Here is a 57,671-nt window from a genome sequence, read left to right on the forward strand (position 1 = left end):
CAACGTGGTTAGAAAACTTCTATATAACCGCTAATTCGAACTGAACACACAACTAGGGAGGAATACGCTCAATGAAGTTTTTACTGTTTACGGTCTTCGATTTTCCTCATTCAGGTGGAATGTCGACTCATATGGGTTTAATGAGAAAGGGATTGACTGACAGACAAAATGAAGTCGATACACTCAGTGTTTCCAATTTAAGCATATTAATGAGAAAAATTGTATTGTCGTTGCCTTGTAAACTTTTAAACTTGATTAATAAAGACTTAGGCACTTTGTGGGTTTACGGGTTTACTGAGGTTATGCTCAGTATACTCTTTTTCTTTTCCATACTTTTTCGTCAGAAATACAATGTTATTAACTGTCAAGACATACTGGCTGCTAGAATTGCGATTCGTTTTCAACGAATTTTTAACTATAAAATATATTTAACCGCCCACGGTTACTTTGTACTGCAAGCCGCAAGTGATGGGTGTTTGAATAAGGATGGTTTTGTAGGGAAATTATACTTGCGGTTTGAAAAAAATGTTTACTCCCATCCAAAAGTTGAATCGATCATAACGGTTGACAGCAGAATCAAGCAATATATTGTTGATATGGCAGGTCACCAAGGGGTCTACTCAAAAACTACTATATTGAAAAACTTCATTGATATTGATGCATTTAAGCAAAATGGATTAGATGGTGGATGGCTTAGGGGAAAATGGAATTTGCCCAAAGAAAAGTTTATTATGCTGAGCACTAGAAGGTTGGTACCCAAAAACGGAGTTGTTTATCCCATATTAGCACTGAACGAACTAAGAGGAACGAAAGAGTTCGACAACATTCTTCTCGTATACGCCGGCAATGGGCAAGAGAAGAGTAAAATGGAAGAGTTAATAAAATTGCATAAATTGGAAGATAAAGTGGTTTTCCTGGGCGATGTAAATCACAAGGAAATTGCCGAACTGTATAACGTTTGTGATGTAATTCTTGTACCTTCCGTGAATTCTGAGGGCGTTGAAGAAGCGACGTCAATTTCGGCAATAGAAGGAATGGCATGTAACAAAGTCGTAATTGCATCAGAGATTGGAGGGCTAAAGGAATTAATTAAGCATACATACAACGGTTTATTGGTGAAGGAAAAGGATGCAAAAGATCTTGCAGATGCTATAGTAACCGTGTATTCCGATGAAGCAAACCGTAAACTGCTCGAGATAAATGCAAGAAAAACAGTGGAAGAGGAACTAAGCTTAGATAAAAGAATAAAAGAGTATCTGGATATTTTTTCGGGGAAAAAGTCTAATATTACAGAACCCCGATGAAGATAACTTACCTAGATAGGTGATATTTCGAATTTTATGAAAACAACATTGATTCTTAAGAATGCTACTTACCTATTCGCAAGCAATGTAGTGGTCCGTATTGTAAGTGCGGGAGCGACTATATTAGTCGCGAAGATGGTTGGAATTCATGATTTTGCTCTGTTAAGTGTTGCAATGGCATTGGCGGCTATTTTTGTGTTTTTTACTGATTTAGGTTTAAGTCAGACATTTATTAGAGAAGTAGCAAAGCCTCATGTCGATCTTGCCAGCCTTTTCAGTGAACTTTTTTTCTCAAGGGTTTTATTATGTCTAGTAACATCGCTTTTATCGATACCCTTCGTGTTATTTTTATATAGTAATAATAGTAATATGCAGTATGCGGCCTTTTGGATTATCATACCTTCAATTTTCGGCGTTGCGTTTCAAGGGATCGGAATAGTATATTTTCAAGTAAGAGAAACCATGATCTATAGCGCACTCATCCAAACGGTATCAGGTATTATGACTGCAGTGTTTCTTTTTATTTGTATTTTTATGAACTGGGGTATAAATATTGTAGCCCCGTTTTATGGGATTTCCTTTTTAATTGGTGGCGTATTTAGTCTTTGGTTAGTTTTTCGGAAAATACAATTAAAATTAAAATACCAGTTACCTGAAGCGCTACTGAGAGATCTTTTATCTTTTTCGATTGGCGGAGGGCTGTTGATGGTTCTCCCACAGATGGGATCGCTCGTGATGGAACGGGTAACAGAATTAAAGCAAGTGGGCCTTTTCTCAGCAGCTTATCGTATTCCCTCTTTTCTATATTATATTCCCGGGGTTGTGGCGGCAGCTTTTTACCCATTACTATTTAAATTTGGAAACGCAAACTTGAAAGAAGAGCATTTCAAATTAAGTGTTAATCAGATTCGGATTATGCATTCTTTCGGAGTAGTCATGTGTCTCCCATTTTTATTTTACCCCCAATGGTGGATCGAATTCTTATTTGGTCCGCAATGGTTAGAAGCATCAGTTACATTATCTATACTATCTTTAATGGTTATATTACAGTCGGTTAGCTTTCCTCTCGCGGATGCCTTAACAACCAAAGGAATGCAGAGGAAGAGGGCTATAATCCTCTTTCTATCATTAGTAATAGGAATCACACTTTATACTATATTGGGGGCAAAACTAGGGAGCCTTGGTGGGGCCTATGCAGCCTTAGGCGTGGAATTGACGATGCTTGCAGGATTAATTGCTTTTAATCCGCAAGGCCTTAGATTATTTTGGAAAGGGACATCCAGAAACTGGATTAATCTTTTGATTGTCATTGGAGTTCATATGCTAATTTCTGGGATGATTTATCCTATTATAGGAATGGTTTTAGATGTACTGATGTATACATTTATGTTTCTGGTTCTCAATAAAGAAAGTAAAGAGTTTGTTTTTCAGCTATTAAGTAAACGAAGGAAGGTCTAATATGTGGCTATTTTAGTAACTGGAGGAGCAGGGTTTATAGGAAGTCATACTTGCATAGAACTATTAAACTCAGGGTATGATCTTGTCGTGGTAGATAACCTATCTAATAGCAGTATGGCTTCCATCAAGAAGGTGGAGGAAATTACAGCAAAAAAAGTACCATTCTACAACGTGGATCTGTTGGACAAAGACAGCTTAGGATCTGTATTTCTTCACCATGATTTTGAATCTGTCATTCATTTTGCGGGGGTGAAGGCAGTTGGAGAGTCAACGCAAAACCCCCTAAAATACTATCAAAATAACGTAATGGGGACACTTAATCTTTGTGAAGTCATGCAGAATCATAAAGTTTTAAAGATGGTGTTTAGTTCTTCAGCTACGGTTTATTCACCATCCGCTTCCGGAATTATGACGGAAGAAAACCTGCTAGGAGCCAGCAACCCCTATGGTCGTACTAAGTTAATGATTGAAGAATTGCTGAAGGATTTATCTGCATCGAACAACAATTGGAGTATCTCGATACTCAGATACTTTAATCCGATCGGCGCGCATTCTAGTGGCCAAATAGGCGAGGATCCCAAAGGAACCCCCAATAATTTACTCCCTTATATAGCTCAAGTTGCGTCAGGCAAGTTACCTATAGTGAGGGTGTATGGCATTGATTATGACACCATTGATGGGACAGGGGTAAGAGATTACGTCCATGTTGTGGACTTGGCAAAAGGGCATATCAAAGCTCTTGATAAGGTCAAGACTTCTAATGGAGTTTCGATATATAATCTGGGGACGGGGAAAGGGTACAGCGTCTTAGAGATGATTCGAGCTTTTGAAAGAGTTGCTGATCGAAAAATACCTTACAAAATAGAAGCAAGAAGAGATGGTGATGTAGCTATATGCTATGCGGATCCATCTAAAGCAATGTTGGAACTTGGGTGGGTAGCTGTAAGAGATATAGAGGAAATGTGTGAAGATGCCTGGCGATGGCAGAAGAACTACCCAGAAGGATATACTATGTCCGAAATGATGAATAAATTCTAGAGGTGATTCAATGAACTGGCTTAAAACAAGTAAATTTTTTGTTTCATTCTGTACACTTGGTCTTTTGCTTTTTACGTTACAAACTATGGTTGCAGCAGCCCCAACAACAACGCAACCCAAAGTCACTACTGGCTCGTACCAACTCGTCTTTGACGGTAAAGTACTACAGCTACCTGAAGGTCAGCATATCTTCGCCTTGAATGGGACTACATATGTTCCAATGCGTTTTGTTTCTTACGCGCTGAAGAAAAGCGTGCAGTGGGATGCCTCCAGCAACCGCGTGACGGTCAAGGATCCCACAAAGTCCGAAACCATTGCGTTGAATGAGTTCTTGATGAATGCGATGGGAACTGGCCTAAATAAGGGTGGATCCACGGTGCAAATTAAGCCGGTAGCCGCGAAGTTTGTATTCGATGGCGCAACCAAGGCTCTTCCTAAAGGTCAAGGCGCCTACGCCCTGAATGGAACGATCTATGTTCCACTTCGCTTCATGTCCGAATCTGCTGGTTCCACGATCTATTGGGATGCCAAAGCTCAACAAATTTCGGCGAGATCGAAAGGCTTTAATCCGAATGCAGGCACTTCGACAGGCGGTAACGGTACTTCGGGTTCAACAGATGGCGGACAAGCTAACAACAACGGACAAACGTCGGGCGGTACTAGCGGTTCAACAGGTGGCGGCACGGCTTCCAAGCCAAGCTATGAATCGATTACTTCCAATGCCCAAGCTCGTCTGACTAACTTGCAGAATAGCTGCCAGGCCGCGCTCATGGATATCGGGATTCAGTACATCAGCACGGAGGATGCGAAGACGAAAGAATCGCTTAAGAGCAAAGGTTACGCGCAATTGGATTCGTGCACCTCTTCCTTCAATCAGGTTCTGGCTGAAACGGAAGCTCAGCTTACTGCCAATGGATATAGCACGGCCATCCTTGCGGATTATCGTCAAACCTTCAATGCGCAAGTTGAAAAAGGCAGAGAAATTATGGCGGGTATGCTGTAAACTTATCTGAAAACTTCTCGCTCTTTCGAGCGCGAGAAGTTTTTTTGTTTATTTAGGGAATGTTGGGACTAGGAATGTGCGAGACCACTTCAATCGAGAGGTCGTCTGAAATAAAGGCGCGTTGCATATGTTGTAACCTAGATCTAGGTTGGAACTCGAAGCTCCCGGCAGCGCATAGACGGCGTAACCAGCCTTTGTTATAATAATGGCACAACTTACCAGTTTGTGAGGCTATGCGGAATACGTTCCGAACTTGCTTGAAGCAAAGGTTTACATTTTGTCCTACGACACTCCTACGGAGGCGATAGCATGGAGAAGTACATCAACAATTACGTAATTGTGACGATCTTCATTCTGCTGGGCATCCTGCTTCCCGTTGCCGCGCTGACCGCGGGCCGGATTTTACGGCCGCATAAGCCGACCAACGAGAAAGAGACGACGTACGAAAGTGGCAATGAGCCGGTTGGCGAAGGGCAAGTCCGTTTTAATGTGCGCTATTACTTGTTTGCGCTCATGTTTGTCGTGTTTGATGTAGAAACCGTTTTCTTGTATCCGTGGGCCGTTGCGTATAAGCAGTTGGGCCTTTTTGTGCTGGTCGAGATGGCGATCTTCGCGGGGCTGCTATTGGTAGGATTGCTGTATGCCTGGAGAAAGAAGGTGCTGAAATGGAATTCGATTTAGCGTCTATTTCCCCGGAGGAGCGCCGGGAGCTGGAGCGCAATGTATTCGTGGGCACGCTGGAGCAGCTAAAGGCCTGGGCGCGCAGCAATTCGCTATGGCCGCTCACGTTCGGGCTTGCCTGCTGCGCCATTGAGATGATGGGTACGGGCGCATCGCACTACGACCTGGACCGGTTCGGCGTCATGTTCCGCACTTCGCCGAGGCAGTCCGATGTCATGATCGTCGCGGGAACGGTGACGAAGAAAATGGGACCGCTGCTCAGACGTCTATACGATCAAATGCCGGAACCAAAGTGGGTCATCGCGATGGGCTCCTGCGCGACGGCTGGCGGACCTTACGTGAAGTCTTATTCGGTTATGAAAGGCGTCGATCAGATCGTGCCGGTCGATGTGTACATACCCGGTTGTCCGCCGAATCCGGCTGCGCTCATCTACGGCATCAACAAGCTGCAGGAGAAAATCCGCTATGAAGCCAAGACCGGAAAGCGGGTGACGAACCGATGAGCGACGAGGAGAAGAAGGAAGGCGCAAAGGATGATTTAGAGCCTGATGCCACCTCAGGCTCGCAGCGGAGCAACGATTTGAGCGAAGAGCTAACAGCGGCTAACGATGCGGAACGAGGGGAATCTCGGCTATCGGCGGCTGAAGCGGGTACAGAGAGTGCTGTTCTAGAGACGGGAGCAAATACAGACACATCAGACCCAATTGATCTCGAGCGTGAATCAAGATCGGGATCAACTGCAGAATCAGGTGTGGAGCATAGGGAAGCTGACCAAGAGACGGCAGAAGCCCGCGCGGCTCGAGCCGCAACCAAGGCCGCAACAGAAGGCGGAGCCGCCAGCCCTCCGGCGCCCGCCGATCCCGAGCGCGAAGCCAAGCTCGCAGCAGCGGCAGAAGCCCCCGCGGCTCGAGCCGCCGCTAAGGCCGCAGCAGAAGGCGAAGCCGCCGGCCCTCCGGCGCCCGCCGACCCCGAGCGCGAAGCCAAGCTCGCAGTCGCGGCGGAAGCCCGAGCAGCCCGAGCCGCAGCCAAAGCCGCAGCCGAAGGCGGAACGCCATCAGCTGCTTCTGGCAGCGCCGAACAGCCGCCAGCCGCGACATCGCCAAGGCAGCCCGAGCTCGACGGGCTAGTCGCGCTCATCCGTGACGCAGCCGGCCCGGACGCCATCGAATCCGCTACGCTCAACGAACTAAACGGCGACTTGCCCACCATCATTGTTCAATCCGACCATTTAACCGCCGCAGCAAACGCACTGAAGTCCGCCCCACAGACTCGCTTCACCTACTTACGCAACGTATCGGGGGTGGATTACGAAACGCATCTCGAGGTCGTCTACCACCTCGTATCGCTGACGACCGGACGCGATGCGGCCATCAAAGTCAAAGCCGATCGCGAGCAGCCGCAGATTCCGTCGGTCACCCCGATATGGGCGACGGCCAACTGGAACGAACGAGAGATTTACGACCTGCTCGGCATTCATTTTACCGGACATCCGGATCTTCGCCGCATTATGATGCCGGACGACTGGGAAGGGCATCCGCTCCGCAAAGACTATGCGCCACTTGATCCGGAGGTGTGACAAGCCGTGATACGTACGGAAGAACTGCTGCTCAACGTCGGCCCCCAGCATCCGAGCACACACGGGGTGTTCCGGATCATCGTTAAGCTGGACGGCGAGGTCATTACCGAGGCGACGCCGGTCATGGGGTATTTGCACCGGGGAACGGAGAAGCTGGCGGAGGAGCTCACTTATACGCAAATCATCCCCTACACGGACCGGATGGATTACGTCTCCGCGATGACCAATAACTACGTGCTCTGCCATGCGGTGGAGACGATGATGGGCCTTGCGGTCCCGGAGCGCGCCGAGTTTCTGCGTCTCATCGTCATGGAACTGCAGCGGGTCGCGAGCCATCTCGTCTGGTGGGGGACATACCTGCTCGACATCGGGGCGATGAGCCCGTTTCTCTACGCTTTCCGCGACCGGGAGACGATCGTGAACTTGTTCAACGAACTGAGCGGCGCGCGGCTCACTTACAATTACATGCGGGTCGGCGGGGTGAAGTGGGATGCGACGGACGCATGGCTAGATAAGGTCCGAGACTTCCTCCCCTACATGGAAAAGAAGCTCGTCGAATATGACCATCTCGTCAGCGGCAACGAAATTTTCCTCGCGCGTATTCGCGGCGTAGGGCGTTATGACGCAGAGACCGCGATCGATTACGGCCTCTCCGGGGCCAATTTGCGCTGTACCGGGGTCGATTGGGATCTTCGCCGTACGAAGCCGTACAGCCTCTACGAACGCTTCGAGTTCGACGTTCCCGTTGGTCGCACGGGCGACTGCCACGATCGCTACCTCATTCGGTTGGAGGAAATTCGCCAATCGCTGCGCATTCTGCGGCAAGCGCTGGAGCAGTTCCCGTCCGGAGGCGAGACGATGGGCAAGGTGCCGCGCGTCATTCGGCCGCCGGCCGGCGAGGTGTACGTCGCCATCGAATCGCCGCGGGGCGAGATCGGCTGCCACATCGTGTCCAAAGGCAAGCAGGAGCCGTACCGGCTTAAGTTCCGCCGCCCGTCGTTCGTCAATTTGCAAATCTTGCCGAAGCTGCTCGTAGGCGAAACGATGACGAACCTCATTACGATCTTGGGCGGGATCGATATTGTCGTCGGGGAGGTCGATTGCTGATGGGCGGCATGCTGGACGACACGCTGACGTGGGGCAATGCGTTCGTATTTCTGCTATGGGGCGTCGTGCTCCTCGTGCTGGTGCTCGGCTTCGTCACGTACGCGATTTATTTCGAGCGCAAAATTATCGGCTGGATGCAGCTGCGCATCGGCCCGAACCGAGTCGGCCCGCTCGGCCTGCTGCAGACGGTGGCGGATATTTTGAAGCTGCTGATCAAAGAAGATACGATCCCGCGCAAAGCCGACCGGGTGCTATTCATGCTGGCGCCCGCGCTGGCCTACGTTCCGGCTTTCGGCGTACTCGCGGTCATTCCGTATACGCAGGACCTGTATTTCGCGGACATAAACGTTGGTCTCCTCTACTACGTGGCGCTGTCCGGCATCACCACGATTGCGATCGTGCTCGGGGGCTGGGCGTCCAACAACAAATACGCGCTGCTCGGGGGCATGCGGTCGGCGGCGCAGATGATCAGCTACGAGGTGCCGCTCGTCATTTCCGTCGTCGGCGTCATCATGATGTCCGGCACGATGAACTTGCGCGGAATCGCGGAGCAGCAGGGGGATTGGTTCTGGCAGTGGAACTTCCTCCCGCAAATCATTGGCTTCGTCGTGTTCGTCATCGCTGCCGTCTCGGAGCTGAACCGGACGCCGTTCGACCTGCCGGAGGCGGAATCCGAGCTGGTGGCGGGGTATCACGTCGAGTACAGCGGCTTTCGCTTCGCGTTCTTCATGCTGACGGAGTACGTGTACATGTACGCGATCGCGGCCCTCACGACCGTGCTGTTCCTCGGGGGCTGGCACGCGCCGCTGGCATTCCTGGATTTCGTGCCGGGTATCGTCTGGTTTCTGCTCAAATTCGCGCTGGTCGTCTTTTTCCTCATATGGCTTCGGGGCACGATGCCGCGCATCCGCGTCGATCAGCTGATGGGGCTCGGGTGGAAGGTGCTGCTGCCGCTGGCGATCCTGAACGTGTTCGTGACGGCGGTGTATCTCGAGCTGTTCGTCAAATAGCGCCAATCGAAGCCGACAAGAAGGGGGCACGCCCATGAAAGGCCTGTTGAAAGGACTCGGCGTCACGTTCAAAGCGATGACGAAGCCGAAGGTGACCATCGCGTATCCCGACGAGCCGTTGGTGATGCCGGACCGGTTCCGCGGCATCCAGCATTTTATCCCCGAGCTGTGCATCGTCTGCAATCAATGCGCCCGCGTCTGTCCGACCGACTGCATTACGCTGACGGGCAAGCCGAACCCGGACCCGGAGAAGAAGGGCAAGGTCATCGATACGTTCGATATTAATTTCGAAATTTGCATTCTGTGCGACCTGTGCACCGAGGTGTGCCCGACCGAGGCGATCGTCATGACGAACAATTTCGAGCTGGCCGCTTACAGCCGGGACGATCTGTTCAAGGACCGGCAATGGCTGAGGGACAACAACAAGAACGTGCGCCAAGACAACAACAATATCGGGGCACCGCAGCCGGGCAAAGGGGGCGCGAAGTGAGCGATGGGTAACGTTGAGCTGACGGGAGAGTTCGTCGCGTTCTTCGTCTTCGCCGTCATGATCATCTCCGGCTCGGTGTTTATGATCAGCCTCACGAAAGTGGTGCATATGGTGCTTTCGCTGCTGGCGGCCTTTATTGGCGTGGCGGGGCTGTTCATCCTGCTGGAAGCCGAATTCCTCGCCTTCGTCCAGGTGCTGATTTACGCTGGGGCGGTGGCGATCCTGATGATCTTCGGCATTATGATGACGAAGCATCAAGAGGAGGAGAAGGCGACGACGAAGCGCGCTTGGCAAGAAGGGTTGGCGGCCGTGGGCGCGCTTGCGCTGTTCGGGCTGCTGTTCTTCGCGATCCGCTCGTCGGAGCTGGCGCCGGCGCAGTCGTTCGAAGCCGGCGAAGACAACGCGCTCGAGATCGGGAAGCTGCTGTTCACGAATTACGTCATTCCCTTCGAGCTGGTGTCGGTGCTGCTGACCGTGGCGTTTATCGGGTCGATCGTGCTGGCCAAGAAGGAGGCGGAGTAGCGATGGAAGTTTGCGCGAAAATGGAAGCGGCCGCGCCGCGCTCGCCGTTAGCCGGCTTGCCTGCCGGGCCGAAGGCGATAGGGTTCTCGGCTATGACGTATCCCCCGCTTACCGCGATGCTTCCAAAGGAGGCTTCGGTATGCTCGCTTCGTATTTGACTCTTGCGGCGATCTTGTTCTGCGTCGGGCTATATGGCGTGCTGGCCAAGCGCAACACCGTCGTGGTGCTGCTGTCGATCGAACTGATGCTGAACGCGGCGAACGTCAATCTCGTCGCCTTCTCCAAATACGGCGTCGTCCCGTCGCTCTCCGGCCACATGTTCGCGCTCTTCTCGATCGCGGTCGGCGCGGCGGAAGCGGCTGTGGGGATCGCCATTCTGATCATGCTGTACCGCGCGCGCGGCACGGTGAACGTGGACGACTATGACGAATTGAGGGGGTAGGAGCCATGGATACGATTTTTACGCAGCTGGGCTGGCTCGTGCCGTTATTCCCGCTTGCGGCCTTCCTCATCCTGACGGCGATGGGGCGAGGAAACCGGACGTTGGCCGCATGGATCGGGACGCTAGCGTCCTTGGGCTCGTTCGCGCTGTCGGTGCTCATCTGGACCGAGCGGCTGGGGAGCGATGCGCTAGATTACAGCGACGGTTTCCGTTGGCTGTCCGCCGGGCCGCTGCAGCTGACGCTGGGCTTCGAAATTACGAACCTGACGTCGCTCATGCTGCTGGTCGTCACCGCCGTGAGCGTGCTCGTCAATCTCTATTCGGCGGGTTACATGAAAGACGACGAGCGGGCGACGGTCTTCTTCGGCTATGTCGCGCTCTTCGCGTTCTCGATGCTTGGACTCGTGTTGGCCGATAATTTGCTGGGGCTCTATGTATTCTGGGAGTTGGTGGGCGTCTGCTCCTTCCTGCTTGTCGGCTTCTGGTACACCAAGCCGTCCGCTCGGGCCGCGGCCAAGAAAGCGTTCATCGTGACGCGGATCGGCGATGCGGGGCTCCTGCTCGGAATCATTCTGCTGTACTGGCAAATGCCAAGTCATACGCTCGACTTCGCGAGCATTCAGAATGTGTTCCAAGGCCAAGGCGGCGCCATTGAAGCCGGGATGACGACGCTCATTGCGCTGCTCATCTTCGTCGGCGCGGCGGGCAAGTCCGGCCAATTCCCGCTCCACGTCTGGCTGCCGGACGCCATGGAAGGGCCGACGCCGATCAGCGCGCTTATTCATGCGGCGACGATGGTCGCGGCGGGCGTCTTTCTGATCGCGCGGACGTTCGATATTTTCGAAGCGTCCCAGGCGGCGATGGATACGGTGGCGTACATAGGCGGCTTCACGGCGATTTTCGCGGCGACGATCGCGGTAGCGCAGCAGGATATGAAGCGCATTCTCGCGTATTCGACGGTGAGCCAGCTCGGCTATATGATGATGGCGCTCGGGCTGGGGTCGCTGACCGGCGGTATTTTTCACCTCGTAACCCACGCGTTCTTCAAGGCGCTGCTGTTCCTCGGAGCGGGCAGCGTCATTCACGCCGTACATACGCAGGATATCCGGCAGATGGGCGGCATATGGCGGCGGATGCGGGTGACGTCGGTCACCTTCGGCATCGGAGCGCTGGCGCTGTCGGGCATCCCGCCGTTCTCGGGCTTCTGGTCCAAGGACGCGATCTTGCATACCGCGTTTCAGGAGAAGCCGCTGTTGTTCGCGCTGGGGCTGGCGGCGGCTTTCCTGACCGCGTTCTATATGTCCCGTCTCTTCTTCTCCGTCTTCACGGGCAAGGCACGGGGCAACCTCGGCCATGTGAAGGAGTCGCCGTGGACGATGACGCTGCCGCTGGCCGTACTCACCGTTCCCGCGGTACTGTCCGGGCTGATTGAGACGCCGTGGAACAATACGCTCGGACACTGGCTCTCCGGCGGCACGGAGACGACGCATACGGGCGGCGGTCTCGTCATGGTCGCTTCGGCCGCGGTCGGCGTGTTGGGCATTTATATCGGCTGGCTGGCGTATGCGAAAGGCACGATCAACCGCGAGACGATCACCGCTCGCGTGCCCGGACTCGTGCGGCTGCTTGGCGAGGGTTATTATGTGGATCGGCTCTACAACGCGGTATTCGTCCAAGGCGTGCGCGGGATCGGGCGCGTCTTCGCGATTATCGACGATCACATCGTCGGCGGTGCGGTCCGCCTGGTTGGCGGGGCTGCCCTGCTGCTCGGCCGCGGCGGAACGCGCCTGCATAACGGCCAAGTGCAAACGTATGGCTTGATTACGCTGTTCGGCCTCCTGGTCTTGCTCGTCTCGATTGCCGGAAGGGGGTGGTGGTAGTGTTGGAAGAACTGCCGATTCTATCGCTGATCACTTTCTCGCCACTGCTGGGTCTGCTCGTTCTTCTCTTTCTGCCCAAGCAGCGAAGCCGGTGGCTGAAAATAACGGCGATCGCCGCAACCTTTATTCCGCTGGCGCTTTCCCTATGGCTCTATGCCGATTACAGCTCCCGCTCGCCCGAAGACGCGGCCGCGTACGGCGAATCGGTTACGTGGGTGGATGTCGCGCTGAACAAGGAAACGGTGGGCGACGTAGCATCGTATTCGTTCAAGCTGGCCTACCAAATGGATATCGACGGGGTATCCTTGCCGCTCATGCTGCTGACGACGATCGTGGCCGCCATGGCGGCGCTGGCTTCGGTGCATATCAAGAAACGGTGGAAAGCGTTCTACTTCTGGTTTTTGCTGCTCGAGGTCGGCATGCTCGGCGTGTTCATGGCGCGCGATTTGTTCTTATTCTTCATCTTCTTCGAGCTGACGCTCGTTCCGATGTTCTTCCTCATCGGCATCTGGGGATTTTTCGGGAGGGAAAAGGCGGCCAGCCGGTTCCTGATTTATAACGGTCTCGGTTCGGCGATCATGCTGGTGGCCTTCCTGCTGTTGACGGTCACGGCGGGCTTCCATCAGGTGGAGACGGGAAGCGGGGAGGGGGTCCGCCTCGAATATAGCGGAAGCTACGAGGTGCTGCAAGAGAGCTTCTCGAACCCCGATTCGTATATTAACCAGGGGGCGCCGGAGTCCGGTGGCGATACCGCGATGACGACCGCGCAGAATCCGTTCTACCTGTCGGAGGCGATGCGGTGGACGATTTTTCTCCTGCTGCTCATCGCCTTCGGGATTAAGCTGCCGATCGCGCCGTTCCATACGTGGATGCTGCGCGTGCACGCGGAAGCGCCGCCGTCGATCGTCATGATTCATTCGGGCGTGCTGCTCAAAATGGGGGCTTACGGCCTGATGCGCTTCGGTCTCTTCTTGTTCCCGGCACAGGCGGGCGAGGCGGCGGTCGCGATCGCGGTGCTTGGGGCGGTCAACGTCCTGTACGGCGCGATACTGGCAATGGTGCAGAAGGACCTGAAGCTTGTCCTAGCCTACTCCTCGATCAGCCATATGGGCATTGTGCTGCTCGGATTGGCATCCTTGAACGAGATCGGGCTGGAAGGCGCCGTCGTGCAGATGGTGTCGCACGGCCTGATCTCCGCGCTGCTCTTCTTGATTGTCGGCAGTCTGCAGGAGCGGACGGATACGACGGAGCTTGCGCAGCTGGGCGGCTTGGCCCGCAGCATGCCGTTCATGAGCGGCGTCCTGCTCGCGGCGGGCATGGCGTCCCTTGGCTTGCCGGGGCTGTCCGGGTTCATCGGCGAATTCCTGTCGCTGCTCGGCCTGTTCGACACGCAGCCGGTTATCGTTGCGGTCGCCGTGCTGGGCGTCGTGCTCGCGGCGGTCTATGTGCTGCGCGCGGTGCTGGCGATTACGTACGGACCGATGCCGGAGAAGTTCGCGGCCTTGCGCGATGCCCGATTAGTTGAAGCGGTGCCGATGATCGTGCTGCTGGCGATGATCGTGCTCGTTGGCATCTATCCTTCCATCTTGACCGATCCGATGGCGCATGGCTTCGACGCGCTTATTCACATGCTGCCGGGAGGTGAGGCGTCGTGATCGCGAACCAAGGAACAACGGCGACGGTCGGCGCGTTCACATGGAGCGACGCGCTATATTTGGCGCCGGAAGGTCTGCTGATCGTCGTGGCGCTGCTGCTCATTCTGATCGACCTCGCGCTCCCGAGCACGTTCGGCAGGAACAAGCTGGGCTGGCTTACGCTTGCCGGTTTGCTCGGATCCGGCGGACTCGTCATATGGCGGATGGCGGAGGTAGCGGGCGTACGGGCAGAGGAGAACGGAAGCAGCGGCGTGATTCGGGTGCTGGCGGACAGCTATCGGATCGATCATTTTGCCGGTACGCTCAAGCTGATCTTCCTGCTCGCCGCCGCGCTCGTCGTCCTGATGAGCAACGGGACGATGAAGCGAGAGGAGACGCCGAACCGGGGCGAATACTACTACTTGATGCTGCCGGCCGTCGTCGGCGCGATGATTATGGTATCCTCGGGCGACCTGATCACGCTGTATGTCGGCCTGGAGCTGCTCAGCGTCACGACCTACGTGCTCGTCGGCATGCGCAAGCAGGGAGCGAAGTCCGCGGAGGCCGCGTTCAAATACGTCGTGACCGGCGGCTTGTCGTCCGCGTTCATTTTGTTCGGCATGTCGTATTTGTACGGCGTGGGCGGATCGACGAACATCGGCGCGATCGCGAACGTCTTCCAGACGCAGGGCATTGCGGGCCTGTCGCCGCTGCTCGCCGTTGGCCTGTTCATGCTCATTGCCGGGTTCGGCATCAAAATCGCGGCCGCGCCGTTCCATGCCTGGGCGCCGGATGTCGTGGAAGGTTCATCGTCGCCGGTCGCGGCCTTCTTGGCCGTCGTATCCAAAGGGGCGGCGCTCGCGGTCGTCTTCCGCATCGTGTATAATATCGTCTTCTTCGCGGATTCGCCGGACGGCGACATCGCGGGGGATACGTTCCTGCTGCTGCTCGTGCTGGCCGCCGCCTCGATGCTGATCGGGACGTTGACGGCGCTGCGCCAACGGCAGCTGAGAAGGCTGCTCGCGTTATCCGGCGTCGCCAATGCCGGCTACCTGCTCGTGCCGCTCGGCCTATCGCTGAAGGGCATGCACGCCTCGAATTTCGGCGAGTTACTCTTGTATCTGCTGGCGTATACGCTCATGACGATTGGCGCCTTTGCCGTCGTGGCGACGGTGACGCAGGCGGCGGACGACGAATCGTTCGGCAGTTTCGCCGGCTTGTATCACCGGGCGCCTTGGACCGCGACCGCGATGCTGGTGTTTCTCCTCTCGCTGGCGGGGCTGCCGTTGACCGGCGGATTTTTCGGCAAACTGTTTATTTTGTTCGGGGCAGCCCAGTCCGGCGCGTATTGGCTGGTCGCCGTGATGGCGGTCAGCAGCGTCATCTCGTATTACTTCTATTTCGCGATCGCGCGGCAAATGTTCATGCGCACCGAAGGCGAAGATACGCGCGTTCCCGTATCGGGCGCGACGGGCGCCGTCATCTGGATGTGCGTGCTCGGGACGCTGGTATTGGGTGTATGGCCGGGCGTGGTGTTCGATCTGGTTAACACGCATTTTTCGATAGTCGGCGATCTGCTGATTCGGTAGGGAGTACGGAGAGAAGGCTTTCCTCGGGAGGGGAAGGTCTTTTTTGTGTGGCATCGAAAACCTATGAAAATGCAGTTTTCGTAACAACGATCAATTCTTAACGGACGGCAAATAGAGAGCGTTGGCAGCTATCTGAAATTGCGAGATATTGTTAGTCCCTAAGCTCTGATCAAGACGTAAAATGGTGCTTTGCGCATGGCATAACTAATATCGAAATCTGCATAGATTGGGAGGATTTAGAAGGGATGAGGACTACGTGGGAGCAGTGTCTTTAGCGATAATTAATATGACGGCCCCGAGAAAAGAGGACTTATCGGACGAAAAGTTTCATAATAACAAATTGCGGGTTAAAGGCTCAATATGATGAGCCGAATTCCATGGAGAGAAGGGTCACCAGATTGGCGCGAACGATACATCCGAAGCGGGACGATCGCCCGTAGAGGACGTCTGTAAAGAGACGTATGAAGACGTAGGTCAGCCGTGCAGAGCGCCGCGATCCGTTAGCGACCATTCATTTTATTCATTCAATTCTGGTCGGTCAGCACAGCCCCATCCTGGCAAAGACCATTGAAATCCCCTAAGTCAGCTGCGTGATCGGCATGAAGGGGGCGTTAAATCTGATCGACTCTCCTCAATCGGCGGTCAATGGCAACGGCTTGAAAGCAGTGCGACACGTATTAGGCAGGCATGGGTCGAACCGATAACGGATTGCCGTAATGCTCACGGCAATGCTTACAATGCCGATTAAAACACTGGTCGCAAGTGGGATTGCGAGATGGACGTTTTTGCGGCATCCGTTACGAAAAGGTGTTTTTTTCGGTTGCTCTATCACTATATGGGACTTGTGACCTATCAAGGTGAACGCGCCCGGTGCACCGACATAACACCGCCAATCGATCCAAGAAGCGAAATTACCTGCCGATAGGAGCTTTTGAAGTTTTCGTTAAAGGACGCTTCGAAAGGCATGCAATAGGGGGCGAAGTTGTACGTTGTAGGAAGTGGGAATATTGGTGGAAACATTTTCTTGGTGGTGAACGTCTATCATCTGACGGCTCTTGCGCAAGCCCGTATTAGCGCGAGAAGGACGGCTTTTCCAGGTTATGAACAAGGTGCTCCGAGTTAGGAGAGGGGCAAAGGCGGGTCTTTTTCCTTACTGGCATACGACGCGTATTCTGTTTATAATGGAACGATGGCAAAGCGGCCGAGAGCGCGCGAGCAATGAAGGCGGAGGCTAAGAGATGGACGCGGTTGTGAACGATTTTGCGGCAAGAGCCGGCATGCAGGGACTTATTTACATTATTATTGATCTAATTTGCATTACGGCGGCCTGGTTCGTCGTGCAGGAAATTCGTCTCGACGTATTTATGAAGCGGGCCCGCAGCGTACATACCAAAACGCTCCAAATTATGCTGGCCGTCATTCTGGGTCATCAGTTTGCCCGGTTCGTCCTCGATTACTGGCAATGGTCGAACCTGCTGCCGGGACTTGTCGAATAACAACATTGAAACATGTCAACAATGGGTAATACATGACGGTACGAAAAGAACATTGGCTTCCGAACAACTATAATCGGCATGATTCGACAGGTTTAAATTAACGCTTGTCGACTTATGTACCACGGTGATATGATGAGGAATAGTGGCGCTTTTGTTAGGTGCCAGATATAGGTAAAGAAAAACTGCGCGCGGAGGGAAACTTAAAGATGAGCAAAATAATCGTCCGCGGCGGTCAGCGACTAGTCGGAAACGTTCGTGTCAGCGGAGCCAAAAACGCTGTACTGCCGATACTCGCGGCCGCGTTACTTGCACAAGATGGAGAAAGCGTCATCGCCGACGTTCCATTCCTAGACGATGTAAATATAATCCAACAAGTGCTTGCCGCACTCGGGGCAAGTCTATCTTACGAGAACGAAACCATGCGCATCTCCGCGCAGCAGTTGTCGTCATATGAAGCGCCTTACGATTTGGTGCGCAAGATGCGCGCATCCTTCCTTGTAATGGGACCGCTCCTTGCAAGGCTCGGCTGCGCGAGAATTTCGCTTCCGGGCGGATGCGCCATCGGTACGCGTCCGATCGACCAGCACCTTAAAGGCTTTGAAGCAATGGGCGCCGAGATTACGCTCGGCCACGGGTTCATCGAAGCGCGCGCGAACGGACGATTGAAAGGCGCGAAGATCTATTTGGACGTGGCCAGCGTAGGCGCGACGGAGAACATCATGATGGCTGCGGCGCTTGCGCAGGGCACGACCACCATCGAGAATGCGGCGAAGGAACCGGAGATCGTCGATCTGGCGAACTATCTCAACGCTATGGGCGCGATCGTACGCGGCGCGGGCACGGGCGTAATTCGCATCGAAGGCGTCGAGCGCATGACGGGCGTTCGCCACGCGGTCATTCCGGATCGGGTTGAAGCCGGGACGTACATGATCGCGGCGGCGATTACCGGCGGCGACGTGCACGTGGAAGGCGCGATCGCGGATCATCTGGCGCCGGTTATCTCCAAGATGGAGGAGATGGGCGTCGAGATCACCGAGACGGATACGGGGCTTCGCGTTCGTGCGAGCAAGCCGCTGAAGGGCGTTGACGTAAAGACGCTCCCTTACCCCGGCTTCCCGACCGACATGCAGTCGCAAATGATGGCGCTGCTCATGGTATCGGAAGGCACCTCCGTCGTGACGGAAACCGTGTTCGAGAATCGCTTCATGCACGTGGAAGAGTTCATGAAGATGAGCGGCAGTATCAAGGTAGAAGGGCGCACGGCAATTATTAACGGCGGCGTGCCGCTTGTGGGCGCCAAAGTGTGCGCGACGGACCTGCGCGCGGGCGCGGCGCTCGTATGCGCGGCGCTCGTAGCCGACGGCGAGACGGAGGTCACGGGCATTCATCACGTGGATCGCGGTTACGTCGATATTACGGGCAAGCTGGCAAGCTTGGGCGCGATCATCGAACGCGTCGAAGCGGCGGCGGATGTCGTAACGGCATCCGAAAAACTGCAGACGCTGGCCTCGGGCATCGAAGCGGCGGTTAGCGCGGTTGCCGCGCAAGCGGATACGGTTCTGGCGGCAGCATTGGCCTCCGATAGCGTGTCCGAGAAGAAGCGCGACAAAGACGTTAGCCGTTTGAAGCCGCAGCCGACGTGGGCCGTGACCTGAGCGACAATAGACGAAAAAAGAACCTCCATACTCGGTATGGAGGTTCTTTTTTTAGCCTCGATTAGCGATCCTAAAAGCGTTTGGGCCTGCGCAGCAAGCGGCACAATCCATAAGCGCCGAAGATCCCGACGGAGTCAATCAAGACGTCGATCAGCCGCCCGTCCCGATTGAAGAAGGGCTGGAGGATTTCGGTCAACAAGGCGTACAGTACGGCCCAGATCAGACCAGAAGGTTGTTTGCCGCCTTTGGTCAGCAGCAGCGACAGAATGAAAAAGCCGGTGATGTGACCGATTTTCTGAATGACGTACAAGTCGCTCTCCGGCATGATATCCAACAGGAATAAATCCGCTAGACGTCCGTGCGATGTAAAGTCAAAATGGACGTAATAATCGCTAATCAGAAGGCTCACGCTGACCGTGCAGGTCCCCACGAAAAGAACGCCGCACCACAACATAATCGCTATCATTCGCATTGGAACCACCTCTTGCCGCATCGAAATACCCCTTATATCGCTATATTCTCTACTATTAACGCTTATTATGGACAACTTGCCACATATGGCGCGAACACCAAGATGAATGCAAGAAAGCCGCATCTGCATATCTTTAGTGCATTACTATAGCATACACCGACGGTCTTCTCAAATTTTCTCCATAAACTGACATATCGCGGCGGCCTCTATTACGTTCTATCCTATCATTGGGCTTCATAGGCTTATAGTGCAGGAAAGGCGACCGCTATGTTGGCGAAGCGAGGGAGGAGAATGAGCGTGAATCGAGTCAAATGGCGATTATCGCGACGCCGCGGCCATCGTGCGGGCCGTTGGCGTTGGTGGGCGGGTTTCGCGGCAGGTCTGTTAATGATTGGCGCGACTAAAGGGCTGCTGTTCCCCGGCGTGCAACCTGCCGAGTTAGATCCAATCGGCGCGACGGGTATACAGGAATCGGCTACGGTGGAGCACGAGAAATCGGACAATTCGAAGCTTTCTACGGGACAAGCTCCCGATAAGGCAACATCAGCGCCTTCGAAACCGGCCGAAAACGAACAACCCTTAAAGCCGGACAAAGAACAGCCTCCGACGACGAAAACCATCGCCGACTACGAACGCCTCCGCGTGAGCGTATACGTCACCGAAACCGAGCGCATCGAGCGCTTGCCGATCGAACTCTACGTGCGCGGCGTGCTGGCGGGCGAGATGCCGATTAATTTTGAACTGGAAGCGCTGAAGGCGCAGGCCATCGCGGCACGGACTTACATTTACCGGAGACTAATGAGCGGGGACCGCAGCGGAACGCCGGATGAGCAGGCGAACGTTACGAATACGGTCCAGCATCAGGTTTATATCCCGATGGCGGAATTGCTGAACCGCTGGAAGGGGCAGCAGAAAGAAGACAATCTCGCCAAGCTGAATCGGGCCGTCGAGGAGACGAAGGGACAGATCATCACGTATGCGGGCGAACCGATTCAGGCGGCTTTTTTCTCCACGAGCAACGGGTACACCGAGAATGCGGCGGACTATTGGACGCTCGACGTGCCGTATTTGAAGAGCGTCGCCAGTCCGTGGGACAAGGCGATCTCCCCGCGATACAAAGAGACCGTTACGATGAAGATCGCCGATTTGGCCGATAAGCTGGGCGTGAAGAAGAGCGCGGTTCGTCAAATGCGGGTGCTGGAGCGGACCGAGGGCAAGCGCATCGCGACGGTGTCTGTGGGCGGGGAGAAGCTGAGCGGGCGAGAATTTCGCGAGAAACTAGGACTAGCCTCCTCGCAATTCGACTGGCAGCTGGACGGCAGCGAGATTCATATTACGACCTATGGATTCGGGCATGGGGTCGGCATGAGCCAATGGGGAGCGAACGGAATGGCGCAGGCCGGCGCGGACGCCAAGCGCATCCTGCTCCATTACTATTCCGGCACGAAGGTGGAGCAGGTTTCCAAACTGCCCGAGGGGCTCTAGCAACTTGGAAACTTACAAGCTTGAAATTGTTGAAAGCCTCACGTATAAACTGCTAGCTTCTGGCAACAATGCTTGATGAGGTGATTAAACAATGAATGATCAAAACAAAAAACCATCGCAAGACGCTCCTAAAAACGTAGTGGGAGCCAGCAACGCCAACACATCCGCCTGGAGAAAACTGTTCTCCAAGAAATGGACAGCACCGGCAGCATTCATGGCAGCGGCGGCAATTATCGTAACCTTAATGTGGGTCTATCAGGGGCCGGACGAGACGCCGACAATGTCGACTACGCCGGACACCGAAGCCACCACGCCGGGTACGACGGCCGAGGAAGCGACCACGCAACCGGCTGAAGAAGAAGAGATCATCGTGAAGTCCGGCACGGAGACGATGCAGTGGCCGGTCGCCGATCGCAACGCGGTGAAGGTCGCCAGATCCTTCTATGACATCAACGCGACGAAAGAAGAGCGCGAGAGCGCGCTCGTGCAAATCAGCGCAGACACGATCGTCGGCAGCACCGGCATCAGCCTGGCGGCGGAAGGCGACAAATCCTTCGACGTTGCGGCGGCGCTCAGCGGCAAAGTATTCTTGGTGGACAAACATCCGACGAACGGCAACATCGTCGAAATCAAGCACGCCGACGGTCTGAAAACGGTGTACCAAAGCTTGAGCGACGTCCAAGTGAAAGTCGGCGACGAAGTCGAGCAAGGCGCGATCATCGCCAAAGCCGGCCGCAACGAAATCGAGCGTCAGCTGGGTAACCACTTATTCTTCGCGGTTTACCAGAACGGCACGGCGGTTAATCCGAACACGCTGCTCGACCAACAAGCCGAATAAGCGAATGCATGTTCGAAGCAAGCCGGCAGTCGGTTTGCCGCAAGGGCAGGGGATCCCCCTGCTCTTGCGTTATTTTCGGCCGAAACGACCCTTGTCATGAAAATATTTGCATTCCTGGGCTTGTCACGCTTGGCCACAAAGAATATCTACCCGCCCCCCTCATATAATGTACCAAACTATCTCGAGTAGGGAGGCGGGAGCGTGCACGACTACATCAAAGAGCGTACGATCAAAATCGGCCGGTGCATCGTGGAAACGAAGCATACGGTACGGACGATCGCCAAGGAGTTTGGCGTGTCCAAAAGCACGGTGCACAAGGATTTAACCGAGCGTTTGCCGGAGATCAATCCCGATTTGGCGGACCAGGTGAAGCATATCCTGGAGTACCACAAATCGATCCGGCACCTCAGAGGCGGAGAAGCCACTAAAATCAAGTATAAGAAGAGCACGGGACGCAAGCGCGAAGTGGTGGCCGCGGCAAAAACGTAAGCGATTTTTTCTACAAAAATAGAGGAATTTCGTTGATTTCAGCGAATACTGTACGATATGTTACTCGGATCGACAACTATTCGCTTTGGAGGATTTCAGACGTATGTTTAGCAAGGATATCGGGATTGATTTAGGCACGGCGAACGTGTCCATTCACGTGAAAGGGAGGGGCGTCGTACTCGATGAGCCTTCGGTCGTCGCGATCGAGAGCGAGACGAAACGCGTGCTCGCCGTAGGCGAAGAAGCGCACCGGATGGTAGGCCGTACGCCAGGCAATATCATCGCCATCCGGCCGCTTCGCGACGGGGTCATTGCCGACTTCGAGATTACGGAGATCATGCTCAAGGCGTTCATCGACCGTATTGGCGGCCGCTCCTGGTACAGCCGTCCGCGCATTCTCATTTGCGCGCCGACGAATATTACGTCCGTAGAGCAGAAGGCGATCCGCGAAGCTGCGGAACGAAGCGGGGCGAAAGACGTCTTTTTGGAAGAGGAGCCGAAAGCGGCGGCCATCGGCGCGGGCATGGACATCTACCAGCCAAGCGGGAACATGGTCGTCGATATCGGCGGCGGAACGACGGACGTGGCGGTGCTTTCGATGGGCGACGTCGTGACCGCCTCTTCCATTAAAGTCGCGGGGGACAAGTTCGACTCCGCGATCATGCGGTATATCAAAAATAAGTACAAGCTCCTGATCGGCGAACGAACGAGTGAAGATATCAAGATCAAGATCGGTTCGGTATACGACAACGGTCGCAGGGAAGAGATCGATATCCGCGGACGCGACATGGTCTCCGGCTTGCCGCTGACGGTTACGATTCATTCCGACGAAGTGCGTGAAGCGCTGTGGGAGCCAGTCTCCTCCATCGTGGTAGCGGCGAAATCCGTCTTAGAGCGCACGCCGCCCGAATTGTCGGCGGACATCATCGACCGCGGCGTCATCCTGACCGGCGGCGGCGCTCTGCTGGGTGGTCTGGACACGCTGTTGGCGGAAGAACTCAAGGTGCCGGTGCTGATCGCGGAAGATCCGATGCATTGCGTCGTCAAAGGGACGGGACTGCTGCTGGATTATTTGGACCGGTCCCCTCGCAAAAGATAGCTTGTGAGCGGTAACTTCTGGCATAACGTAGAGATCGGCAGGGCGGACAGGCCCCAGTGTCGGCGCGGGTAGGACGCTTTAGGGGAGCGTGCCGAGGCGCCGACAGACGCAAAGTCGCAGGCTGCAGCTATTCAACCAGAACGGATGCGTGCCGATATAACAGATATCGAGAGCCAGACTTACGCTTACTATGCTTGCCTTTTCGCGGCTGCGTCCGCGGGAGGCACTACGGGGAGGATCACCTCATGTTAAGAGGCTTATATACGGCAGCGGCGGGCATGACGGCCCAGCAGCGTCGCCACGACGCGGTGACGAACAATATCTCCAACATCAATACGCCGGGGTACAAGCAGTCCAACGCGGTGACGCGCTCGTTCCCGGAGATGATGATCGCCTTGACCGAAGGCAACAACAAGACGCCGATCGGCCGTTTGAATACGGGCGTCTTCGCAGAGGAAAGCTTATCCGTGCAGCTGCAGGGCGATCTCATGCAGACGAACCGCTCTTCCGATTTCGCGATCATGTCGGATATCGAGCTGCCGGGCGTCGCGTTCGACGAGTCCGGCAAGTCCGTCTCCGAAGACGGCGAGGTCACGTACCAGCCGCAAGCGTTCTTTACCGTACAGGATGCCTCCGGAGAGACGACTTATACGCGGGGCGGACGATTTACGGTGGATGACCAAGGCTATCTGACGACGAGCGACGGCTCGCAAGTGCTGGGCCAAGGCGGCAACCCGATTCAGCTGGCTCCGGATCAATCGATGGACAAGTTGACGGTTACGAGCGATTTCCGTCTGGTGGATCCGATGACAGGCGAGCAGGTCGGCCAGTTCATGCTGTCCCGCATCGATAACCCGAATAACCTGGTGCGCGTCGGCAACGGCAAATTCGCCTTGCAAGGCGATGAGCAGGCACAGGTTGTCGGAGCAGGGGAGCGGGTTGAACTGCGTCAAGGCTACTTGGAGCGCTCGAACGTGGACTCCGCCCAATCGATGGTGGATCTGATGTCGGCGATGCGCGCCTACGAGGCGAACCAGAAGGTCATCCAATTCTACGACAGGAGTTTGGATAAAGCCGTTAACGAAGTCGGTCGCGTAAATTAATGTCCGTTTTCGGTTTTGAGTCGTCATCAAATTATTAGGAGGCATGCAGCATGAACAGCTCGATGATCAACGCCATGGTGTCGATGAACGGCTTGCAGCAGAAATTAGACCTGCTGGCGGATAACATCGCGAACGTGAATACGGTAGGATATAAACGTAAAGAGGCATCCTTCGAGGATTTGCTGACGACGATGACGCAGCAGCCGGATGAGTTCTCCCAGCCGGGGCGCCGTACGCCCCTCGGGTTGAACCAAGGCTGGGGTTCGCGTCTGGTATCGATTCAGCCGGACCTTTCGCAAGGACCGATGCAGCAGACCGACCTGCCTTATGATCTGGCGATTACGGGTAATGCGTTGTTCGAGGTTATCACGGATGATGCCGGCACACGGGCTTATACCCGTAACGGCGCGTTCCAGATGACGAATGACGCGGCGGGCGAAGCGATCCTGACGACGAAGGAAGGCTATCCGGTTACGGGAGCGGACGGCGAGCGCATCGTGCTGCCGACGAACGCCAAGTCCGTCCGGATCGATCCGGACGGCACGATCGTGAGCCAGAATCAGGCGGGCGAGTTCGAAGAGATCGGCCAGCTTCGCCTGGTGCAGGCGCAGAAGCCGGCCATGCTCACGCAAGTAGCGGATAATTTATATGCGGTAAGCGACAGCTTGAATGTCGACGACGTATTGACGGACGTAACGGGAGGCGTTGGCGGCGATATCTCGGTTCGCCAAGGATTCCTGGAGCAGTCTAACGTAAATTTGACAGATGAAATGACTGAATTGACCACCGTGCAAAGGGCGTATCAGCTCACGGCAAGGGCGTTAACGTCCAGTGACACGATGATGGGGCTGGCCAACAACCTGCGCGCGTAAGAAATGAGTGTTACGGATGGATACGAAGAACGACACGGTTGTATTTGAAGGATTGGGCGCGGCGGCGGAACGGGCAGGCTCCTCGCCGCAGGAGAGCGGTTCGGAGGCGGCTGCCGGCAAGTCAAAGGGACGCGCGAAGAAGCAGCAGAAGCGCGAAGCGCGTGCCCGCAGGCATCCAGCGCTTCGCGTGCTGCTGTGGGTGTTGCGCAAAAGCATCGTACCGCTCCTGTTGCTCGCCGCGCTACTGGGCGGCTTGTACATCGGCTACACGAAACTCGGCAGCGGTGCGGGCGAAGACGTATTCGAGTGGTCCACGTGGAAGCATATGTACGATCTCGTTTTTTCAAATGCATAGCCGAAGAAGACGGTTCCGACATGAGTAATCATGGGAACCGTCTTTTTGCGTTTGTTATGGGCATCATAACAATCAATCAATAGGCTTATGGCATAAATGAGGCTGCTACTGGAGAGAATGCGAGCGACTTTAGCTGGCGAGCGAGTAGAGGTCGTTTTCCCAGACAACAGCCGTAAGCTAAGGAGATGCGCCGTTACCATAGGACTGTGTATAACGTGGAATGCGATGGGGGGGACATAACGCCATCTCGCGTGTAGAAGGAGATAACGGCGCTACCCGCAATGCGCCCTTAAGGCGAAATGAACGCTCTACATCTGGCCAATCATCGCTTCCTTCAGGCCCTCAGTTTGCGGAACCGGTCGAGCAAAGAGATCAATAAGCGAGCTGCCGAACGTATGACGCGCGGCTACTTTCTTGCCGCTGGAATGCCGGCCGTGCAACAAAAAAACGTCCGCCCCGATCAAGTCGGGTCGGACGTTTTCAGAGATCAACTTAAGGTTTCACAGTGACGCGAATCGTCGCGGTTTTGCCTTCGTAGGCGACTTTGATCGTTGCCGCGCCCTTCGCCAGCGCCACGACCGTACCATCGCTTACGCCTGCGGTAGCGGTTTTAGACGATGTCCAGACCGCGGTCTTGGTCACGTCAACGGATTTGCCGTTCTCATACTGTGCCGTCACTTTGAATGTCTTAGCCGAGCCTGGCGCCATCGTGAACGACTTCTCGGAGACGACGAGCTTGAGCAGCTTCGGCTTCACCGCGATCGTCGCGGTAACCGTCTTCGATTGGTACGTGCCGGTCAGCGTGACCGTGCCTTCCGTCAAACCTTTTACGATGTTGGAATTGACCGTTGCGATCGTCTCGGAGTTGAGCGACCAGTTCATTTTCGTGCTGAGCGTTACGGTTTGACCGCTCTTGTACACGCCCGTTACTTTAAAGGCTTTTGTCTTGCCGATCGTCAGCGTAACGTTGGAAGCATCAATGAACAGCTTCGTCAGCTCTTCTTCGATCGTCACTTTGAACGTGATCGACTTGCCCAAGTAAGAAGCGGTCAGATTCACGTTGGATTTCACGAGACCTTTCATTTTCGGTGCTTTGAGCAGCAGATTCGCCGAGGACGCTTTCCACGTCACCTTGCTTGTGACTTCCTCTTCCGTGCCGCTTTCGTTGATGACCTTGATCGTCGGCAGATCCGCTTCTTTGCCGATGACCAGCGACAGGTTCGTGTTCTCCGATGTCAGCACAAGCGGCTTCTCGCTCACTTTCACGGTTACCTCGACCGATTTGTCGCCGATAGCGGCAATCATCTTCGCTTCGCCGACTTTTTTGCCGATCCACTTGTCTTCTTTCAAATCAACGATCGTCGAATCGGTGGTAGTCCAAGTCACAAGGTCGTCGGCGTCGAACTCTTCGTCCGCCAGCGACGTCGCCTTGATCACCGGAAGCGCGACCGCTTCGTCCACGAACGCGTCGACCGTTTCTTTCGCGGCTTTCATCGTGTTGATCGTCGGGTAGACATGCACCAGTACGGATTTAACCAGCCCTTTGTACGTGGCGGAGATTGTCGTGCTGCCGATTTCTTTCGGCGTTACTTTACCGGATTTGTCCACCGTTGCGGTATAGATGTCGCTGGACACCCAAGTCGCATCGGCCGATACGTCTTTCCAGTTATTGTTGTCGGGAATCGAAACTTCGAATTGAACGTCATTGCCATTGATCAAAATATGCTGCGTATCCGTCGGTGAAATACGCATGGCTTCAAACGCTGGACGCACGACAACCGTTACCGAGGCGCTAACGCCGAGGTGGGTGGCCGTTACAGTCGCTTTGCCCGGTGCTACCGGCGTGATTTTACCGTCTTCTACTGTCACGACGCCCGCGCTGCTTGTCGTCCAAGTGGCGTCATCCTCAACGTTCTCTGTGCCGCCGGATGTTTTCGTCGCGGTTGCAACCAGTTGAACGGCTGCTTCGCCAACCTTAAACTCGCGGATGCTGTCGCCGTCGATTTTCAGTTCCTTGTAAGGAGAGGCGACCGTCAACTTCACGGTATCCTTGCGGCCTTTGTAGGAAGCGGTGATCGTCGCCGTGCCGGCCGCGGTCAACGTTACGATACCTTCGTCGTCGACCGAAGCGACCGAAGCGTCCGAGCTTGTCCACGTCGCGTCGGCGATGTTGTCCGTCGTCGTGCCGCCTTTGGTCGCCGTCAGCGTGAATTCCAGATCATCGCCGATGTTCAGGTTCAGGCTGTCGCTTGCCGCGGAACCGTTTTGCTTGATCGTAACGCTGTCGTACATATATTCGCTCGTCATGTCGAGCGAGACTTTAAAGCCGCTGTACTGCGCGCTGATTTTGGCCGTGCCCGTCGTGAGCGCGGTCAGCGTGCCGCCGCTGACTTTGATGACCGCCGGATTGGAGGAGGTCCAAGTCGCGCTGGAGGTGACGTCTTTTTTCGTGGTGGAAGAAGAAACGGTCGCCAGCACGTTCAGCGTCATCGTCCCGTTGCTCACATACATCGTCGTCGGATAGGAGTCCTCGAACTGGAGGTCCTTTACCGTCTCGTCCGCAGCGGACGCCATGCCGCTCATTAAGGTTAGCATCATCACAAACGCAAGCAGCGCCGATACCGTAGAACGGGAGCTAAAGCGTGTCTTGCCTTGTTTATCTGTTTTCCTCAACTTGTTCTCACCTGCTTTGTTTTATTTCGTTGCCTCCTACTATTAACGGCAGGCGCTTCTCGAAAATGAAGGTTTTCGAACGAATTGGATGAAAACACACTAGAAGTTTCGGAGAAAAAGGGGCTGAAAGCCGCGGTTTTGCGGGATTTTCGCATGGTTTTATTTTTCATGGCGGAGAGGTATAATGATGGAGGACCTTGAACCGCCAGAAAAAGGTAAGGGGGCATGATGGTTTGAATGTGCCTAACATGCTGACCACGCTGCGGTTCGCGCTCATTCCAGTCTACATCGTTGTGTATGCATCCGGTCATATGAAATGGGCTTTCGCGGTGGTGGTATTGGCCGGGTTGACGGATATCCTCGACGGATACCTCGCCAGGCGGCACGGCCAAGTGACGTCCGTCGGGGCGATGCTCGATCCGCTCGCCGACAAGCTAATGATGATCGCGGTCATCGTCTCGCTTCTCGCCACCGGCCATCTCCATTGGGCGGCTTGCGTGGCGTTCTTCATTCGGGACATCGGGATGATCGCCGGCTCGGCGTTCTTTCATTTTCGCGGCATGAAGACGGTGCCGGCCAATTGGATGGGGAAATTGACGACCGTTTTGTATTATGCGGCTATTGCGTTTATATTTTTCGAGCTTCCGTTCGCCCAAGCCTACCTGTGGGGCGTGATCGGATTTTCGTTCGTCACGTCGTTTATCTACATTATATTGTTCGCGCGGCTCAACCATCGGGAGCGGCTCGCCGGCCGAGCGGGGAAGCCGGAAGCGGGCACGACGGTCGACCAGCCCAAATAAACGCGCACAAAGAAGTCCGGCCGCCCCGGCGTTTCGGGCCAAGACGGTCGGGCTCCTTATCTTAAACCCCCATGACTGCAGTTTCACGAAGGATATGCCTATTGTGGCACAATGCGAATCAAAATATTACGCCAATCAGGCGCGAAAGGGGCACTTTTCACTATGCTCGATATTCAACAAATCCAACAAATCATCCCGCATCGACCGCCGTTCCTGCTCGTGGATCGGATCTTGGAGGTCGAAGAGGGCAAGCGCGCCGTCGGGCTGAAGAACGTCACGATGAACGAGCCTTTCTTCACCGGGCATTTTCCGGAGTACGCCGTCATGCCGGGCGTGCTGATCGTCGAGGCGCTGGCGCAGGTCGGGACGGTCGCGATTCTGATGGTCGAAGCGAATAAGGGCAAAATCGGTTTCTTCGCCGGCATCGACAACTTCCGTTTCCGCGGACAAGTCACGCCGGGCGATACGCTTATTCTGGAAGTCGAGATTACCCGTCTGAAAGGGCCGATCGGCAAAGGACAAGCTACCGCCAAAGTCGGGGACAAAGTCGTGGCCGAAGGCGAGATTATGTTCGCGCTTCAAGACCCTAAGAAGGCGTAAGCCTCTTTTAGGCCGTCTTGGAAACCATTGGACGGTGCAAGTCGTCCTAAACAGTGTACATACATGAATGACACATATAGATGAATAGACAAAGAACAATTGGAGAGGCAGGAAATGGAGACAATGACACAAACAGCGGTTGAACGTTACGAAGCATGGTTGAACGACGCGATGATCGATGCGGCGACGAAGGAGGAGCTTGCTTCCATCTCGGGCAATGCCAAAGAAATCGAAGACCGGTTCTACCGTGATCTTGAATTCGGCACGGGAGGCCTGCGCGGCGTTATGGGCGCCGGCACGAACCGGATGAATCCATATACCGTAGGCAAAGCAACGCAAGGGCTGGCCAACTGGCTGTTGCAGCGCGCGAAGAATCCTTCCGTCGTCATCGCGCACGACTCGCGCAACAACTCGCCGGAGTTTGCGCTCGATTCGGCGCTCGTGCTCGCGGCGAACGGCATCACGGCTTATTTGTTCCCATCGCTTCGTCCGACGCCGCAGTTGTCGTTCGCGGTTCGCTCGGTTGGCGCTACGGGCGGTATCGTCATTACGGCAAGCCACAACCCGCCGGAGTACAACGGGTACAAAGTATATGATCAGAACGGCGGCCAGCTCGTGCCGGCCGATGCGGAGCAGGCGATCAGCGCGATCCAGCAGGTAACGGGCTTCGATCAAGTTCGCCGCATCTCCCGCGAGGAAGCGGAAGCGAAGGGACTCCTTCGCTGGTTGGGCGAAGAAGAGGACCGCAAGTATATCGATACGGTCGTCTCGCAAAGCTTGAACGCGGAGGCGCTCAAGAACGGCCTCGGCGCGGGGGTTTCCGTCGTATTTACGGCGCTGCACGGTTCGGGCAATTTGCCGGTGCGCGGCGTGCTGGAAGCGGCAGGCTTCTCCAACGTGCATATCGTGCCGGAACAAGAGCAGCCGGACGGCAATTTCAGCACGGTGAAGTCTCCGAATCCGGAGGAGCGCGAAGCATTCACGCTGGCGATTAAGCTTGCAGGCGAAGTAGGGGCCGACATTATTATCGGTACGGATCCGGATGCGGACCGCGTCGGGGCCGTCGTGCGCAACAACGAAGGCGAATACGTCGTGCTCTCCGGCAATCAGTCCGGCGCGATTATGGTCAACTATCTGCTTTCCACGCTGAAGGAACGCGGCCAGCTGCCTAGCAACGGCGTCGTCGTGAAGACGATCGTGACGAGCGAGATGGGGGCGGACATTGCCCGTCATTATGGCGCGGACGTGGTGAATACGCTAACGGGCTTCAAGTATATCGGCGAGAAAATGAACCAATACGAGCAAAACGGCGAGCGCACGTTCCTCTTTGGCTACGAAGAGAGCTACGGCTACCTGGCGGGTACCTACGCGCGAGACAAGGACGCGGTTATCGGCGCCATGCTCATTGCGGAGGCGGCCGCTTATTACAAGGGACAAGGCAAGACGCTGTACGATGTGCTGCTTGAGCTGTACGAGCAGTTCGGCACGTACCTGGAGCATCTGGAATCCCGCACGCTCAAAGGCGTCGACGGCGTTCAGCAAATTCAAGGCATCATGAACGATTGGCGTTCGAACCCGCCGGCCGAGGTTGCGGGCGTAGCCGTTACGAATGTGCTTGACTATGCGCCGGGTCTGGACGGACTGCCGCCGGAGAACGTGTTGAAATTCATGCTGGCGGACGGCTCGTGGTTCTGCCTGCGTCCATCCGGCACGGAACCGAAAATCAAAGTATACTTCGCCGTGAACGGCGGTACCCGGGAAGAAGCGGCAGCCGCGATCGGCCGTCTGACCGAGGCCGTCATGGCGCGGGTAGATAACAAGGCTTAAGGAGTGGAAGGCGTGCAACAATCTTGGCAGCAATGGAATCGTAAAGCGCGCGCATTCATGTGGGTGCTGACGCTCGTCGGCGTCCTGGCGGCTCTGCCGCTGGGCGCCACGCGCTGGCAAATGGAAGATTCATCGTCGAAGAACGTGGATTTCGTGTTTGACTACCGGGATCTCGTGCAAGCGGCGTCGTATACGGCGCACCCGCGGCAATACATTGCCGACGAGCTCGTCAAAATGAAGGATGCCGGTATCACGTCGATGGCCATTTTCGAATCGTCGTTGGAAGAACTGGTGTGGGCGGATTATTTGTCCGTGTACAATTCCGCCGCGGCCGCCGAGCTGCAGGATCAGCCGGTCGCCCCGGACGAGAATTACACCTATCTTCTGTTCGCGGGCGAAGAGGAAGAGGCGGCTCTCTCCCCGATGATCGAGCAGACGTTCGCGAATTGGGAAATCGCCGTGAAGCCTTGGTCCTTCGGAGGACGCACGGGATTGATTTTGGAGACGCCGGTAGAGAATGCCATGCTCAAGCCGATGAATCCCGATCCGATCGCGCTGCAAGCGATCCATGCGGCAGGGTTCTCGATTGTTCCGCGCCTCTCCGACCGTATCCCGTACGATCAGAATATGGTGGACGCGCAGATGGCCGAACTTTCGAAGCTGGGCGTTAACCGCCTCCTGTTCGAGGGCGACGCGGTCAAAGGGTATAAAGACAACGCGGAGAAGAAAAGCATCGCGGGTTTTGCGCATATCCTGACGAAGTACAATATTGGCATTGCGGCCATCGAGAATTCGAAAGCGCAAAAAGGGATGAATTCGCTTGCGTATTTGACGCAATATAATATTGCAAGATTGTATTCGCTCTCGGACTCCGACGCGGCGACCATGGAGCCGGAAGCGATCGCGGACCGGTTCCATCTCGCGGTGAAGGACCGGAATATCCGGATGTTTTATCTGAACACGGCGCCGACGCGCAGCGCGGCCAAGTCCGCGGTCGTCAACTCGCTGCCGAATATTTACGATGCGCTTCAGGGCGAGCAAGGCGCGATCCGCAAGCTTAGCGACTTGGGTTATGAAGCAGGTCCGGCCCAGCCGTTCGATTACGAATCGCCATCCTGGCATAAGCCGCTGAAGGCGGTGGTTGCGCTGGGCGCGGTTGCGCTGATCACGCTGCTTGTCAGCGCCTTTATTCCGGGCGTGGTTATTCCGGTCTTCCTGATCGGGCTGATCGGAAGCGCAGGGTTGTACGTGTTGTCCAAGCCGACCTTGGAGCAAGGGCTTGCGCTTGGGGCCGCTATTAGCGCTCCGACGCTCGCGATTATATGGGCCATCAGCCGGGTCAAAGCGCACACGACCGGTTCGCTTCGTCCCGTGGGCGGCGCCGGGACCGCCAAGAGCGGTTTCGGAGGTCTGAACTGGGTGTTCCCGGGTCTTTCGTTCGGCAGAAGAATTACGATGGCGCTGTCGATCTTCGCGATGACCTCGGTGATCTCGCTGATCGGCGTGCCTTACGTGTTCGGTCTGCTCAACAACATTACGTATTCGCTCGTGCTCGAGCAGTTCCGCGGCGTCAGCCTCTTGCACTTGGCGCCGATCGGCTTGTCCGCATTGTACGTGTTCTTGTTCACGAGCGGCTCGTTCGGCGGCAACATCAGACGTATTCTGAATGCCCAAATCACGGTGCTGTGGGTCGTCGTGGCCGGCGTCCTCGGCATCGTCGGCATGTACTACTTGTCGCGCACGGGCAATGCCGGACAAGCCTCCGCGCTGGAGCTGTTTACCCGCAACGTGTTGGAGACGACGTTCGGGGTTCGTCCGCGCTTCAAGGAGTTTATGCTGTCCCACCCGTTATTTTTAGTCGGGCTTTTCCTTGCGCTTCGTTACCGGGCCGCATGGGTATTCTTTATCGTAGGATCCATCGGTCAATTGTCGATGGTCGATACGTTCGCGCATATTCATACGCCGCTCCATATCTCGTTAATCCGCGTTGTGCTCGGTCTCGTATTGGGCGCGATTATCGGTCTTGTCGGCATTGGGGTGTGGCAGGTGTTGGAAGGGGTTTGGAGAAAATGGGTGCTTCGCTACGTCCCGATGCTCAAAATCAGCCAGAAGTGAAGCGTATCGTCATCTCCGGTTACTACGGCTTCCGCAATAGCGGGGACGAGGCCGTATTGAAATCCATTCTGTTCGCGCTGGAGGAAGAAGGCAGGCAGCAGGGCATGCGCATAGCGCCGGTCGTGCTATCGATCGATCCCGCATGGACGACGCACATGTACGGCGTCGAAGCGGTTCATCGGATGCGGCTTGCGGAGGTCATCCGCGCCATTCGGAGCAGCGATGGCTTGATAAGCGGCGGCGGAAGCTTGCTGCAGGACGCAACCGGCGCGCTCACGATTCCTTATTATACTGGCGTATTGAAGCTCGCTCAGCTGCTCCGCAAACCGACGTTTATTTACGCTCAAGGCATCGGACCGGTCAACCGGAGATGGATGGATCCGCTCATCCGCGGCGTGATGCGCCGCAGCGCGTACGTCTCGGTTCGCGACGCCGAGTCGGCGGCTTTGCTCGAGAGGATCGGCGTGCCGGGCGGGGCGATCGAAGTCGTGTCCGATCCGGTCATGGGGCTCCCTTTGCCGGCCGGCGCTGTGCCGGGCGACGCTTCCGATGACGCTGTCGCATCGGAGGTGCCGATCATCGGCGTATCTCTACGGCATTGGCGCAAGGACGGCGCCGACCTCGCTCGCGCGGCGGAGGCGTTAGCATCGCTGGCTCGCAGCCGCCCGGTTCGACTCCGATTTCTGCCGTTCCATACGCCGTCGGATGCGGAAACGTCTCGGCAGGTGATGGAGCAGCTTGGGGATTTGGGTTCGGGCAGTTCGGCCGAACTTGCGTCACCCGGAGACGACCCTCAGCACATGCTGAAGGCGGTAAGCGAATGCGATGTACTGTTCGGCATGCGACTTCACGCGCTGATTTACGCGGCCAATCAATCCGTCCCGATGTTAGGGTTGTCGTACGATCCGAAGATCGATCAATTTCTGAAACGGGTCGGACTAACCGCGATCGGCACGACGGAGCAGTTGAACGCTGACGCGTTCGTGGCGGAAGCAAGCCGTCTGATAGACCGTCGCGAAGAATGGTTGGCGGAACATAAGGCGGCCATCGAGCAACTCAAGCAGGAAGCGAGAAGACCGGCGAAACAAATCGTCAGCCTTCTTCGTCATAACAAATAGAGGTGACAAGCGCACATGAGTCAGTCAACAACGCTGCGGACGGAGCATGAGACAGGCGCCGCGGCAACGGCCGTGCCGACCGTTTCCATATATGGGATCTCGTTCTCCAAGCTCAATATGAGGGATACAGTCAACCATTTAACGGCGCGCATCGAACAACATATCCCGACGCACGTCGTGACGGGCAATCCGATTATGGTCATGGCCGCGCTGGAAAGTCCCGTCTTCGACGAGGCGCTGCGCAGCGCCGAATTGGTCGTGCCGGACGGTACGGGCGTCGTATGGGCGGCTTCGAGAGTCGGCCAGCCGGTCGCGGAGCGTGTGGCCGGTTACGACCTGATGCATGAGTTGTTCCGCATCGGCGGGCAGCGCGGATGGCGCGTTTATTTGCTCGGCAGTACGCAGGAAGTGATCAAGACGTGCGCGAAGCGAATCGCGGAACAATACCCGGGCCTTATCGTCGTAGGATACCGCAATGGATTTTTCGGCGCTGACCAAGACGGCGAAGTGATTTCGGCTATCCGTCAGTCGCAAGCCGATCTTCTGTTCGTGGCACGTTCGGTGAATACGCAGGAGCCGTGGATCGCCGCGCACAAAGCCGAGCTCGGCATTCCCGTCATGATGGGCGTCGGCGGCAGCTTCGACGTCATCGCGGGCGTGGTGAAACGCGCGCCGAAGCTGTTTCAGCGCCTACGCCTGGAATGGTTCTACCGGCTGCTCAAGCAGCCTTCGCGGGTTGGCCGCATGCTCGTATTGCCCAAATTCGCGCTCAAAGTGATGCGCGATAAAGAAAACGTGACAAAATATCGCAATGCGTTGTGAAAACTAGCGAAAACGGTGAAAATTGCTTGAAAAAGAGTATGGAGTTTCTTTTTCAAACGGAGTATAATTCATTCCGGCGATAGTCTTAGGCGAATGAAACAAATTCGTCATCCCGTTATTTACTGTCGCAGGTGTGAATCGAGCACGGCCTGTCCACGTACATAGCAAGCGGACGCCAGCGGCTTCGATTTACGAACATGAGAGGGAGATGAAGATGGCTGAGGGCTTTCTTTACGGAATCGGATTTATTGTCGCGTTATGTTTAGCATTGGCGGTGACTCCGTTAGTTATTAAATTGGCTTACGCGATCGGCGCGATCGACAAGCCGAACCATCGCAAAGTACACACGAGAATTATGCCCCGTATGGGCGGTCTTGGCATATATGCGGCATTCGTCGGCGGTTATTTCGCCATCAAGCCCTTCCTGCCGGAAGGATTGCTGCGCAGTTACGATACGAATTTGATTAACGGTCTGCTCGTCGGCGGCACGATCATCGTGCTGATCGGCGCGCTGGACGACCGCTTCGAACTTTCGGCGAAAGTGAAGCTGCTTGGACAGATTATCGCGGCATGCGTCGTCGTCATCGGTTTCGACATTAAGATCGACCTGCTGAACATTCCGTTCGGCGAAGCCATGCAGCCTGTTGCGGCATGGATCAGTATCCCGCTCACCATTCTGTGGATCGTCGGCGTGACCAATGCGATCAACCTGATCGACGGATTGGATGGCTTGGCGGCCGGCGTATCGGCCATCGCGATCGGCACGATTGCCGTCATGGCCGGCATTATGGGCTTCGCCCCTGTCATTTTGCTTAGCACGATTCTGCTCGGCGGGGTCATCGGCTTCCTGGCCTATAACTTCCACCCGGCGAAGATTTTCATGGGCGATACGGGTTCCCTGTTCTTGGGCTTCAGCCTGGCGACTTTGTCGATGATCGGCTTCAAGCAGGTCACGATCGTCTCGTTCGTCACGCCGCTCCTCATTATCGGCGTGCCGCTGTCGGATACGTTCTTCGCGATCGTCCGCCGCTGGATCAACAAGCGTCCGATTTTCGCCCCGGACAAAGGCCATCTGCACCACTGCCTGCGCGAACTTGGCTTCAGCCACCGCCGTACGGTACTGATCATTTACGGCATTGCGGCATTCTTCGGCGCTTGCGCGATCGTCCAATCGACGATCGTACAGTCGACGGCCGCGAATTGGGTCACGTTCGTCGTCATTCTGGTTCTGGTCTTCGTCCTGCAGATCGGCGCCGAGCTGATCGGCATCGTCGACAAGACGCGTCGTCCGGTGCTTAACTTCCTGCAGCGCGTCCTGATGCGTGCGGAAGAACAACGTTCCAAATAACATATCCCGGATATGGAAGCCTTGGTTCCTTTGTGGAACCAAGGCTTTTTTGACATAGAGGAAAGTAGTAGTTTCACGTTTATACTTCGGCCTCTATGTCTCCGGAACGAAACAGCTATCGCCACTAAAGATGGCGATAGCCGTTTCGCCTTGCGTCAAAAGGTTCCATTTCGCCGCAAGTGTAAACTTTTCGCAGGTTACGTCCGATAAATCTAGTACAACGACGTTATTAATGCATGGACTATAAGGAGGTTTACCGTGATTAAGAAACTAGGTTTATGGCTGATGCTCTTCAGCCTCGTGATCCAACTACTGCCACCAGGCAGCGTGAATGACGTCGCGACGGCGGCAACGACCAACTTCACCTTCCCGGCCGAAAGCGCCTCGAGCAGCTCGCCGCGGACCGTTACGGATGAGCGGATTACGCTCACGGGCACGATCAGCAATGTCGATGCCAGTTCGATTTCTTACTCTGTATATCAAATTGTAGATCCTACGGAAGCCACGGATCCCCCGAACAAAAGAGAGGGTCTGACGAGTAACGTATACGTCGAGGGCTCCTCCATTAAAATTTATAATGTTCAACTCTTCCCTGGCTTGAACAAGATTACGTTCCAAGGGACGAAGAGCGGTGGGCAAGTCTCGAACTCGATCTATATCGAATACCGCAACTCGCCGATCCTTTACAACCTGACGGCAACGTTGTCGGGTTCCAGCTTCCCGCTTACGGAAGCTAGTTCGACGATCGTATACTCGAATGCTACCAAAGGCAGAACGACGGCAGACATCAGCATCACCGGTAACGCGCCGAATGCTTCGTCTGTATCGGTCAGCGTGAACGGCAACACGAAGTCGTTCACCGTCAATACAGCCAATGGCAATACTTTTGCGGCATCGCCGATCACGCTCCAGAAGGGCAAGAATATCGTGACCTTCAAAGTAAACAACGGTACGCAAATCATCACTTCGACGCGTAATATTACCTTCTATAACGGTAGCGTGACATTCAGCGATGTCAGCCTGAATGAAGTGACGACGCCGGCGGGTACATTGATCCAATCGGTCGATTTGTCGGATACGCCGACGATCACAACGGATAAAAACAACAAATACACCATTACCGGTAAGGCTATTATCCCGAATAACTACGATACTGCGACTAGCACGCCAAGACCGGATCCAACGAATCCCGTGACGGTAGCCGCTCTGATCGCGGGTGTATTGAAGAGCTCCCCGACGCCAGCCAATGTCGTGACAACGACAACGGCGACGGCAGTGCCGACGGCGAATAGAGACGATGCATACTTCGTTTTTGATTTTACGATGACCGTAGCCAACAAAGTGGATGAAACCAACCTACTGACAAGCGATCTCCACTTTAATGAGCAGTTTAACGTCCAATTCACGGCAAGCAACCCGATGACGAGCCAGTTGGAGTCGAGCAGCACGTATCGATTCAAATTGGTAAGCGGCACAGATGCGTTTATCAAAGAAGTGAATTACCTGCCGGGGTATAAATCGGGTGTTTCAATGGGAACAATTACGCCGCTCGCCCTTGAGGCCAGCAAAATTTACGGGTTGCCGCTGGCGGTCGAAGTGCTGGTTGGGAATTACGTGGACAGCACGACAGTCGTCACGCCAGCTACAATATCGAACTTGTACGGCAAGAACCATCCGCTTGTGGCGAACACCGACTATACGCAACTGTCGCTTTCGGATTCGGATGAGACGGTAACGAAGGACGGCGTCATTTATCGCCGATTAGTATTCGTCTTCTCGAAGATGCCGTTCGAAGGGACGCAGACACTGAAGATTAATTATAAGAATAGTGCAGCTTCAGTTACGACTTTATCCACATCTGCAACATTCAGCATGCTGTACGGTCCGTATGCGAGCTATACGAGCATCTACGATGCGATGATTATCAATGACAACACCGTGGCTTCGGAATTGACCCGCATCGACGATATCATCAATGATGCTTTCAGCAATTTCGAAGGTGAATTCTCGAATATTAACGATACGAGCGAAATTCGTTACGAGGCCGACACGACGTCCAGTCCGAAAAAGCCGCAAACCGTATTTTTCTATATCAATAATGTTCAAATCCCGCTGAAAGTGAAAGAAATCGGTATTGCCGGTCCTTCTGATAATGATGTGCGGCAATTCGTCATGAATCCGGACGATACGATGCTCACTGGCGAGACGGATAGCTTAGGCGCTCCTATCTCGAAGAAGCTGGAGAGAATTGCATTCGAAGCCCTGATCAACGGCGAGAATTCGCTTCGCATCGTTTTCCAAGGAACTAAGAGCTACTATGAGAAAACGATCAAGGTTAACATTGTTCCGAACAACCTGCCGAAGATTCCAGTAGATGATGCCGGCGTATTCCCATTCACGCACACTGCATCGGATACAGTGGACGTAATGCCCGTGTACAATGACACCAACTTCAAGCTGGCCAATGGTGTGTACACAACGAAACAGTCTTACGTGAACCTTTACGGCACGTTTGACTTCATCGATCTTGGCGAAAAGGCCGAAACGTTGTTAAGCGACGTGGAAGATGCACTAGACGATATTTCGAGTCCGAGCAAGTACCTCTTTAAAATCACGTCAACATCGTCCAAGACGGATATCCGTTGGAATCTGACGTTCCCGCTGCAAGTGTACAAAGGGACGCAGAAGCTGGGCGTATTGAATCCGCTCGATCCTTCCGGCGTGATTCCTGCGGGATATGACCCGGATCTGATCGTTCGTTACGATACGGAGACGCAAAGTTTCTCCTTCGTATTGAAGGGCAAAGAACTGAACGCGGACGGAAGCGCTAGCGTATATCTGTTTAACGTCTATAATGACGGCGAATACGGTCCGAAGGCATCGTACCGGGTTGAACTCGACCCTACGGCGCTTCCGTATAGCATCGAGCGTCCAATGCTTCCCCAGGAAGCCATTATCAACAAGAATTACCTCGAAGTCATTATCAACGCTAATGGGGCGGATTCCGTCGTCATTAACAAGATCAACGCGAAGAAAACAGGATACGATACCGACAACGACGGCGATATCGATAAGCCGAATGCTTTCCGCGCCACGATTTCGGGCTTGAAAACAGGCGTGAACAAGATCAGCTTTACCATCACAAACGCCAACGATACGGTTTCGGACACGTTCGAAGTGACTTATCAACCGACGAACATTCCAGGCGCGGAGTATTTGGAGGACATGAAGAGTTCGCATAAAGTCTTCGACGGCACCTTGTCCTTAACGTTCGCCAAAGGAACGTCGCTGATCCGCACGGACTACGATTCGACGAACAAACTGAAAAACCAAATCTATACGGGCCATAAGTTGTTGTTTGGTATCGCCAACCCGATGGACGGCGTGCTGAATCGCAGAGAGTATGACGTGTGGCCGGCGAATTTCAGCCAATTAATCGAGAACTACGGCACGCGTTTCAATGTTTCGTTCCCGACTCGTTTCGGCAAGGCGAGTCCGGTGTACTGGATTGACGGAGGACTTGCGGACAACCTTTCCACGGCTTCGTATGATCCTGTAACGACAGGCGTGGATCCGTACCAGTTCCCGAGCTCGGATATTCCGACCTACGATTTGCGTCCGGATGACCGCGAGCTGGTGACGTCGAAGGTCGGCAAATTGACGCTTTCCTTCGATCCGAACATTCGCGATAGCGTAGGCACGCTCGTAACGGTGTACCACTACGACGTCAAGAACAAGTTCTGGGTGAATCTGGGCGGCGTGGTCGACACGGGCAAAAATACGATCACGGTTCCTTTCGAGCAATTCGGTTATTACGTGGTTGGTAAGTTGTCTTACTCGTACAGCGACGTATCGAACCATCCTTATGCGCGGAACTATATGGAGGCCATCTATTCCAAAGGATTGATGAATTCCTCCAATTACGACGACTTCGGCGCCGACATGTACGCTACGCGCGGCGAGTTTGCAAGAATGATCATCCGCATGCTCGATATTCCGCTGAACTACAAAGGCAATCTGCATTTCGACGACGTAGCGCCGATTACGAACATCGACGCGCTATGGGATTATCGTTATATCGAAACGGCGGCTCGCGAAGGCATCATTCGCGGTACGCAGCCGAGAACGTTCGAGCCGAATAACAGCTTAACTCGCGGAGAAGCGGCCGTTATACTAGCGCGCGCCCTCGATTTGAAGCTGGATACCGACTCGGTGAAGATCGACAAGGCGCTTCAGAAAGCGTTTAAAGACTACTCGAACATCAGCTACTACTCGAGAGCATCGGTTGTAGCGATAGCCAAGAAGGGTTACATCAAAGGTTCGCCTGTAGATGCATCCGACTTGTCGAAGGGGTACGTATTCGAATCGCAATCGTACCTGCTTCGCTCCGATGCCGCCATTATCGTCGGCAAAGTCATGGCTGATCTGAAGAAGCTTCCGAAGATCAACTAATCGTAACGCATGATACAGCAAGCGGCTTGCTCCCCGAGGAGCAGGCCGTTTTTGCGCATTCTATCGAAATTTGTCTTCTTCTATTAGGATTTGTTTAAGGTTTACCGAGCGAGGTTATACAACCTATGGGAGCCCGTATTAATCTAAATCGCTTAGTTGCGAACCGATGCGATCTTAAGGGGGAGTCCGGGAAAAACAATCAAGATTAGGGTATTAAAAATAAAAAATAAAAAAGTTTGCAACACGCGCAACTTTTGCACGACTGCTGCGTCTATATACGTGAACATCACAAAACGACAGGAATACGGCGGCGGGATTGAGAGATTTTTCTATGGAATCTCTTTACCTAGGTATTTCGCCATTGTATAATGTTAAAGTGTGCTAGTTCCCAAGTAGTTTTACACTATTCATTCGTTTACTAGTTTCTGCGACGGCTTTCGACACATTGTTCGGTGCATGTCGTAGACATCATTTTTTGGAAGTATTAAGCTCGGACGCTCACGGGAGTCAAGGCAAGATACTTCTACAAACAAAGTGCAACACAATCGAGGAGGAGAAAAAAAGGTTATGAAGAAAAGTCTATCCGCAATTCTCGCTACATCCATGGCTTTCTCGATGTTCGCATCGGCAGCATTCGCTGCGGATCCGCTGACAACAGAAGCGAAATTCCAAGAAATGAAAACAGCTGGTATCTTCCAAGGTATCAACGGTGAGTCCCACCTCGACCAGTTGATGACACGCGCTGAGTTCGCGAAAGCACTGGCTACGCTTCTCAAGCTCGAGAACAAACCAGCAGCAGCAGCTTCGTTCAAAGACGTTTCGGCTACTCACTGGGCAATCGGCCAAATCGGCGCGCTTGCTGAAGCAAAAATCATCGAGGGCGTTGGCGCTGGCCAATTCGGTCCTAAAGTGAACGTATCCCTGGAGCAAGTCGCGAAAATCGCGGCAACGGCTCTGAAACTCGAACTTAAAGCTGACGCTAAAGTAGAAGGCAAAACTTCCGCTTGGGCGACTCAATATGTTGCTGCAGCAGTAGCAGCTGGTCTGATCAAGACTTCCGCTGACTACACAGTGAACGCAACTCGCGGCGACCTCGTTGACGCTTCGTTCGTTGTTTACCAGAAGTCGGTCGTTAAAACTCTCGAAGCTACTGCTAAACTGGCAGGCGCTAAGAAAGTTGAAGTGAAATTCAACCAAGCGGTTGACACTTCCAAAGTAACGTTCGAAATCAAGAATGCTACAGGTTCCGTAGTAAACATCAACAAAACAACGTTTGCTGACGACAAGCAAACGGCAACGCTTGAGATGGTGAGCAACCTTCTTAAAGGCGAGTACACGATCACAGCTAAATCCGGCGAAACTACGCTGACTTCGAAAGTCACGGTTGAAGACGAGAAAGTAGCGAAAATCGAGTTCCTTTCCGAAAAAGCTGCAATCTCCCGTACGGATAAGAAAGAGATCCAAGTTGCGTACAAAATCACGAACCAATACGGCGAAGATGTTACGAAAACGAAAACTGGCGGCGTAACGTTCACTGCTGCACCTTCGACTTCCGTTTCCCCGGATGCAACGAAAGGTGTTCTGACAATCAAGAACACAGCTGCTGACTACGTTATCGACCAAAAAGTAAGCGTAACGGCGCTGGACTCGTCGTCGACTACGTTCGCAAGCGCGATCGTTTCGGTTTCGAACCAAGCGAATGTTCAAGAAATCACTGTGAAGAAAATTGTCAACACAGTTGACAACACGAAAACACTGAGTGTTTCTTCGGACCCAGCTGAATACGTACTGGTTGTAGAAGCAAAAGACCAATACGGCAACGTTATTACAAACCCTGACATCCTGCGTGACGATGTAATCGTGACTTCGACTAACAACTATGTTGTTGACAAAGCCGTTGTTGACGTAGATGCAGACCCGGCAAAAACGAACTTCAAACCTAACTTCAAAGAGCTGACGATCGATGGTACGAAAGAACTGACGATCGCACTTGCTAACGGTTCGTCGAGCAAATTGACTGCAGGCACGTCGAAGTTCTACCTGAGCCCAATCTACTCCGGTAAAACAGTAACTTACGACGTTACGGTTAAAGACTCGATCAAAGTTGACACGCTGACGCTGAGCGCTCCGACGCTTGCTCCAGCAGGCGAGAAAATCGAGATTCCTTTCACGGCTGTTGACCAATTCGGCAACGCGATCACGAAAGCTTCCGATCTGAATGCTGGCATTAACGGTTCCATCACGGTTAACACGCCGAACGGTAACGTTTCCGCTACCTTCGTTCAAGATTATGTTAAAAACACGGCTAAACTGGTTGTTGACGCAACGAGTGTAACACTTAAGGGTGCAGGTTCCGTTTCCGTTCTGACTGGAACGAACAAACACACTTACACTACCTTCAACTTCGTTGACAAAGCAGAAGCAACAGTAATTGCTGGCTTCAAGTCCGATGCTGGTTACTCCGCTAACCTTGCAAAAGAAGCAACAACGACGCTGAAACCAGGCGACATCTCGATCAAAGACCAATACGGTCGCGACTTTACGCCAGCTTGGGGTACTGGTGCAGGCCAATACTCGGTTAAAATCGAGAACTCGGACGCTACTAAAGTAACGAGCTCCGAAACAGTAATTGATGCTTCCGGCGATGCTTCCACGTTCACGGGCGTTGCTAAAGGTTCTGCAACGGTTACGCTCACATTGCAAAAAGCAGGCGCTCTCGTAGCGAACAGCGCTTACTCCTACAACGCACGTGTTGTGGAGAAAGCAGATATCACTTCTTACGAGCTGGCTGATATCTCCACGCTGTATAGCAGCAAAGCAGGCACTGCAGTTGACGCTGCATATGCACGTGACGTTAAAGTCAACGGTGTCCTTTCCGACGGTAAGAAAGTAGCTGTTCCAACTTCGTACTATAACGGTAACGTTGTTGTAACTGGCGAAAACGTTGACTTCGCAGGCGGCAAAGTCGGCGCATTCGGCAACGTTGGCTTCGACAGCGCTGGTAACAAAGAAGTTACGATCGCAGTAACGGTTGACGCTAACGGTGGCCCAGTGAACCTGAGCAAAGTCGTTAAAGTTAGCACGACTGCTCCGAAAGTAACGAAGTTCGAACTCGTTACGAACGGTTCCGCTAAGAAAGAAGACACGCTCGTTCTCTCCGCTTCTGCAGCAGCGATCAACGCTGGCTTCGCAGCAGTTATCAAAGACGGCGTGAAAACGACTGACCAGTACGGCACTGAGCTGACTGGTGCAGCTGAAGCCTTCACACCAGTTGCAACTACGCTGCCTACTGGCAAAACTACAGCTACTGTAGTTGCTGGCGATACCTTCAACGCGGTAATCTACGACGCTGCTGGTACACCAACAACGATCAAAGTTGTTGTAACTGCTTAATAGCTTCAATGAAAAAGAGCCGAGCAATCGGCTCTTTTTTTATTTGTGCTAACCACTATCAAAATGAGCGTGGTTGAAACTTTTCACGTTAAAAAGCGTCTAAAACTATAGAATATAACAAAGGATGATGACGATGAACGTGATAAAGAAGTTTGGACTCCCGGTTTTGATTGCTTCTACGACTGCATTAACTCTTCAAAGTTTCCCTATAGAGAAAGTAGATGCTGCTCAGGTTGTAAGTAAAGCAGCAACGCCAACCTTAAAGACTGTGAAGATTAACGCCTCCACGACAGCTAAAGTGACCGACATTCAAATGATGTACGGTTCAAACGAAAAAACGGTGTACTATACGGTTGCCATTTATAATGGCTCGAATCAAGATCTGGACTTCGGGGATTATTGGGTTGAATTATATAGTAAATCCGGAAGCAAATTCACTTCTAAACTCGATGCGAATGATGCAAAAGATACGAAAATTCCGGCGAAGACGACGAAGGAATTCCATTTCTCCGCAAAAGTGAACTACGGCTTAACCATCAACAATATCAAGATTAAATTTTTAAAATGGGATTTCTCCCAACCGGACTATATCCGTTCTTTAGGCGAAGTTTCCATACCTTCGAATTATTCCAATGTTGTTCCGAGCGCCACCGGTAAGGTTGTCAAAATTGGCGGTAAGCAAATGAGCAGCATGCTAGCCAAGTCGGAATTCGCGGTGATCGGAGGACAGGTTGAAGGTTCATTGACTTATCGAGTAACGAATTATAGCAACCAGGCGATAGCGCTCAACAATATTAATTTTTATATTAAGCGCTCCGGCGGAACGATGAATAAACTGAATGTGGACTTAGGTGGTGAGCAACAACTGCTTTCTGGGGCTGCTAAAGAGCTTCAGCTATATGGAACGCTACCGATCAATAAAATTGATCCGAATATGCAGCTAATCGTAACGGTAACCGATGAAGAAACGAAAACGGAGATGCCGCTCGCCACATATGCGATCACACCGGTTGGCCAGCAGTGGGTTTACACGCCGGTCAACAAAGAACGGGCAATCACGATCGACGGCACGAAAGTGAATTCGAAGCTTCGCGATGCGTTTGTGAGCACGACCGGAACGACGCAGCAGGTCTCCATGTACATGAGCTTCGCCAATAAGGGCAAACAGGCCGTGAGTCTGCCGAATTATAGCTATTTGTTGATGACGGCGGATGGAACCTTATATCCGCAAGTCACCACAACGACAAATGCAGCGACGTCGACGGAGCTTCTCCCTGGCCTGCTAGCTGAAAAGTATCTCCAGTTTAACGTTCCGTCAAGCGCCAAAATGTCCGGCCTCCGATTGGTCGTTCGACAAACATCGGAAGAAAATAAAAAAGGCTTTGTCAAAGGCCTATATAATGTCCCAACAACGCAGAATCAACAAAACGTACGTACCGTTCGCTATAATTCGAAACAGGGGTTGTTTAACATAACCGTCGAGCGAGGCGAGCGTCTGCCATGGGGGACCCAAGATATTATCAACAGCATCATCACCATCTCCAATACGGAAGGCGGCATGAAATCGCTCCCGAACTTAAAAGCGACCGTCATGCTAAATGGATACCAGGTAGATGAGAAGGATATTCAGTTGATTAAGACAGATAACATCATTTCGCTGGACAGCAATCAATCCACGAACTATATTTTGAGCGCCAAGGTTCCGTACACCTTTAAATCGAGCGCGCTTACGATTCAACTGTCCGAGGTTACAGACAGCGCGGCAGGAGCACAGTCGTCGATCGGTCAATTTAATATCAGCAGCACGAGTTTGACGCCGCCGGCCATCGGATTAACGGAATCCATTCGAATCGCGGGCGTTGGACGTGCCGCAACGCTGAAGCTTGTTAATCGGGCCATTTATGAGAAGAAAGATTCAAAAATGGCATACGTAGAATTCGAATACAACAACGATGAAAAACGCATTGCCGATCTTGCTAACTTGCAAGTGTTTTTCCAAACAAAGGACGGTAATTATACGCAAGGAACGTTCGTCAACGTGAAATCAAAGGCAAGCGCGGGCCGCAATTCACTAGTGCAGGCGTATGTGGTCTTGCCGAGCAATACGGATACGAGCGAACTTAAAGTCCTCGTTGGCGAGGGGATAACAGGCAACACCTTCACGCCTGCAGACGGAACGGCAGATGGATTTGTGAATGCGAAGTCGTACACATTGCCGATGACGAATATGACGGCTCCGGTCACGTTCCAAAATATGGCGTTAAATCCATATCGTATCAATATCAAAAATTGGTCGACCTACCAGACGGACTCGCATGAATATAAATTCGAGTTTACTTACGACCTGAGTAGATTGTACAATTACGAGTATCTCGCCGGCGGTCATAAGTTGGTTATCCAATTGGTCGATGGTTCAAAAGAATACGAGAAAGCGTTCGAGTTAGAAACCGGAACAGATGCGTGGAAACTGGGCGAAGGAATCAAGACTTCCGTAACATTCAGCGATGAGCCGTTGTGGGGATTGTTATTTAGAGATTTCACGGTCAACATCTATGATGAATATCAAGGTCATCGCAAGTTAATGGCGAGTCAGAAGTTGAGCGCCACGACCACCAACCAGTAATTAGAGGTGAAGAGCGATTCTATATAATAAGAAGATTGGTCTAGTAGTTGCTGGCGTCATTTTAATTTCATCCGTATTCTTAATGGACCGCGTACAGAGCGACGGTGACGCCGTTACACCAGGCTCCATCGAGGATCCAGTCGTGACCAAAAGCTATGTCGACCAAAAAATAGCCGCATTAACGGGTAACGGCGGTTCGAACTCTTCGAATGAAGAGTCTGCTCCTGAAGCAGTTTCTTCGGTCTTCGAGGTCGTCAACGTACCGGTTGGCAAGCGTATCGTGGCCAAGACAAGCGCGGAGTTCGTGGTTCGAGCCGGCAAAGCGATTGTCGTAAGTTCGGATGCTAATGGCGTATCTGAATTGACGGATGGCGGCGAACTGAAACCAGGCGCAGCTGTAAAGAATGACCATTTGTTGCTCGCGGCGAGAAGCGGACGGGGCATTCAGCACTCGCCTGAACAGAAGAGCGGTGCAATCGTCGTCATGGCTCGAGGAGCCTATGAGCTTCAAGAGCAGACATAAGATGAAGAAAAGGAGTCCGGGACGGTTTGGCGTTTCGGACTTCTTCGCATGCGCGCGATGTCAGCGCTACTTATTTTTCCCCCCGCAGCCAACATGTTATCCGGCTCAAAGGGAACAACGTCGCGCACAATACGGATATCAACTACAGGAGGTGCATGACGAAATGGCTAAACGTCGAAGCAACATTGTAGTGGTACCCGAAGCGCGAGCAGCGATTGACCAGATGAAATACGAAATTGCGGCAGAGCTTGGGTTAACGGCAGGTGCGGTGACGCCGGACCGGCTGGGCATGACGGAATTTGCGGCAGATGATTTTGGCGCGGTGGGTGAATCGAGCGATCCAGCCAGCGTACCATGGTCGCGGCTTGCGACCCGCGATGTCGGCTATATCGGCGGTTCGATTACACGTCGATTAGTCGAGCAGGCAGAGCGTGTTCTGAACGGCTTGTAATGGCGCCAAACACAAGACAACAGCCATTGACACCAAGCGACAACTTCGGTATCATACTGTTTTAGAGAGTTGACTAGCGACCTTTTCCATCACCGGAAAAGGTTGATTTTTTGGATGAGACGTTTCGTTAGGTCCATGTGTGGCGTGTTGACTTTTCTATTGTTTCGAACCCATGCATGTCTTATTCTTCATACTTACCTTTATTTTGAGTAGCAGGAGGTTGAAAACATTGTCGATTAAAGGACGGCATTTGTTTACTTCGGAATCGGTCACGGAGGGACATCCCGATAAGATTTGTGACCAAATCTCGGACGCGGTATTGGACGCGTTTCTCGAGCAAGATCCATATGCGCGCGTAGCGTGCGAAGTATCCGTAGCTACGGGTCTGGTACTCGTTATTGGCGAGATCAGCAGCAGCGCGGACTACGTGGACATCTCGGCGATTGCGCGCAAGACGATCAAAGAAATCGGCTACACGCGCGCCAAATACGGCTTTGACTCCACGACTTGCGCCGTATTGACTTCCCTGAACGAGCAATCAGCGGACATCGCGCAAGGCGTTAACGCCGCGATCGAGACGCGCGACGGCAAAGACATCCGTCAAGAGAACGCGGATATCGGCGCTGGCGACCAAGGCTTGATGTTCGGTTTCGCAACGAACGAGACGCCAGAACTCATGCCGCTGCCAATCGCGTTGTCTCACCGTATCGCACGTCGTCTGTCCGAAGTGCGCAAGAACGGCACGCTCGACTACCTCCGTCCGGACGGTAAGACGCAAGTCACGATCGAGTACGTAGACGGCAAGCCGGTACGCGTCGACACGATCGTCGTGTCCACGCAGCACGCGGAAGAAGTAACGCTCGAGCAAATCCAGAAGGAAATCATGGAGCACGTCATCAAGCCGGTCGTGCCTGCTGAGTGGCTGGACGAGCAAACCAAATACTTCATCAATCCGACAGGCCGTTTCGTTATCGGCGGTCCTCAAGGCGATGCGGGTCTTACGGGCCGCAAAATTATCGTCGATACGTATGGCGGCTATGCTCGCCATGGCGGCGGCGCATTCTCCGGCAAGGATCCGACGAAAGTCGACCGTTCCGCGGCATATGCGGCTCGTTACGTGGCGAAGAATATCGTAGCGGCAGGTCTGGCGGACAAATGCGAAATCCAATTGGCTTACGCGATTGGCGTAGCGACTCCGGTTTCCATTAACGTCGACACGTACGGCACCGGCAAAGTGAGCGAAGAAGTGTTGGTAGAAGTTATCCAGAAAAACTTCGATCTTCGCCCGGCGGGCATCATCAAAATGCTCGACCTTCGCCGCCCGATCTACGGCAAAACAGCGGCCTACGGCCACTTCGGCCGCACGGACATCGACCTTCCTTGGGAACGCGTCGACAAAGCCGAGCAGCTGAAAGCGGACGCGCAAGTGAACGCTTAAGCAATGGATTTAGAACAATGAAACCGCACCTATTAGGGTGCGGTTTTTTTATGCGCTATGGCATACTGGTTTGCTGTTATTTTGTGGCGCTATCTTCATTTTTCACGACGTATGGCCGACAAATATAATACAGATGTTAATAGATTGGGGAGTGAAAAGACGTTGATACGCAAATGGATCGTGTATGTTCTGTTCGCAACGCTATTAATCCAAACCGGATTGGCCGGCCATAATTACGAGATTGCCTACGCAGATACCGTCGGCCCCCAAATCCTGGTGAAGACGCCGACGAATGCGGCTACGAATGTACCCGTAAATGCGAATTTGGTGCTGACGTTCGACCAAAGCGTCAAAAAAGGACCGGACGCATCGAAGATCGGCATTTACGAGATGGACAGCACCGTGTTTACGGAGTACACGGTTTCGTCGAGCAAGATTACCATTAATCCATCCAATCCGACGATCGTCACGATTGCATTGCCGGATAACAAATCCTTCGAGTTAGGAAAGAGTTATTACGTCAATATCGCGGAGGGCGCATTCGTCAGCGTTTCGATGAACGCGAACTATGCAGGGATCAATAATACGGCGGGCTGGAATTTCACGACGACATCGAACGCGGCAGATACGCAGGCGCCGCAATTGTCCGTGGCAACGCCGCTTGCGCCAATTCATAATGCGACGAATGTCGCGGTTAACACGCAGATTGCAATCCAGTTTAATGAACCCATCTATACCAATAGCGGATTCATCACGCTGCACAATAGCGATAACAGCAGCGATACCCGTATGATTCCCGTTACGTCCTCGAGCGTGGGAGGAAGCGGCACGAATACCATTCGGATCTCGCTCCCGGCTAACTTAAGAACCAACAAGACCTATCAGATTGAAGTGCCGAATACCGCTTTTGTCGATGCGGTCGGTAATGCGTTTGCGGGGATCTCGCGCGGCAGCTGGTCGTTCGCGACAACGCCTCCTCCGCTCGGGACGCCTGTTCTTTCGCCTGCCGATGGCGCATTTGCGGTCAATATCCGGGCGGCCCTGACAATGACGTTTCCTAAGCGCCTGGCGCGCAATACGGGACAAATATCGCTGTACCGCATCGCGGACAACGGGTTACTTCAACATTTTGACGTATCCTCTTCGGGCGCGGTGCAAATGAGCATTAATTCGTCGACCAACGAAACGACGGTTACGGTGCAGCCTTCCTCGCCGCTTGGCGCTAACATTGGCTATTACGTGTTAGTGGATGCCGGGGCGTTTAGAGACAGCTCCAATGCTTCGTCCCTCTATGAGGGAATGCTGGATGCGGGCGAGTGGAACTTTACGACCGGGTACGGCGATGATGTTACGGCGCCCGTTCTGACCACGAAAGTGCCATCCAATACCGCAACGACAACCTCGTCTACCTTGGAACTTACGTTCGACGAACCTGTTTTCCAAGGCAATGGCAACATTGTTATTAAATCAGCGCCGAATGGCACGACGATCGCCTCCATACCGGTTACCGATGCCAAAGTAAGCGGGGGCGGCACGACGAAAATCACGGTTTCGCCTGGCGTGACGTTGGTGGATGGCACCACCTATTATGTCCAAATCGGCTCTCAAGCTTTCCGGGACGCAAGCGGCAATAATTTCGCGGGCATGCTGAGCACCGATACGACGACTTGGCGGTTTACCGTTAGCAATGATAAAGTCAAACCGACGATCGTGACGCTTTCGCCCGCGAATGGCGTCGCGACCGTTCCGACGACGGGGGGGTCGTTCAGCATCATGTTCAGCGAACCGATCCGTGTGCTGAATGCCAGCGGGATTAGTTTCAAACGAACTTCGACGACATCTTCGTCATCCGCTGTCATGGCTATTGATCCTGATAATAACCGGAAGCTGAATATCACGCCGGATCCATTGTTGGCCAACACGAATTATTACGTGGAAATTGCGGCGAATGCGATCTCCGACTTGGCGGGCAATACGTTCGACGGCATCTTGAACACGTATCAATGGGCGTTCAAAACGTCTTCGGCGACAGGTGCGCCGACCGTTGCTTCGGTCGAGATGTCAGGCAGCAGCAGAATCGCCTTGACCTACAATCAAATGCTCGACAGTACTTCGTTGCCTTCGGCGGGTACGTTCTATGTCACGGTAAACGGTACGTATCGGGCTATAACCGCCGTCCAAATTACGGATGCGATCGTCTATTTGACCTTGCAAAGCCCGGTAGTGAACGGGCAAGAAATTCGTCTGTATTACACGGCCCCGGTTGATTTGAATGCCGCTGCGATCCGCAGCTTGTCCACATTGACCAAAGCGGCAAGCATATCGAATCAGCTCGTCACCAATACGCCGGACACGACGGTGCCGAGACCGATTAGCGGCACGGTAGCCGGCAACTTAATCACGATGACCTTCAGCGAAGAGCTGAGTACCGTATCTTCATCGGCATACACGCAGTTTTACGCCTATGTGAACGGCAGTTACCGCACGTTCTCAAGCGTCGGTGGAACGGGATCGACGATGACGCTCTATCTGAGCGGCAGCGAAGTGTCGGTCGGCCAAACCGTCACGCTTTCCTATTCGAAAGGAGCGTACCCGCTTACGGATGTTTCGGGTAACCCGGTTGCGAGTTTTTCGGCCTTCCAGATCTTGAACGGGGTAGATACGGCTATTCCGCAGCTGCAGACGCTAACGGTCTCCGGCAATAAATTATCGCTGACTTATAACGAAGCGTTAAGCACGACGTCCAAGCCGGCTACTGGCGCCTATGCCGTCTTGGTGGACGGTACGGCGCGAACCGTTAGCACCGTGACGGTAAGCGGTTATCAAGTCGATCTAACGCTGTCTTCGGCGGTGGCAAGCGGACAAACGATTCGCGTCAGCTACACGCGCCAGACGCCGTATTTAACGGACTTGGCCGGCAATCCGGCTGAATCCTTTAGCAACTTGGGCATATCCGGCGCCGGTTCGACCTTGACTGTAATTGGCGCTATTGCTAAAGGCAGTACGATCACGCTCAATTTCTCGGATAATTTGAATTCAGGTTTTATCCCGCTGATCTCGCAATTTTCCGTGAAATCCGGTAATTCCGTACGTTCGATCGCCAACGTTCAAGTGAACGGCAGCACGGTGGTGCTCACGCTGGTGACGCCGGTTTCGATCGGCGACGCGATCAAAGTCAGCTATTCGACAAGCGGCGGAACGATGCTGCGGTCGTCCGGCGGCGTGAACGCGGAAAGCTTCACCGACTTGACGGCCGCGAATCAGACGACATGGTCCGACGACCCGACCAGCGATTTCGAATCGGTAACCGGAGGCGGTATCGGATTGAAGAAGCAGGTTGCTTCCACGACGCCGACGACGACGCCGGGCGGGAAGAGCGTGAATCGGTATAGTCTTCCCGAGAGCAAAGTAAAGTCTGCGTTCGATACGATTACCGGAATCGGCGGGGAACCGCGTCTGTCCTTCACGGTGCCATCGACCGAGGCGGGCGCCAGCGTGGCCTTCCCGTTGTCTCCGCTCAAGACGGCCAGAGATAAATTTCCAAAGGCTAAGGTTGTCGTGAACTATAAGAACGCCAGCTACGAAATGCCGCTGGACCAGTTGACCATGGACGGCTCCGCGACATCTCTGTCGGGATCGCTGCTCGTGAACATCGACATGGGCTCGAACAGCTTGACCGATCCGCTGACGACGGCGATTAGCGCGGCGGGCTCCAAGTTGATCGGCGAGCCGGTGAACATGGAGACCTTCATCGTGAACAACAACGGCGCAGCAACCAAAATCAGCAGTTTCGGCGGGTACGTCAAACGTTCGATTACGGTGGATCAAACGCTCGAGACGCGTCAGACGGCCGTGGTCTGGTACGACCCGGAAGTCGGCAAGATCTCGTATGCGCCGACGCACGTGGAGACGGCCAATGGCAAATCGGTCGTCACCTTCCAGCGGAAGGGCAACAGCGCCTACGCAGTCATCAAAGGCAACGTCGTTTACAACGATTTGGGCGCGCACTGGGCACGCAACGATATTTTGCTCATGGCGAACAAATATATCATCGACGGCCGGACGCCGACGACGTTCGAACCGAAGAAAGCCATTACGCGCGCGGAATTCGCCACCTTTATTTCCAAAGGGTTGGGGCTCTCCGGCGACAAAACCGCGGCCGCGAAATTCCAGGATCTCAATTCCGGTCATGCGGCGATGGCCTACATCGGCGCCGCGGCCAAAGCGGGTATCATTCAAGGCATGACGGACGGCAGCTTCAAGCCGAACAGTCCGGTGACCCGCGAGCAAATGGCCTCCATGATGGTGCGGGCGGCCGAGTATGTCGGGAACAAGGTAGACTTGTCCCAAAATGCGGCCACCATGCTGAAACGATTCAAGGATAATGCCAAAATCGGCACGTGGGCGCAGGTCGACGTCGCCAAGGCGGTCCAAATGGGCGTCATCAATGGCATGTCGAACGGCAATTTCGGCGCCAAGTCGAATGCGACGCGCGCGGAGGCTGCCGTGATGATCGAGCGTCTGCTCAATCTCAACGGGCTGATGGATACGTAAATCGACAAGTTCTTTTAAAGATCTACCAAAGCTATCTCTCCACTACGAGGAGAGATAGCTTTTTCTTTTCATTCCTCTCCTCCTCGATAGGAGGTTTCTATCGACCGTAACTTTTCCGCTAGTTTCGGAGTCTATAACAGGTAGATTTCGAGATGGGAGAGTTGCAACCAACATGACGAAGCTTACGAATCGACGGGGAACCGTTCGCATACAACAGCCAAGCAAGAAACGGACAAGCGCGACGATCGTCGCGGTAGCCTTGGGAACCGCGCTGCTGCTGCAGCCGGTCGGGCTGCTGCTGCCGCCCGCCTATAACGTGGCGGCCGCGGCGGCGACGGTACAGGCGCTCAAGATGCAGAGCGAAGAGATGATCACTTCGGGCGCGAAACTAATTCGCTATCAATGGACGCAGGGCGATGGCGAGGTTTCGAATGTCCATGTCATAGAAGTCGATTTGACGAATCCGTACGTGAAGCTCGACGTCATGAACGGCAAGACGGGCGCGATCACGGGCAAAAGCTCGGTCGGGAATATGGTGAAAACGACCGGCGCGGTAGCGGGGATCAACGCGGATTTCTTCGATACGTCCTCCGCGGCCAAGGGCAACCCGATGGGAGCCCAAGTGAACGAAGGCAAGCTGGCGACGAGCACCTCGCAGCTGAACGGGATGTACGCGTTCGCGGTGACGGCGGACCGCAAGCCGATCGTGGACCTCTTCACGTTCCAGGGGACGATCGTGGCGCAGGACGGCGCGACGTTCCCGCTGGCGGGTCTCAACAAAGGCGCCTATCGCACGGATCCCAATCAGGGGTACAGCCATTCGAACGCGGCGCATATCTATACGAGCGCTTGGACGGCGGCACGGCCAAGCGCGGCGGAATCGTCCGCTACGCCGACGGAAGTCCTCATTGTAGACAATGTGGTACAACAGATTGCGGTGAATAGCATGATCCCGGGCACGCCCCCGGCGAATGGGTTCATTTTGCGTACGCACGGCACGGCGGCTAAATTCGTCACGGACCATCTGCCGGTCGGTTCGACGGTCAATGCCAACTATTCGCTCGTCGCATCCTCGACGGGGCAGCCGGTCGACGCGGCATCGCTGCAGATGCTCGTCGGCGGCCATACGATCCTGGTCGATCAAGGCCGAACGACGGCGTTCTCCCGTGATATTACCGGCGTGAGCGGCTCGTCCGAAGTGTCGCGCACGGCGGTCGGCTATTCGCAGGATGGCGGCAAGGTGTACTTGATCACCGTGGAGGCCGCCGGCGAGAGCGAAGGCATGTCGCTGAAGGAACTGCAGACGATGATGGTGCAGCTCGGCGTATGGAAAGGCATTAACCTCGACGGCGGCGGTTCGACGACGATGATCAGCCGTCCGCTGGGCGATACGGAGACAACGCCGGCGCATGAGACGCAGAATGGCTCCCAGCGCGCGGTGGCAAGCGGTCTAGGCGTTTACACCATGGCGCCGGCCGGACAGCTTAGAGGATTGTCGGCGAGCGGCAGCACCGTCCTGTTCGTCGGCCAGCAGGCGTCGTATTCGCTCAAAGGATACGATACCTTCTATAACCCGATCGACGCCGGTTCGGTCGCGGCGACGTGGACGGACGCGCAAGGACTCGGCACGTTCAGCGGCAACGCGTACACGGCGAAGAAGGCGGGCAAGACGACGGTCAAGGCGATCTCCGGCAGCATTAGCGACAAGCTGGAGATCGAGATCATCGGCGGCGAACAAATCGCGGAGATGGAAATCGCGGCCGGCGCGCCGGTGCTGGAGGCGGGGAAATCGTTCGAGGTGCCGGTGAAAGCCGTGCTGGCGGACGGACGCAAGGTAACGATTCCGGCGGGCTCGGTGAAATGGGAGCTCAGCGGATTCGCGGGCAGCGTGAAGGATGGCGTGCTCACCGTGCAAAATGCGGCCGCCGGCAGCGCGGCAGGCTATGCGATCGCCCGGTACGACGGATTCTCGGCCATGCTCGTGCTGACCGCCGGTTCGAATAAAAAATTCGAAGATTTCGAAGCGGCGACGTACCCAATGACGTTCCAAGGCACGAATGCTGTGACGGGGAACGTATCGCTCGTAAGCGGATTGCCGGAACAAGCGTCGGCGAAGGCGCTTCAGCTGGATTACGATTTCTCGCAAGTCGCCTCGGGTACGAAGGCCGCCTATGCGGTGCTGAACGGCTCGGGACGCCAAGTGGAAGGCAAGCCGTCCAGCTTGACCGTCGACGTGTACGGGGACGGCAGCTTGAACTGGCTGCGCGCCGAATTCGTCGACGCGGCAGGCAAAGCGTATCCGGTTACGTTAGCGGACAAAATTTCGTTTGCCGGCTGGAAGCAGCTGAAGGCTGATTTACCGGCGGGCGTGACATATCCCGTCAAGCTGAAGCGTCTATATGTCGCTTCGCTGCAGGAGGACCAGGACGAGCGCGCGCTGACCGGCCAGGTGGTGTTCGATAACATCGGCTTCCAGTACCCGGCATCGGTTGAAACGAAGACAAGCCCGTCGATCCAGCTGACGCTGGGATCGAAGTCGGCCTCCATTGGCGGTACGGCGACGAAGTTGGACGTGGCGCCGATCGCGCTGGATGGCACGACCTACCTGCCTCTGCGTTTCGTCGCGGACGCGATGGGCGCGAAGATCAACTGGGACGGCACGCTCAAGCGCGTCACCGTGCTTCGCGGAGACCGCTTGCTGGAGATGTGGCTGGGCAAGTCCTCGTTCCTGCTGAACGGCAGCCGCTCGGAATCCGAGGTGGCGCCGATCTCGAGAGGCGGCCGTACGCTCGTGCCGATTCGGCTCGTTTCGGAGCAGCTTGGCCTGAAAGTGGGCTGGGATCCAAAAACAGGGGCGATCTCCGTCGAATAATTCGACGTTGACGGGTCATTCTGTGGTATGATAAGGGCAGAATGCGTGTCAAAGAAAGCGAGCCGATGCAGACGTGGACTATCGCATTAACGATATCGACCGTGTGATCAAGAATGCGGTTAATGTGATGGAAGAAAGCAAATACCAAGTGTATGAAATATGCGAATCCGCGCGCAAGGAGCTGTTTTCGCTCAGCCAGGAGCTGACGGACATTCTGGCGGAGACGGCCGAGATTATCGACAAGGTCGACAAGCTCGAGATTGATTACCGCCGCGCGCGCGTTCGGCTGACGGAGGTCAGCCGGGATTTCGTCCGTTATAAAGAAGAGGATATCAAGAGCGCCTACGAGAAGGCGACCCAGCTGCAGCTCGACCTGATGGTGTTCCGCGAGAAGGAAACGTATTTGCGGGCGCGTCGGGACGAGCTGCAGAAGCGGGTGCGCAACATTGAGCAGTCCATCGAGC

At 54.2% G+C, this 57,671-nt stretch carries 43 protein-coding genes (2 of these 43 only partly in view); 41 read left to right on the forward strand and 2 right to left on the reverse strand.

Annotation, left to right across the window (positions count from 1 at the left end):
• From BCM02_RS13335 to murA, 18 genes are all read left to right on the forward strand, one after another.
• Positions 1-44, forward strand: the 3' portion of a protein-coding gene (locus tag BCM02_RS13335) for a glycosyltransferase family 1 protein (protein WP_148929584.1). The gene continues 1,045 nt to the left of window position 1, outside the view; only the last 44 of its 1,089 coding nucleotides appear in the window; its start codon lies off the left edge, out of view; its stop codon occupies positions 42-44.
• A 27-nt stretch (positions 45-71) separates the two neighbouring features.
• Entirely contained in the window at positions 72-1,304 is a 1,233-nt protein-coding gene (locus BCM02_RS13340; RefSeq protein ID WP_148929585.1) for a glycosyltransferase family 4 protein, read from the forward strand.
• A 36-nt stretch (positions 1,305-1,340) separates the two neighbouring features.
• Positions 1,341-2,762 (forward strand): flippase, encoded by a 1,422-nt coding sequence (locus BCM02_RS13345; RefSeq protein ID WP_148929586.1) that lies wholly within the window; start codon positions 1,341-1,343, stop codon positions 2,760-2,762.
• Positions 2,763-2,765: 3 nt separating this feature from the next.
• Positions 2,766-3,800 (forward strand): UDP-glucose 4-epimerase GalE, encoded by a 1,035-nt coding sequence (gene galE, locus BCM02_RS13350; protein ID WP_148929587.1) that lies wholly within the window; start codon positions 2,766-2,768, stop codon positions 3,798-3,800.
• A 10-nt stretch (positions 3,801-3,810) separates the two neighbouring features.
• Positions 3,811-4,803, forward strand: coding sequence for a copper amine oxidase N-terminal domain-containing protein (locus BCM02_RS13355; RefSeq protein ID WP_148929588.1), 993 nt, complete (start codon positions 3,811-3,813; stop codon positions 4,801-4,803).
• Positions 4,804-5,112: 309 nt separating this feature from the next.
• Positions 5,113-5,484 (forward strand): NADH-quinone oxidoreductase subunit A, encoded by a 372-nt coding sequence (locus BCM02_RS13360; RefSeq protein WP_148929589.1) that lies wholly within the window; start codon positions 5,113-5,115, stop codon positions 5,482-5,484.
• The gene (locus BCM02_RS13365; protein ID WP_148929590.1) at positions 5,469-5,987 is read left to right on the forward strand and encodes a NuoB/complex I 20 kDa subunit family protein; all 519 of its coding nucleotides are present in this window, start codon (positions 5,469-5,471) and stop codon (positions 5,985-5,987) included. Before BCM02_RS13360 ends, BCM02_RS13365 begins: the two co-directional genes overlap by 16 nt.
• A gap of 248 nt (positions 5,988-6,235) precedes the next feature.
• Entirely contained in the window at positions 6,236-7,060 is an 825-nt protein-coding gene (locus tag BCM02_RS13370) for an NADH-quinone oxidoreductase subunit C (protein ID WP_246183357.1), read from the forward strand.
• Between the two features lie 6 nt (positions 7,061-7,066).
• Complete coding sequence (locus tag BCM02_RS13375; protein ID WP_148929592.1) at positions 7,067-8,167, forward strand: NADH-quinone oxidoreductase subunit D; 1,101 nt, start codon at positions 7,067-7,069, stop codon at positions 8,165-8,167.
• Positions 8,167-9,177 carry an NADH-quinone oxidoreductase subunit NuoH gene (gene nuoH / locus BCM02_RS13380; protein WP_148929593.1) on the forward strand — a complete coding sequence of 337 codons (1,011 nt, stop codon included), beginning with the start codon at positions 8,167-8,169 and terminating at the stop codon, positions 9,175-9,177. Before BCM02_RS13375 ends, nuoH begins: the two co-directional genes overlap by 1 nt.
• Before the next feature lie 34 nt (positions 9,178-9,211).
• Positions 9,212-9,667 carry an NADH-quinone oxidoreductase subunit NuoI gene (nuoI, locus tag BCM02_RS13385; protein ID WP_148929594.1) on the forward strand — a complete coding sequence of 152 codons (456 nt, stop codon included), beginning with the start codon at positions 9,212-9,214 and terminating at the stop codon, positions 9,665-9,667.
• A gap of 3 nt (positions 9,668-9,670) precedes the next feature.
• Positions 9,671-10,189, forward strand: a complete 519-nt coding sequence (locus BCM02_RS13390; RefSeq protein WP_148929595.1) for an NADH-quinone oxidoreductase subunit J — start codon at positions 9,671-9,673, stop codon at positions 10,187-10,189.
• Positions 10,190-10,328: 139 nt separating this feature from the next.
• Positions 10,329-10,631 (forward strand): NADH-quinone oxidoreductase subunit NuoK, encoded by a 303-nt coding sequence (gene nuoK, locus BCM02_RS13395; RefSeq protein ID WP_148929714.1) that lies wholly within the window; start codon positions 10,329-10,331, stop codon positions 10,629-10,631.
• 5 nt (positions 10,632-10,636) lie between these two features.
• Positions 10,637-12,511 (forward strand): NADH-quinone oxidoreductase subunit L, encoded by a 1,875-nt coding sequence (gene nuoL, locus BCM02_RS13400; protein ID WP_148929596.1) that lies wholly within the window; start codon positions 10,637-10,639, stop codon positions 12,509-12,511.
• Positions 12,511-14,166, forward strand: coding sequence for a complex I subunit 4 family protein (locus tag BCM02_RS13405; protein WP_148929597.1), 1,656 nt, complete (start codon positions 12,511-12,513; stop codon positions 14,164-14,166). Before nuoL ends, BCM02_RS13405 begins: the two co-directional genes overlap by 1 nt.
• Positions 14,163-15,734 (forward strand): NADH-quinone oxidoreductase subunit N, encoded by a 1,572-nt coding sequence (locus tag BCM02_RS13410; protein ID WP_342791307.1) that lies wholly within the window; start codon positions 14,163-14,165, stop codon positions 15,732-15,734. Before BCM02_RS13405 ends, BCM02_RS13410 begins: the two co-directional genes overlap by 4 nt.
• 1,238 nt (positions 15,735-16,972) lie before the next feature.
• The gene (locus tag BCM02_RS13415; protein WP_148929598.1) at positions 16,973-17,230 is read left to right on the forward strand and encodes a DUF1146 domain-containing protein; all 258 of its coding nucleotides are present in this window, start codon (positions 16,973-16,975) and stop codon (positions 17,228-17,230) included.
• A gap of 206 nt (positions 17,231-17,436) precedes the next feature.
• A complete protein-coding gene (murA, locus tag BCM02_RS13420) occupies positions 17,437-18,885 on the forward strand; it encodes a UDP-N-acetylglucosamine 1-carboxyvinyltransferase (protein WP_148929599.1) in 1,449 nt (482 codons plus the stop codon).
• A 70-nt stretch (positions 18,886-18,955) separates the two neighbouring features.
• On the opposite strand, the gene BCM02_RS13425 is transcribed toward murA, so the two are convergent.
• Positions 18,956-19,351: a VanZ family protein gene (locus BCM02_RS13425; protein WP_187434192.1), complete on the reverse strand. Its 396-nt coding sequence runs from the start codon at positions 19,349-19,351 to the stop codon at positions 18,956-18,958.
• A 297-nt stretch (positions 19,352-19,648) separates the two neighbouring features.
• Between BCM02_RS13425 and spoIID the strand changes: the two genes are divergently transcribed.
• From spoIID to BCM02_RS13460, 7 genes are all read left to right on the forward strand, one after another.
• A complete protein-coding gene (gene spoIID / locus BCM02_RS13430) occupies positions 19,649-20,842 on the forward strand; it encodes a stage II sporulation protein D (RefSeq protein WP_425466174.1) in 1,194 nt (397 codons plus the stop codon).
• A gap of 214 nt (positions 20,843-21,056) precedes the next feature.
• A complete protein-coding gene (locus BCM02_RS13435) occupies positions 21,057-21,680 on the forward strand; it encodes a M23 family metallopeptidase (RefSeq protein ID WP_246183359.1) in 624 nt (207 codons plus the stop codon).
• Between the two features lie 201 nt (positions 21,681-21,881).
• Positions 21,882-22,169: a sporulation transcriptional regulator SpoIIID gene (gene spoIIID / locus BCM02_RS13440; RefSeq protein ID WP_148929602.1), complete on the forward strand. Its 288-nt coding sequence runs from the start codon at positions 21,882-21,884 to the stop codon at positions 22,167-22,169.
• A 103-nt stretch (positions 22,170-22,272) separates the two neighbouring features.
• Positions 22,273-23,268 carry a rod shape-determining protein MreB gene (gene mreB / locus BCM02_RS13445; protein ID WP_148929603.1) on the forward strand — a complete coding sequence of 332 codons (996 nt, stop codon included), beginning with the start codon at positions 22,273-22,275 and terminating at the stop codon, positions 23,266-23,268.
• 245 nt (positions 23,269-23,513) lie between these two features.
• Positions 23,514-24,371: a flagellar hook-basal body protein gene (locus BCM02_RS13450; RefSeq protein ID WP_148929604.1), complete on the forward strand. Its 858-nt coding sequence runs from the start codon at positions 23,514-23,516 to the stop codon at positions 24,369-24,371.
• 50 nt (positions 24,372-24,421) lie between these two features.
• Positions 24,422-25,243 carry a flagellar hook-basal body protein gene (locus BCM02_RS13455; protein WP_148929605.1) on the forward strand — a complete coding sequence of 274 codons (822 nt, stop codon included), beginning with the start codon at positions 24,422-24,424 and terminating at the stop codon, positions 25,241-25,243.
• A gap of 16 nt (positions 25,244-25,259) precedes the next feature.
• Entirely contained in the window at positions 25,260-25,598 is a 339-nt protein-coding gene (locus BCM02_RS13460) for a DNA-directed RNA polymerase subunit beta (protein ID WP_148929606.1), read from the forward strand.
• Between the two features lie 492 nt (positions 25,599-26,090).
• On the opposite strand, the gene BCM02_RS13465 is transcribed toward BCM02_RS13460, so the two are convergent.
• Positions 26,091-28,271 (reverse strand): Ig-like domain-containing protein, encoded by a 2,181-nt coding sequence (locus BCM02_RS13465; RefSeq protein ID WP_148929607.1) that lies wholly within the window; start codon positions 28,269-28,271, stop codon positions 26,091-26,093.
• 233 nt (positions 28,272-28,504) lie between these two features.
• Here BCM02_RS13465 and BCM02_RS13470 point away from each other — a divergent pair, with 233 nt between their 5' ends.
• From BCM02_RS13470 to BCM02_RS13545, 16 genes are all read left to right on the forward strand, one after another.
• Positions 28,505-29,071 (forward strand): CDP-alcohol phosphatidyltransferase family protein, encoded by a 567-nt coding sequence (locus tag BCM02_RS13470; RefSeq protein ID WP_148929608.1) that lies wholly within the window; start codon positions 28,505-28,507, stop codon positions 29,069-29,071.
• 162 nt (positions 29,072-29,233) lie between these two features.
• Positions 29,234-29,671 (forward strand): 3-hydroxyacyl-ACP dehydratase FabZ, encoded by a 438-nt coding sequence (gene fabZ, locus BCM02_RS13475; protein ID WP_148929609.1) that lies wholly within the window; start codon positions 29,234-29,236, stop codon positions 29,669-29,671.
• Between the two features lie 114 nt (positions 29,672-29,785).
• A complete protein-coding gene (locus BCM02_RS13480) occupies positions 29,786-31,498 on the forward strand; it encodes a phospho-sugar mutase (RefSeq protein WP_148929610.1) in 1,713 nt (570 codons plus the stop codon).
• 12 nt (positions 31,499-31,510) lie between these two features.
• On the forward strand, positions 31,511-33,613 hold the full coding sequence (locus tag BCM02_RS13485; RefSeq protein ID WP_148929611.1) for a DUF5693 family protein: 2,103 nt from the start codon (positions 31,511-31,513) through the stop codon (positions 33,611-33,613).
• Positions 33,568-34,731, forward strand: a complete 1,164-nt coding sequence (csaB, locus tag BCM02_RS13490; RefSeq protein WP_148929612.1) for a polysaccharide pyruvyl transferase CsaB — start codon at positions 33,568-33,570, stop codon at positions 34,729-34,731. The genes BCM02_RS13485 and csaB overlap by 46 nt, the downstream gene beginning before the upstream one ends.
• 15 nt (positions 34,732-34,746) lie before the next feature.
• Positions 34,747-35,553 carry a WecB/TagA/CpsF family glycosyltransferase gene (locus tag BCM02_RS13495; RefSeq protein WP_148929613.1) on the forward strand — a complete coding sequence of 269 codons (807 nt, stop codon included), beginning with the start codon at positions 34,747-34,749 and terminating at the stop codon, positions 35,551-35,553.
• Between the two features lie 214 nt (positions 35,554-35,767).
• On the forward strand, positions 35,768-36,901 hold the full coding sequence (locus tag BCM02_RS13500; protein ID WP_148929614.1) for a glycosyltransferase family 4 protein: 1,134 nt from the start codon (positions 35,768-35,770) through the stop codon (positions 36,899-36,901).
• 258 nt (positions 36,902-37,159) lie between these two features.
• The gene (locus BCM02_RS13505) at positions 37,160-41,353 is read left to right on the forward strand and encodes an S-layer homology domain-containing protein (protein ID WP_148929615.1); all 4,194 of its coding nucleotides are present in this window, start codon (positions 37,160-37,162) and stop codon (positions 41,351-41,353) included.
• Between the two features lie 567 nt (positions 41,354-41,920).
• Positions 41,921-44,746: an S-layer homology domain-containing protein gene (locus BCM02_RS13510; RefSeq protein WP_148929616.1), complete on the forward strand. Its 2,826-nt coding sequence runs from the start codon at positions 41,921-41,923 to the stop codon at positions 44,744-44,746.
• A gap of 133 nt (positions 44,747-44,879) precedes the next feature.
• Positions 44,880-47,369 carry a hypothetical protein gene (locus BCM02_RS13515; protein WP_148929617.1) on the forward strand — a complete coding sequence of 830 codons (2,490 nt, stop codon included), beginning with the start codon at positions 44,880-44,882 and terminating at the stop codon, positions 47,367-47,369.
• A 142-nt stretch (positions 47,370-47,511) separates the two neighbouring features.
• On the forward strand, positions 47,512-47,892 hold the full coding sequence (locus BCM02_RS13520) for a hypothetical protein (RefSeq protein WP_148929618.1): 381 nt from the start codon (positions 47,512-47,514) through the stop codon (positions 47,890-47,892).
• A gap of 163 nt (positions 47,893-48,055) precedes the next feature.
• The gene (locus tag BCM02_RS13525; protein WP_148929619.1) at positions 48,056-48,343 is read left to right on the forward strand and encodes an alpha/beta-type small acid-soluble spore protein; all 288 of its coding nucleotides are present in this window, start codon (positions 48,056-48,058) and stop codon (positions 48,341-48,343) included.
• Between the two features lie 229 nt (positions 48,344-48,572).
• Positions 48,573-49,781: a methionine adenosyltransferase gene (gene metK / locus BCM02_RS13530; RefSeq protein WP_148929620.1), complete on the forward strand. Its 1,209-nt coding sequence runs from the start codon at positions 48,573-48,575 to the stop codon at positions 49,779-49,781.
• A gap of 162 nt (positions 49,782-49,943) precedes the next feature.
• Positions 49,944-54,335: an Ig-like domain-containing protein gene (locus BCM02_RS13535; RefSeq protein WP_187434193.1), complete on the forward strand. Its 4,392-nt coding sequence runs from the start codon at positions 49,944-49,946 to the stop codon at positions 54,333-54,335.
• A gap of 172 nt (positions 54,336-54,507) precedes the next feature.
• Entirely contained in the window at positions 54,508-57,207 is a 2,700-nt protein-coding gene (locus BCM02_RS13540) for a stalk domain-containing protein (RefSeq protein WP_148929622.1), read from the forward strand.
• 73 nt (positions 57,208-57,280) lie between these two features.
• Positions 57,281-57,671, forward strand: the 5' portion of a protein-coding gene (locus BCM02_RS13545; protein ID WP_148929623.1) for a sensor histidine kinase. Its footprint extends 770 nt past the window's final position; only the first 391 of its 1,161 coding nucleotides appear in the window; the start codon lies at positions 57,281-57,283; its stop codon lies beyond the right edge, outside the window.

The sequence above is a fragment of the Paenibacillus methanolicus genome (assembly GCF_008124765.1).
GTDB classification, from domain to species: domain Bacteria; phylum Bacillota; class Bacilli; order Paenibacillales; family Paenibacillaceae; genus Paenibacillus_Z; species Paenibacillus_Z methanolicus.

What these genes read in the sequence shown, in the direction of transcription:
- BCM02_RS13340 (WP_148929585.1), top strand. Translation starts at nt 72, where the DNA reads ATGAAGTTTTTACTGTTTACGGTCTTCGATTTTCCTCATTCAGGTGGA.
- BCM02_RS13345 (WP_148929586.1), top strand. Translation starts at nt 1,341, where the DNA reads ATGAAAACAACATTGATTCTTAAGAATGCTACTTACCTATTCGCAAGC.
- BCM02_RS13355 (WP_148929588.1), top strand. Translation starts at nt 3,811, where the DNA reads ATGAACTGGCTTAAAACAAGTAAATTTTTTGTTTCATTCTGTACACTT.
- BCM02_RS13360 (WP_148929589.1), top strand. Translation starts at nt 5,113, where the DNA reads ATGGAGAAGTACATCAACAATTACGTAATTGTGACGATCTTCATTCTG.
- BCM02_RS13365 (WP_148929590.1), top strand. Translation starts at nt 5,469, where the DNA reads ATGGAATTCGATTTAGCGTCTATTTCCCCGGAGGAGCGCCGGGAGCTG.
- nuoH (WP_148929593.1), top strand. Translation starts at nt 8,167, where the DNA reads ATGGGCGGCATGCTGGACGACACGCTGACGTGGGGCAATGCGTTCGTA.
- nuoI (WP_148929594.1), top strand. Translation starts at nt 9,212, where the DNA reads ATGAAAGGCCTGTTGAAAGGACTCGGCGTCACGTTCAAAGCGATGACG.
- BCM02_RS13390 (WP_148929595.1), top strand. Translation starts at nt 9,671, where the DNA reads ATGGGTAACGTTGAGCTGACGGGAGAGTTCGTCGCGTTCTTCGTCTTC.
- nuoK (WP_148929714.1), top strand. Translation starts at nt 10,329, where the DNA reads ATGCTCGCTTCGTATTTGACTCTTGCGGCGATCTTGTTCTGCGTCGGG.
- nuoL (WP_148929596.1), top strand. Translation starts at nt 10,637, where the DNA reads ATGGATACGATTTTTACGCAGCTGGGCTGGCTCGTGCCGTTATTCCCG.
- BCM02_RS13415 (WP_148929598.1), top strand. Translation starts at nt 16,973, where the DNA reads ATGGACGCGGTTGTGAACGATTTTGCGGCAAGAGCCGGCATGCAGGGA.
- murA (WP_148929599.1), top strand. Translation starts at nt 17,437, where the DNA reads ATGAGCAAAATAATCGTCCGCGGCGGTCAGCGACTAGTCGGAAACGTT.
- BCM02_RS13425 (WP_187434192.1), bottom strand. Translation starts at nt 19,351, where the DNA reads ATGATAGCGATTATGTTGTGGTGCGGCGTTCTTTTCGTGGGGACCTGC.
- spoIID (WP_425466174.1), top strand. Translation starts at nt 19,649, where the DNA reads ATGAGCGTGAATCGAGTCAAATGGCGATTATCGCGACGCCGCGGCCAT.
- BCM02_RS13435 (WP_246183359.1), top strand. Translation starts at nt 21,057, where the DNA reads ATGGCAGCGGCGGCAATTATCGTAACCTTAATGTGGGTCTATCAGGGG.
- mreB (WP_148929603.1), top strand. Translation starts at nt 22,273, where the DNA reads ATGTTTAGCAAGGATATCGGGATTGATTTAGGCACGGCGAACGTGTCC.
- BCM02_RS13450 (WP_148929604.1), top strand. Translation starts at nt 23,514, where the DNA reads ATGTTAAGAGGCTTATATACGGCAGCGGCGGGCATGACGGCCCAGCAG.
- BCM02_RS13455 (WP_148929605.1), top strand. Translation starts at nt 24,422, where the DNA reads ATGAACAGCTCGATGATCAACGCCATGGTGTCGATGAACGGCTTGCAG.
- BCM02_RS13460 (WP_148929606.1), top strand. Translation starts at nt 25,260, where the DNA reads ATGGATACGAAGAACGACACGGTTGTATTTGAAGGATTGGGCGCGGCG.
- fabZ (WP_148929609.1), top strand. Translation starts at nt 29,234, where the DNA reads ATGCTCGATATTCAACAAATCCAACAAATCATCCCGCATCGACCGCCG.
- BCM02_RS13480 (WP_148929610.1), top strand. Translation starts at nt 29,786, where the DNA reads ATGGAGACAATGACACAAACAGCGGTTGAACGTTACGAAGCATGGTTG.
- csaB (WP_148929612.1), top strand. Translation starts at nt 33,568, where the DNA reads ATGGGTGCTTCGCTACGTCCCGATGCTCAAAATCAGCCAGAAGTGAAG.
- BCM02_RS13495 (WP_148929613.1), top strand. Translation starts at nt 34,747, where the DNA reads ATGAGTCAGTCAACAACGCTGCGGACGGAGCATGAGACAGGCGCCGCG.
- BCM02_RS13500 (WP_148929614.1), top strand. Translation starts at nt 35,768, where the DNA reads ATGGCTGAGGGCTTTCTTTACGGAATCGGATTTATTGTCGCGTTATGT.
- BCM02_RS13510 (WP_148929616.1), top strand. Translation starts at nt 41,921, where the DNA reads ATGAAGAAAAGTCTATCCGCAATTCTCGCTACATCCATGGCTTTCTCG.
- BCM02_RS13515 (WP_148929617.1), top strand. Translation starts at nt 44,880, where the DNA reads ATGAACGTGATAAAGAAGTTTGGACTCCCGGTTTTGATTGCTTCTACG.
- BCM02_RS13525 (WP_148929619.1), top strand. Translation starts at nt 48,056, where the DNA reads ATGGCTAAACGTCGAAGCAACATTGTAGTGGTACCCGAAGCGCGAGCA.
- BCM02_RS13540 (WP_148929622.1), top strand. Translation starts at nt 54,508, where the DNA reads ATGACGAAGCTTACGAATCGACGGGGAACCGTTCGCATACAACAGCCA.